52 protein-coding genes and 1 other annotated feature (2 of these 53 running past the window's edge) are annotated in these 57,671 nt (G+C 52.5%); of the genes, 19 read left to right on the forward strand and 33 right to left on the reverse strand.

Annotation, left to right across the window (positions count from 1 at the left end):
- A protein-coding gene (locus F3I21_RS07675) for a phosphate/phosphite/phosphonate ABC transporter substrate-binding protein (RefSeq protein WP_223815647.1) crosses the window boundary here: on the forward strand, positions 1–200 show its 3' end. It extends 586 nt beyond the left edge of the window; 200 of the gene's 786 nt are visible here — the last part of the coding sequence; its start codon lies beyond the left edge, outside the window; the stop codon is at positions 198–200.
- 39 nt (positions 201–239) lie between these two features.
- On the opposite strand, the gene fusA is transcribed toward F3I21_RS07675, so the two are convergent.
- On the reverse strand, positions 240–2,339 hold the full coding sequence (fusA, locus tag F3I21_RS07680; protein WP_150058639.1) for an elongation factor G: 2,100 nt from the start codon (positions 2,337–2,339) through the stop codon (positions 240–242).
- Positions 2,340–2,550: 211 nt separating this feature from the next.
- Here fusA and F3I21_RS07685 point away from each other — a divergent pair, with 211 nt between their 5' ends.
- Entirely contained in the window at positions 2,551–3,462 is a 912-nt protein-coding gene (locus F3I21_RS07685; protein WP_150058640.1) for a ketopantoate reductase family protein, read from the forward strand.
- Positions 3,463–3,677: 215 nt separating this feature from the next.
- On the opposite strand, the gene F3I21_RS07690 is transcribed toward F3I21_RS07685, so the two are convergent.
- Positions 3,678–4,448, reverse strand: a complete 771-nt coding sequence (locus F3I21_RS07690; RefSeq protein ID WP_058757325.1) for a YdcF family protein — start codon at positions 4,446–4,448, stop codon at positions 3,678–3,680.
- A 99-nt stretch (positions 4,449–4,547) separates the two neighbouring features.
- Here F3I21_RS07690 and F3I21_RS07695 point away from each other — a divergent pair, with 99 nt between their 5' ends.
- Entirely contained in the window at positions 4,548–5,615 is a 1,068-nt protein-coding gene (locus tag F3I21_RS07695; protein WP_150058641.1) for a LacI family DNA-binding transcriptional regulator, read from the forward strand.
- 43 nt (positions 5,616–5,658) lie between these two features.
- Here F3I21_RS07695 and tmaR read toward each other — a convergent pair whose 3' ends face one another.
- The 3 genes from tmaR to dacD all read right to left on the reverse strand — a co-directional run bounded on the left by tmaR (position 5,659) and on the right by dacD (position 8,538).
- Positions 5,659–5,979, reverse strand: a complete 321-nt coding sequence (tmaR, locus tag F3I21_RS07700; RefSeq protein ID WP_021509369.1) for a PTS system regulator TmaR — start codon at positions 5,977–5,979, stop codon at positions 5,659–5,661.
- 171 nt (positions 5,980–6,150) lie between these two features.
- The gene (locus F3I21_RS07705) at positions 6,151–7,209 is read right to left on the reverse strand and encodes an FUSC family protein (RefSeq protein ID WP_021509368.1); all 1,059 of its coding nucleotides are present in this window, start codon (positions 7,207–7,209) and stop codon (positions 6,151–6,153) included.
- Between the two features lie 162 nt (positions 7,210–7,371).
- Positions 7,372–8,538: a serine-type D-Ala-D-Ala carboxypeptidase DacD gene (gene dacD, locus F3I21_RS07710; protein ID WP_031280074.1), complete on the reverse strand. Its 1,167-nt coding sequence runs from the start codon at positions 8,536–8,538 to the stop codon at positions 7,372–7,374.
- Positions 8,539–8,740: 202 nt separating this feature from the next.
- On the opposite strand from dacD, the gene sbcB reads away from it, so the two are divergent.
- Entirely contained in the window at positions 8,741–10,162 is a 1,422-nt protein-coding gene (sbcB, locus tag F3I21_RS07715) for an exodeoxyribonuclease I (protein ID WP_150058642.1), read from the forward strand.
- Positions 10,163–10,425: 263 nt separating this feature from the next.
- Here the strand turns inward: sbcB and F3I21_RS07720 are convergent, their stop codons facing one another.
- Together F3I21_RS07720 and F3I21_RS07725 are read right to left on the reverse strand one after the other, a co-directional pair.
- Positions 10,426–11,784 carry an APC family permease gene (locus F3I21_RS07720; protein WP_058757322.1) on the reverse strand — a complete coding sequence of 453 codons (1,359 nt, stop codon included), beginning with the start codon at positions 11,782–11,784 and terminating at the stop codon, positions 10,426–10,428.
- A 366-nt stretch (positions 11,785–12,150) separates the two neighbouring features.
- Positions 12,151–13,566: a glutamine synthetase family protein gene (locus tag F3I21_RS07725; RefSeq protein ID WP_150058643.1), complete on the reverse strand. Its 1,416-nt coding sequence runs from the start codon at positions 13,564–13,566 to the stop codon at positions 12,151–12,153.
- A 211-nt stretch (positions 13,567–13,777) separates the two neighbouring features.
- Here F3I21_RS07725 and puuD point away from each other — a divergent pair, with 211 nt between their 5' ends.
- Genes puuD through F3I21_RS07740 form a run of 3 tightly spaced genes read left to right on the forward strand, consistent with a single transcriptional unit; the run spans position 13,778 to position 16,398 of the window.
- The gene (gene puuD, locus F3I21_RS07730) at positions 13,778–14,542 is read left to right on the forward strand and encodes a gamma-glutamyl-gamma-aminobutyrate hydrolase (protein ID WP_021509363.1); all 765 of its coding nucleotides are present in this window, start codon (positions 13,778–13,780) and stop codon (positions 14,540–14,542) included.
- A complete protein-coding gene (puuR, locus tag F3I21_RS07735) occupies positions 14,539–15,096 on the forward strand; it encodes an HTH-type transcriptional regulator PuuR (RefSeq protein WP_031280073.1) in 558 nt (185 codons plus the stop codon). Before puuD ends, puuR begins: the two co-directional genes overlap by 4 nt.
- A 21-nt stretch (positions 15,097–15,117) precedes the next feature.
- Positions 15,118–16,398, forward strand: a complete 1,281-nt coding sequence (locus tag F3I21_RS07740; protein WP_058771096.1) for an FAD-binding oxidoreductase — start codon at positions 15,118–15,120, stop codon at positions 16,396–16,398.
- 162 nt (positions 16,399–16,560) lie between these two features.
- Here the strand turns inward: F3I21_RS07740 and F3I21_RS07745 are convergent, their stop codons facing one another.
- Positions 16,561–17,388, reverse strand: coding sequence for an SDR family oxidoreductase (locus F3I21_RS07745; RefSeq protein WP_150058644.1), 828 nt, complete (start codon positions 17,386–17,388; stop codon positions 16,561–16,563).
- A 180-nt stretch (positions 17,389–17,568) separates the two neighbouring features.
- Here F3I21_RS07745 and hisL point away from each other — a divergent pair, with 180 nt between their 5' ends.
- The 12 genes from hisL (at position 17,569) to F3I21_RS07805 (ending at position 27,476) form a co-directional block, all read left to right on the forward strand.
- On the forward strand, positions 17,569–17,616 hold the full coding sequence (hisL, locus tag F3I21_RS07750) for a his operon leader peptide (RefSeq protein WP_100396937.1): 48 nt from the start codon (positions 17,569–17,571) through the stop codon (positions 17,614–17,616).
- Positions 17,592–17,713, forward strand: a sequence feature (His leader region). It overlaps the preceding gene by 25 nt.
- Before the next feature lie 54 nt (positions 17,714–17,767).
- Positions 17,768–18,667 (forward strand): ATP phosphoribosyltransferase, encoded by a 900-nt coding sequence (hisG, locus tag F3I21_RS07755; protein WP_031280070.1) that lies wholly within the window; start codon positions 17,768–17,770, stop codon positions 18,665–18,667.
- Between the two features lie 3 nt (positions 18,668–18,670).
- Positions 18,671–19,978 carry a histidinol dehydrogenase gene (hisD, locus tag F3I21_RS07760; RefSeq protein WP_150058645.1) on the forward strand — a complete coding sequence of 436 codons (1,308 nt, stop codon included), beginning with the start codon at positions 18,671–18,673 and terminating at the stop codon, positions 19,976–19,978.
- On the forward strand, positions 19,975–21,051 hold the full coding sequence (gene hisC / locus F3I21_RS07765; RefSeq protein ID WP_150058646.1) for a histidinol-phosphate transaminase: 1,077 nt from the start codon (positions 19,975–19,977) through the stop codon (positions 21,049–21,051). The genes hisD and hisC overlap by 4 nt, the downstream gene beginning before the upstream one ends.
- Positions 21,048–22,115, forward strand: a complete 1,068-nt coding sequence (gene hisB / locus F3I21_RS07770) for a bifunctional histidinol-phosphatase/imidazoleglycerol-phosphate dehydratase HisB (protein WP_021509354.1) — start codon at positions 21,048–21,050, stop codon at positions 22,113–22,115. Before hisC ends, hisB begins: the two co-directional genes overlap by 4 nt.
- A complete protein-coding gene (hisH, locus tag F3I21_RS07775; RefSeq protein WP_021509353.1) occupies positions 22,115–22,705 on the forward strand; it encodes an imidazole glycerol phosphate synthase subunit HisH in 591 nt (196 codons plus the stop codon). Before hisB ends, hisH begins: the two co-directional genes overlap by 1 nt.
- Positions 22,705–23,442: a 1-(5-phosphoribosyl)-5-[(5-phosphoribosylamino)methylideneamino]imidazole-4-carboxamide isomerase gene (gene hisA, locus F3I21_RS07780; protein ID WP_150058647.1), complete on the forward strand. Its 738-nt coding sequence runs from the start codon at positions 22,705–22,707 to the stop codon at positions 23,440–23,442. The genes hisH and hisA overlap by 1 nt, the downstream gene beginning before the upstream one ends.
- Complete coding sequence (hisF, locus tag F3I21_RS07785) at positions 23,424–24,200, forward strand: imidazole glycerol phosphate synthase subunit HisF (RefSeq protein ID WP_021509351.1); 777 nt, start codon at positions 23,424–23,426, stop codon at positions 24,198–24,200. The genes hisA and hisF overlap by 19 nt, the downstream gene beginning before the upstream one ends.
- A complete protein-coding gene (gene hisIE / locus F3I21_RS07790) occupies positions 24,194–24,805 on the forward strand; it encodes a bifunctional phosphoribosyl-AMP cyclohydrolase/phosphoribosyl-ATP diphosphatase HisIE (protein WP_021509350.1) in 612 nt (203 codons plus the stop codon). The genes hisF and hisIE overlap by 7 nt, the downstream gene beginning before the upstream one ends.
- 105 nt (positions 24,806–24,910) lie before the next feature.
- On the forward strand, positions 24,911–25,387 hold the full coding sequence (locus F3I21_RS07795; RefSeq protein ID WP_072209928.1) for a YbaK/prolyl-tRNA synthetase associated domain-containing protein: 477 nt from the start codon (positions 24,911–24,913) through the stop codon (positions 25,385–25,387).
- Positions 25,388–25,453: 66 nt separating this feature from the next.
- A complete protein-coding gene (locus tag F3I21_RS07800; RefSeq protein WP_150058648.1) occupies positions 25,454–26,251 on the forward strand; it encodes an ABC transporter substrate-binding protein in 798 nt (265 codons plus the stop codon).
- Between the two features lie 112 nt (positions 26,252–26,363).
- Positions 26,364–27,476, forward strand: a complete 1,113-nt coding sequence (locus F3I21_RS07805; RefSeq protein ID WP_150058649.1) for a succinylglutamate desuccinylase/aspartoacylase family protein — start codon at positions 26,364–26,366, stop codon at positions 27,474–27,476.
- 33 nt (positions 27,477–27,509) lie between these two features.
- Here F3I21_RS07805 and F3I21_RS07810 read toward each other — a convergent pair whose 3' ends face one another.
- The 25 genes from F3I21_RS07810 to F3I21_RS07930 form a co-directional block, all read right to left on the reverse strand.
- Positions 27,510–29,804, reverse strand: coding sequence for a hypothetical protein (locus F3I21_RS07810; protein WP_146068684.1), 2,295 nt, complete (start codon positions 29,802–29,804; stop codon positions 27,510–27,512).
- 1 nt (position 29,805) lies between these two features.
- On the reverse strand, positions 29,806–30,726 hold the full coding sequence (locus F3I21_RS07815; RefSeq protein WP_146068683.1) for a hypothetical protein: 921 nt from the start codon (positions 30,724–30,726) through the stop codon (positions 29,806–29,808).
- A 28-nt stretch (positions 30,727–30,754) separates the two neighbouring features.
- Entirely contained in the window at positions 30,755–31,702 is a 948-nt protein-coding gene (locus F3I21_RS07820) for a glycosyltransferase family 2 protein (protein WP_088516586.1), read from the reverse strand.
- A gap of 86 nt (positions 31,703–31,788) precedes the next feature.
- Complete coding sequence (gene gndA, locus F3I21_RS07825) at positions 31,789–33,198, reverse strand: NADP-dependent phosphogluconate dehydrogenase (RefSeq protein ID WP_058757307.1); 1,410 nt, start codon at positions 33,196–33,198, stop codon at positions 31,789–31,791.
- A gap of 133 nt (positions 33,199–33,331) precedes the next feature.
- On the reverse strand, positions 33,332–34,447 hold the full coding sequence (locus F3I21_RS07830) for a glycosyltransferase family 4 protein (RefSeq protein ID WP_168715151.1): 1,116 nt from the start codon (positions 34,445–34,447) through the stop codon (positions 33,332–33,334).
- The gene (locus tag F3I21_RS07835; RefSeq protein ID WP_088516589.1) at positions 34,444–35,610 is read right to left on the reverse strand and encodes a glycosyltransferase family 1 protein; all 1,167 of its coding nucleotides are present in this window, start codon (positions 35,608–35,610) and stop codon (positions 34,444–34,446) included. Before F3I21_RS07835 ends, F3I21_RS07830 begins: the two co-directional genes overlap by 4 nt.
- A complete protein-coding gene (locus F3I21_RS07840; RefSeq protein ID WP_150058650.1) occupies positions 35,586–36,488 on the reverse strand; it encodes a GDP-mannose 4,6-dehydratase in 903 nt (300 codons plus the stop codon). The genes F3I21_RS07835 and F3I21_RS07840 overlap by 25 nt, the downstream gene beginning before the upstream one ends.
- A gap of 1 nt (position 36,489) precedes the next feature.
- A complete protein-coding gene (gmd, locus tag F3I21_RS07845; protein WP_058757304.1) occupies positions 36,490–37,530 on the reverse strand; it encodes a GDP-mannose 4,6-dehydratase in 1,041 nt (346 codons plus the stop codon).
- A gap of 38 nt (positions 37,531–37,568) precedes the next feature.
- A complete protein-coding gene (locus F3I21_RS07850) occupies positions 37,569–38,954 on the reverse strand; it encodes a glycosyltransferase family 1 protein (RefSeq protein WP_104189692.1) in 1,386 nt (461 codons plus the stop codon).
- Positions 38,947–40,164, reverse strand: a complete 1,218-nt coding sequence (locus tag F3I21_RS07855) for a glycosyltransferase (RefSeq protein WP_104189690.1) — start codon at positions 40,162–40,164, stop codon at positions 38,947–38,949. The genes F3I21_RS07850 and F3I21_RS07855 overlap by 8 nt, the downstream gene beginning before the upstream one ends.
- 5 nt (positions 40,165–40,169) lie before the next feature.
- Positions 40,170–41,087 carry an FkbM family methyltransferase gene (locus tag F3I21_RS07860; protein WP_150058651.1) on the reverse strand — a complete coding sequence of 306 codons (918 nt, stop codon included), beginning with the start codon at positions 41,085–41,087 and terminating at the stop codon, positions 40,170–40,172.
- A gap of 1 nt (position 41,088) precedes the next feature.
- A complete protein-coding gene (locus F3I21_RS07865; RefSeq protein ID WP_058757301.1) occupies positions 41,089–42,306 on the reverse strand; it encodes an ABC transporter ATP-binding protein in 1,218 nt (405 codons plus the stop codon).
- Positions 42,306–43,103 (reverse strand): ABC transporter permease, encoded by a 798-nt coding sequence (locus tag F3I21_RS07870; RefSeq protein WP_058757300.1) that lies wholly within the window; start codon positions 43,101–43,103, stop codon positions 42,306–42,308. The genes F3I21_RS07865 and F3I21_RS07870 overlap by 1 nt, the downstream gene beginning before the upstream one ends.
- Positions 43,100–44,479 carry a phosphomannomutase CpsG gene (cpsG, locus tag F3I21_RS07875; RefSeq protein WP_104189686.1) on the reverse strand — a complete coding sequence of 460 codons (1,380 nt, stop codon included), beginning with the start codon at positions 44,477–44,479 and terminating at the stop codon, positions 43,100–43,102. Before cpsG ends, F3I21_RS07870 begins: the two co-directional genes overlap by 4 nt.
- Before the next feature lie 14 nt (positions 44,480–44,493).
- Entirely contained in the window at positions 44,494–45,909 is a 1,416-nt protein-coding gene (locus F3I21_RS07880) for a mannose-1-phosphate guanylyltransferase/mannose-6-phosphate isomerase (protein WP_058757298.1), read from the reverse strand.
- Positions 45,910–46,428: 519 nt separating this feature from the next.
- Entirely contained in the window at positions 46,429–47,442 is a 1,014-nt protein-coding gene (galE, locus tag F3I21_RS07885; RefSeq protein WP_150058652.1) for a UDP-glucose 4-epimerase GalE, read from the reverse strand.
- A gap of 45 nt (positions 47,443–47,487) precedes the next feature.
- Entirely contained in the window at positions 47,488–48,384 is an 897-nt protein-coding gene (galF, locus tag F3I21_RS07890; protein ID WP_021509335.1) for a UTP--glucose-1-phosphate uridylyltransferase GalF, read from the reverse strand.
- A gap of 90 nt (positions 48,385–48,474) precedes the next feature.
- Positions 48,475–48,687: a hypothetical protein gene (locus F3I21_RS07895; RefSeq protein WP_150058653.1), complete on the reverse strand. Its 213-nt coding sequence runs from the start codon at positions 48,685–48,687 to the stop codon at positions 48,475–48,477.
- 139 nt (positions 48,688–48,826) lie between these two features.
- Complete coding sequence (locus F3I21_RS07900; RefSeq protein WP_021509334.1) at positions 48,827–50,167, reverse strand: MOP flippase family protein; 1,341 nt, start codon at positions 50,165–50,167, stop codon at positions 48,827–48,829.
- On the reverse strand, positions 50,164–51,387 hold the full coding sequence (locus F3I21_RS07905; RefSeq protein ID WP_150058654.1) for a glycosyltransferase: 1,224 nt from the start codon (positions 51,385–51,387) through the stop codon (positions 50,164–50,166). The genes F3I21_RS07900 and F3I21_RS07905 overlap by 4 nt, the downstream gene beginning before the upstream one ends.
- 3 nt (positions 51,388–51,390) lie before the next feature.
- Positions 51,391–52,653, reverse strand: coding sequence for a colanic acid biosynthesis pyruvyl transferase WcaK (gene wcaK / locus F3I21_RS07910; RefSeq protein ID WP_150058655.1), 1,263 nt, complete (start codon positions 52,651–52,653; stop codon positions 51,391–51,393).
- Positions 52,654–53,192: 539 nt separating this feature from the next.
- Positions 53,193–55,403, reverse strand: coding sequence for a phage tailspike protein (locus F3I21_RS07915; protein WP_031280062.1), 2,211 nt, complete (start codon positions 55,401–55,403; stop codon positions 53,193–53,195).
- Positions 55,404–55,472: 69 nt separating this feature from the next.
- Complete coding sequence (locus tag F3I21_RS07920; RefSeq protein ID WP_021509330.1) at positions 55,473–56,507, reverse strand: glycosyltransferase; 1,035 nt, start codon at positions 56,505–56,507, stop codon at positions 55,473–55,475.
- Positions 56,508–56,662: 155 nt separating this feature from the next.
- Positions 56,663–57,415: a glycosyltransferase family 2 protein gene (locus F3I21_RS07925; RefSeq protein ID WP_058757293.1), complete on the reverse strand. Its 753-nt coding sequence runs from the start codon at positions 57,413–57,415 to the stop codon at positions 56,663–56,665.
- Between the two features lie 70 nt (positions 57,416–57,485).
- Positions 57,486–57,671, reverse strand: the 3' end of a protein-coding gene (locus F3I21_RS07930; RefSeq protein WP_058757292.1) for a glycosyltransferase family 2 protein. The gene runs 732 nt beyond the window's last position; 186 of the gene's 918 nt are visible here — the last part of the coding sequence; its start codon lies off the right edge, out of view; the stop codon is at positions 57,486–57,488.

The raw sequence follows: 57,671 nt of genomic DNA on the forward strand, positions 1-57,671 counted from the left end.
TGATAACCTCGGCGAAAACCGACAGTCTGCTGCTGGAAAAGCTGCGCAGCACGCTGTTTGAGCTGGCCAATGTGGAGGACTACAAGGATGTGATGAAGGCCAACCTGCTGGCGGGCTTTTCTGTGCCGCAGCGCGACTGGTTTGACGAGGTTAAACGCTGGGAAGATGACGCCGCCGCGCTGGGCGTGACGGCGCTGTAAATAAAGCACTAACCGGCGGCATCCCTGCCGCCAGCGGACTTACTGTGCGCGAGCCGCGATAATCGCCTCCGCGACGTTACGCGGTGCTTCGGCGTAGTGGGCAAACTCCATGCTGTACGTGGCGCGGCCCTGCGACATCGAGCGTAGCGTGGTGGCGTAGCCAAACATCTCGGCCAGCGGCACTTCAGCACGGATAATGCGCGCGCCGAAACGCTCGTCCATGCCCTGCAGCGTGCCGCGCCGGGATGACAAATCGCCCATCACGCCGCCGGCATACTCTTCCGGCGTCTCCACTTCCACCTGCATCACCGGTTCAAGTATCACCGGATCGGCCTGCTTCGCTGCCGCTTTGAAGCCAAAGATCGCCGCCATGCGGAACGCCATCTCGGACGAGTCAACGTCGTGATAAGAGCCAAACGTCAGCGTGGCTTTGATGTCGACCACCGGATAACCGGCCAGCACGCCGCTGTTGAGCGCTTCACGAATGCCCTTCTCCACCGAAGGGATGAATTCGCGCGGCACCACGCCGCCTTTGGTCGCGTCTTCAAAGGCGAAACCGCTTCCGGCCGCCTGCGGCTCGAGCGTCAGCACCACGTGACCATACTGGCCCTTGCCGCCCGACTGACGCACAAATTTCCCTTCCACCTCGCGCACCGTTTTGCGGATGGTTTCGCGGTAGGTTACCTGCGGCCGGCCAATATTGGCTTCCACGCCAAACTCGCGTTTCAGACGATCGACGATGATCTCCAGATGCAGTTCACCCATGCCGGAGATGATGGTCTGACCGGACTCCTCATCGGTATGCAGCCGGAACGACGGATCCTCTGCCGCCAGCCGCTGCAGCGCCAGCACCATTTTTTCCTGATCGCCTTTGGTCTTTGGCTCAATCGACAGCGAAATCACCGGATCGGGAAATTCCATGCGCTCCAGCGTGATCACCGCATTAGGATCGCACAGCGTTTCGCCGGTGGTGACCTCTTTCAGCCCGACGCAGGCGGCAATATCGCCGGCGCGGATTTCATCGATCTCGATGCGGTCGTTAGCCTGCATCTGCACGATGCGGCCGATGCGCTCTTTACGCCCTTTCACCGCGTTCCACACGCTGTCACCCTTGCGCAGCACGCCAGAATAGACGCGCACAAAGGTCAGCTGACCGACGTAAGGATCGCTCATCAGCTTGAACGCCAGCGCCGAGAAAGGTTCCTCATCGTCAGCATGGCGTTCGTCGTGTTCGCCGCGCTCGTTGATGCCGGCGACCGGCGGCACATCGAGCGGTGAAGGCATCAGTTCGATGACCGCATCGAGCATGCGCTGCACCCCTTTGTTTTTAAACGCGCTGCCGCACAGCATCGGCTGGATTTCGCCCGCCAGCGTGCGCTGCCGCAGCCCGGCAATCACCTCGTCTTCACTGAGATCGCCCTGCTCCAGATAGCGATCCATCAGCGCTTCGCTGGCTTCTGCCGCTGCTGCCACCATGTTTTCCCGCCACTCCGCCGCCTGCGCCTGCAGCGCGTCCGGAATCGGCGCATAGCTAAAGCTCATGCCCTGGCTGGCGTCGTCCCAGTAGATGGCGCGCATTTTGTTGAGATCGATGACCCCGCTGAACTGCTCTTCAGCGCCGATGGGAATGACAATCGGCACCGGATGCGCCTGCAGGCGATCTTTCATCATCTGCACCACGCGGAAAAAGTCCGCGCCCTGGCGGTCCATCTTGTTGACGAACGCAATGCGCGGCACGTGGTATTTATTCGCCTGCCGCCAGACGGTTTCTGACTGCGGCTGAACGCCACCGACCGCGTCGTACACCATCACGGCACCATCCAGCACGCGCATTGAGCGCTCCACTTCAATGGTGAAGTCAACGTGTCCGGGAGTATCAATGATGTTGATACGGTGCGGCGTAAAACTGCCGTCCATGCCCGGCCAGTAGCAGCTGACCGCCGCCGAGGTGATGGTAATGCCGCGCTCCTGCTCCTGCGCCATCCAGTCGGTGGTTGCCGCGCCATCGTGCACTTCACCCAGCTTGTGGCTCATTCCGGTGTAAAACAGGATGCGCTCAGTGGTGGTGGTTTTACCGGCATCGATGTGCGCGGAGATGCCGATGTTGCGATAACGTTCGATGGGGAGGGGTCGGGGCATGATGCGTCCTTAGTCTGTTGACGAAAAAAACCGGCAGGCACCATTGCCCGCCGCTGTGCCCCAGCATAAACCCATTGTACGAATGAATACGAACAGTTTGAGCTTTTTTTGCTCATCGCTGAGATTGTCACGGTTTTCCGCATTTGCGGTGTGGCGCAGTGACGCGCAGCGCTTTAAGGTAAGGCTTTCATGCTTAACGGGAAAACAGTCCATGCGTATTCTGATTGTGGGAGCCGGTGCCACCGGCGGGTACTTTGGCGCGCGCCTGGCGCAGGCCAGCCGTGATGTGACCTTTCTGGTGCGCGAGCGCCGCCAGCAGCAGCTGCAACAGACCGGACTGGTGCTGCAAACGCCGGAAGGCAGCACGGTGCTGCAACCGCAGCTGGCGCTGGCCTCGACGCTGACCGGTGATTACGATCTGATTATCCTGACGGTGAAAAGCTTTGCGCTGGAACAGGCGATGGAAGACATCGCCCCGGCGGTTGGGCCGCAGACGCTGATCATGCCGATCCTCAATGGTATGCGTCACATTGATACGCTGCGCGCACGTTTCGGTGACAAGGTGATTGGCGGGCTGTGTAAGATTCACGCCACGCTGGGCGAGCACGGCGAAGTGATGCAGCTGTCGCCGCTGCACATGCTTTACTACGGCGCGCTGGACGGCAACAACGATGCCCGTCTGGCGCGCGTGGATGCCGCGCTGCGTGACGCGCAGTTTGACAGCGTGTTCGCCGATAACATTATCAGTGAGCTGTGGGAGAAGTGGCTGCTGCTGAGCACGCTGGGTGCGGTGTGTTGTGTGGCGCGCGGCAATACGCAGCACATCCTGCGTTCAGCCGGTGGTGAAGCGCTGTTACAGGGCATTTTCGCCGAGGTGCTGGCGGTGATCACCGCCGATGGCTACCAACAGCGTCCAGCCGTGACGGCGAAGATTTATGAGACGCTGAACAATCCTGATGCGGCGATGACCTCATCCATGTACCGCGATTTAACCCAGGGCTATGATATCGAAGCCGATCAGATCATCGGCGATTTGCTGGTGCGCGGCGCACGCCATGCGGTGGCGACGCCGTTGCTGAACGCGGTGTATGTGAATTTGCAGGTATATTTGCAGACGCGGTGATCAGTCCGGTGCGTGGCGTGCCTGGTGCGCATGAATGCGCATCCTGTTATTTGTGCGACAGGTCATTGCGGCACCAGCCAGTCGCACAAACCGTAGCGGCGCGATTTATCGCGCAATGTGCATTTCCGCACCGCGGCCGGTTGCGCAATAAATTGCGCCGCTACGGATAGTGCAAAATATTATTTTACTCAATCACATATGCTTTTGGTGACGGCTTAACCCAACCGCGACTGCACGCCGGGCAGCTGCATCAGGCGCTGCCAGGCTGCTTCGACCGCGTCGGGTACATCAACGTGACCGAAGAACCCCTTGCCGTTCGGGCCGTAGCCGCTGGCGTCGTCACGCAGGCGCTGCACCTCGCCCATCAGCAGCGACAGAAAACGCTCCACTGACCACAACCCCTGCGGCGGCGCGCCAACGATGCGCAGCATGCCCGCATCCATCATCACCTGCGGCACAAACACCGGCCAGCTGATGAATTCCGGCGCATGCTCACGATCGCGCCACTGCCAGCGGAAGGTTTCCCAGCTGCGGCGCTGCATCAACGGATCCTGCACCAGCAGCACGCGCTGCGGCTGCCACTGCTGCTCATCCAGCAGGCGCTGGCTTAAGGCGGCGTTTTCGCCACAGTTGCGCGAGGCGGTTTCCAGCAGCAGCTGATCGTCAGGCAGCTCAGCGAACACACGCGCCATCTCGCCCAGCAGCTGTGCTTCGCCCTTGCCGGCGGTGTCGATCTGGCGATAGAGCGGATGGCTGGCAATCATCGCGGCCAGCAGCGCGGTTGAGTGACCGATGCCGCCGCTGATCAGCAACGGCAGCTGATATTTCTTCGCCAGCGCAATCACCGCTTCGACGTTTGGCAGCACCGCATGTCCGGCAAGTATGGCTAAATCGACCTCCAGCGTACCGTCCTTTGGCAGCTGATCGAGTGCCAGCCAGGCGGCAATGGTGTTGATATCCTGAATTTGATGGTCATTGAGCTGCATCACTTTCTCCTTGCGTTATCACTGGCAGTGTAACGCCTTAATACCGCGACGGCAGGGAAAAATTTGCTACACTCGCCGCATTCTCATCAGGAGGGATCAATGACAGCGCGTTCCGTAACGCTTGACGATGTCGCCCGGCTGGCTGGCGTCTCCTATCAAACGGTTTCCCGGGTGCTGAACCATTCGGCGCAGGTGTCACCCCGCACCCGCGCGCGGGTGGAAGCCGCGATGCAGCAGCTCAGCTACGTGCCAAACCGGGTCGCGCAGCAGCTGGCCGGTAAGGCCACGCGCACGCTCGGTCTGGCGACCAGCGATCTGGCGCTAATGGCGCCAGCGCAGATTGCTTCTGCGATTCAGCAGCGCGCGGCGGCGCAGGGCTATCATCTGGTGATCGCCATGGCCAATGCCACCAGCCACGCGCAGGACACGGTGCATGAACTGCTGGCGCAGCGCGTCGATGCTCTGCTGATCAACCTGCCGCTGGATGCCGCGCAGGCGGCGCAGATTCAGCAGCAGTGCGGCAGCAAACCGACGCTGTTTATGGATGTGGAGCGCAGCGCGGCCGTGGCGCAGTGTCAGTATCAGAGCACCAGCGGTGCGCAGCAGGCGGTGGATCATCTGGTGGCGCTCGGCCACCGGCAGATTGGCGTGCTGAACGGGCCTGCCAGCTCCGCGTCAGCCCGGGCGCGATTTAGCGCCTGGCAACAGGCGCTGGCGCGTCATCAGCTGGTGCCGGACTGCGTACTGAGCGGCGACTGGAGCGCGGCGTCCGGCTATCAGGCGCTACTGACACTGCTGCCCGACCAGCTGCCGCAGGCGCTGCTGGTGGCTAACGATCAAATGGCGCTGGGCGCGATGCGCGCGCTGCATCAGCATGGCGTACGAATTCCGGCGGAGATGTCGATCATCGGTTACGACGATACGGCTGAGAGCGCGTGGTATCAGCCACCGCTGACCACAGTGCGCCAGGATTTACAGCAGTTAGGCACGGTGAGCGTCGATCGTCTGCTGGCGCAGCTGGAGGGAGAGATGCCGGACAGTCAGCCGCTGGAGACCGAACTGGTCCTGCGCGCCACCACGGCGCCGCCGTTGCAGCAGCAGGTGGATGTGGCGGAGATTGCGCAGCAGTTACAGCAGCTGGCGCGGGCATTAAAAAGGTCGCCGTAAAGGGCGACCCTGGAACAAAACGCGGCTATCGAGCCCGTGAAGCTTACTGCCCTTTTGGTTCGCCCATCGCTTTGAGCTTTTTCGACAGCTCGCGACGCTCTTTCGACAGATCGGCGTTTTTGATGATGTACTCGTCTACGCGATCTTCATAATCCACGCGCATGCTGGCGATGATTTCCTGAATCGCTTCCACGCTCATACCAGGTTTGATGTACTCGCTCAGGTTGTCCAGCAGCAACACACGTTTCTGGTTATCACGGATTTTCTTTTCGTTGTCCGTAATTTCGCGCTGCAGTTTGTTTTTACGACGAAACATACGCACAAACTCCAGTACGTCCTGAAATGATTGCTTGGCATTTTCCATGTTGGCACCTTTCTTGTGGCCTGCCGCGGCAGGCAAAATAGTCATAAACCGGGAAGACATTTAGCTTAGCGGCTTATAAGCCGGGTTCGCAATTTTCACCGCTAAATTCGGACTGGCACTTATCTTAGCGCAAAGAAAGGGCAATTCGCACTAAGTCATTGCCTGAGAAAACTATTTGCGCAGCGCCAGACGCACCAGGTCTGTCATGCGCTCCAGCTGACGCGCCTGCTCCAGACTCAGCCAGACGTAACCGTAAATCGCGGTGGTCTCCAGCCGCGCGCTGCCGTTGGCGATCAGCGCTTCCAGCTCCTGGGTAATGGCTTCCAGCTCGTGGCTGTTGGCAATCACCTGTTCGGTCTCGCCTTTCACCATCAGCGCCGCCAGCGCGTTCAGGGTGTTCTCGGTCATCTGCTGCGTGCGGCGTAGCGTCGGCGCGTTAAGTAAAATCAGATGGCTTTCGCGCGATGCCCACCAGGCTTCAATCTGCATCTGCATGGTGTTAACCATATTACGGTTAATGGTCTGAATGGCTTCAAACACCGATTTAGGGATGCGCGTCTCTTTGCTCGCCGGCTCCAGCAGCGCGCGCATTTTGATCACGCTGGTGAGCAGCTTCTGGAAGCGCGGATTGAGGCGCGGCTTCTCCACCAGATTGGCAGAAAAGCCAGCGTGATGAATCTTCGCCATGTTGATAAAGGCGTCCGACAGCTGAATGCGCCAGTGAGTATAGGCGCGCTGCGCCCAGATGGCACTGAACAGCAAGGCCATCAGTGAGCCGAGAATCACATCGCCGCCGCGCCACAGCGCCACGGTGAAATCGCCGGCCGGCGCGCCGACCACCACGCCGAGCGTGATGCCGATCAGCAGTGCCATATACGGGTGTTTGCCCAGCGTCAGATAGCCGCAGACGATCATCACGATAAAGCACCACACCAGCATCAGCGGCAGTGACAGCAGCTCCAGCTTCAGCGCGATCAGCCCTGATATCAGCCCGGCAAAGGTACCGCTGATACGCTGCACCACGCGCGGCAAAACATTGCCCCAGGTGGAGATCGGTCCCATCACCACCACCAGCGTAATCAGCGGCCAGGTGCCTTCCGGAATATCGGTCAGACGGACAAACAGAAAGCACAGCACAAAGGCGATAGCGATGCGTACGCCGTGCACGGCGCGGTAGTGGCGGTAAAACCAGAACTCAATCGGAGAGATGGGCTTGTCAGCGCGTAACATGGTGGTCCGGATGCGATAAAAATTTGCGCGCTATGTTACCCTGGCACAGCACGAACATTGAGGGGCTGGCGCAACTTTTTGCGCAATAATACAACTGCGCTACATCTTGTTTTCTCAGTGCACACAAGGATGTAACGCAGCGGTTGCTTATTGCCCGACGGCTTACAGTTTCTGTTTCACGTAATCGCTGATGCGCGTGATGATGCCTGCTTCATCGACCGACTGCAGCGCGTACAGCGGATAGCTGGCCAGCTGCTTGTCTTTATCCAGCACCTGAATTTCGCCCACCTGCTCGCCGGCTTTGAGTGGCGCTTCGAGGTCTTTACGATTGATCACATACTTCGCCATCACGTTCGACACTTCGCTGCGCGGCAGTGACAGATAGATATCTTCGGTGGTACCGACGTCCACTTTGTGCGGGTTGCCGTACCAGACGTTTTCGCTGCCGATCTTTTTCCCGGCGTGGAACAGCTGCACGGTGTCGAAGTTGTTCTGTCCCCACACCAGCAGTTTACGCGCCTGCTCTTCACGTCCCTTTGAACTTTTCCCGCCCATGATCACCGCAATCAGACGATGGCGACCGACGATGTTCGAGGCGACGATGTTAAACCCGGCGCTCTCGGTGTGGCCGGTTTTCATGCCGTCAACGTGCAGATTCTGGTCCCACAGCAGGCCGTTACGGTTGTTCTGGGTAATGCCGTTGAAGCTGAGGGTTTTCTCGCTATACATGGCGTAGAAATCCTGCTCACCGTTGATGATGGCGCGCGACAGCACCGCCAGATCGCGCGCGGTGGTGTGCTGCCCCGGCGCATCAAGACCGTGCACGGTTTCGAAGTGGGTGTGCGTCAGGCCGAGCTTTTGCACGTAGCTGTTCATCATGTTGACGAAGCTCTCCTGACTGCCGGCCACATAGTCGGCCAGCGCCACGCAGGCGTCGTTGCCAGAATCAATGATCACGCCGCGCATCAGGTCGCGCACGGTGACTTTATCGCCCGGCTTAAGAAACATCAACGACGAGCCTTTAAACACCGGATTGCCGGCGGCCCACGCGTCTTTACCCACCGTGACCACATCGTCGCGGGTGATTTTCTTCTGATCGACCGCGCGGTCGACGACATAACCGGTCATCAGTTTGGTCAGGCTGGCCGGGTTGCGCTCCGCATCCGGGTTGCCTGCGGTGAGGATCTGCCCGGTGGTGGCGTCCATCAGCACCCAGGACGCGGCATCAATGGCCGGCGGCGTCAGGGGAAACGGCATGCTGTCATCCGCGTGCGCCAGCGATGCCCAAACAATCATTCCAGATACAGTTACCAACAGACGCCTTTTCAACACTTCTTCCTCAACATCAAATAAATGAATTTACCGCCGCACGTTTTACGGCAAATAGCGCTTTGATATCTGAATAAATTGAAAAAAAGTATGAACTGCGGACAAATGCTGCGCGCCCGCTCGCAGCGATGGCGATCGAGGTTGTGCTGTACCGGGCTGACGACTATTCTGTGCGTTGATTTTCCATAGCCAGGATAACGCCGTGCCCGCCTCTGAGTTCACTTTTCTGTTCCACGATTATGAAACCTTCGGCAAAAGCCCGTCGCTGGATCGTCCGGCGCAATTTGCAGGCCTGCGCACCGACAAAGCCTTTAACGCCGTAGGCGAACCGCAGGTGTTTTACTGCCAGCTCGCGGACGATTACCTGCCGCAGCCGGAAGCGGTAATGATCACCGGTATCACGCCGCAGGTGGCCAACGCGCGCGGCGTGCCGGAAGTGGAGTTTGCTCAGCGCATTCACGCGCTGTTCAGCGAACCGCAGACCTGTGTGATCGGTTACAACAACGTGCGCTTCGATGACGAAGTGACGCGCAATATCTTCTACCGCAACTTTATCGACCCGTATGGCTGGAGCTGGCAGAACGGCAATTCGCGCTGGGATCTGCTCGACGTGATGCGCGCCTGTTATGCGCTGCGCCCGGAAGGCATCGTCTGGCCGGAGAACGACGACGGTTTTCCGAGCTTTAAGCTGGAGCATCTCACCCAGGCTAACGGCGTGGCACACGAACAGGCGCACGATGCGATGTCCGATGTGTACGCCACGCTGGCGATGGCAAAGCTGGTACAGGAGAAGCAGCCGAAGCTGTTTGAGTTTCTGTTTACCCATCGCAACAAGCAGAAACTGATGACGCTGATTGATATTCCGCAGATGAAGCCGCTGGCGCACGTTTCCGGCATGTTCGGCGCGGCGCGCGGTAATACCAGCTGGATTGTGCCGCTGGCGTGGCATCCGGATAACAAAAACGCGCTGATCGTGGCCGATCTGGCCGGCGACATGACGCCGCTGCTGACGCTGTCGCCGGATGAGTTGCGCGAGCGGCTGTATACGCGACACAGCGATCTGGGCGATTTGCCGGCGGTGCCGATCAAGCTGGTGCACATCAATAAGTGCCCGGTGCTGGCCCCGGCCAATACCTTGCGCCCGGAAGATGCCGAACGACTGGGTATCGATCGTCAGCACTGTCTGGCGAATCTGGCCCTGCTGCGCCAGCATGCCGAGGTGCGGGAAAATGTGGTGACGCTGTTTGCTGAAGCGGAGCCGTTCACGCCATCGGAGGATGTCGATGCGCAGCTGTATGACGGCTTCTTCAGCGACGCCGATCGCGCCGGCATGAACATCCTGCGCCAGACGCCGCCGCAGAACCTGCCTGCGCTGGATTTGACCTTTGAGGATAAGCGTATCGCGAAGCTGCTGTTCCGCTATCGCGCCCGCAACTTCCCCGGCACGCTGGATGATAAAGAGCAGCAGCGCTGGCTGCAGCACCGCCGCGAGCAGCTTAATGCTGAGCGGGTACAGGCGTTTTTGCTGGAGCTGGAGTCGCTGGCCAGTTTGCATGAGGGCGATGCAGAGAAGATGGCGCAGCTGAAAGCGCTGTATTTGTATGCGCAGGAGCTGGTGTCGTAGCAGGGTTTCGTGCGGGCTGATGCCCTCACCCCGGCCCTCTCCCACGGGGAGAGGGAGAAGTATAGTGCGTTTTGGTGCCCTCACCCCGGCCCTCTCCCACGGGGAGAGGGGGAAGTATAGTGCGTTTTGGTGCCCTCACCCCGGTGCTCTCCTGCGCGGAAAGGTATGGTGCGTTCTGGTGCAGCTACAGAGCTGATACCTGACACATGCTCGGGCGGTTCCCTCTCCCGCGGGCGGGAGAGGGTTAGGGTGAGGGAAAAGCCTTACACCTCTTCGCTAAACTGCGGTACCGGATTGCGGAACGTGCGGGTCACAAACGCCAGGTAAACAATACCAATCGCCGCCCACACCAGGCCGAGCACCATCGAGGTCTCTTCCAGGTTGATCCACAGCGCACCCACCGTCAGCGCACCCATAATGGGCAGCACCAGATAGTTGAGGTGGTCTTTCAGCGTCTTGTTACGCTTCTCACGAATCCAGAACTGGGCAATCACCGACAGGTTCACAAAGGTGAACGCCACCAGCGCACCAAAGTTAATCAGCGCCGTTGCGGTGACCAGGTCGAAGTTGATCGCCAGCAGCGCTACCGCACCAACCAGCAGCACGTTCAGCGACGGCGTGCGGAATTTCGGATGCACGAAGCCAAAGAAACGCTGCGGGAACACACCGTCACGGCCCATCACGTACATCAGACGCGAAACGCCGGCGTGTGCCGCCATGCCGCTGGCCAGCACCGTCACCACCGAGAAAATCAGAATGCCGATCTGCAGCGCTTTACCCGCCACGAACAGCATGATTTCCGGCTGTGAAGAGTCCGGATTCTGGAAACGCGAGATATCCGGGAAGTACAGCTGCAGGAAGTACGAGACGCCAATAAAGATCACCCCACCAATCAGCGCGGTCAGGAAAATCGCGCGTGGAATGGTGCGCTCGGCATCTTTGGTCTCTTCCGACAGCGAGCTGATACCGTCAAAGCCAAGGAACGAGAAGCACAGAATGGTCGCACCGGTAATCATCGGCACCACCTGCGCATTTTCAGACCAGAACGGCTTCGTACTGGTCAGCGTACCGGCGCCAATACCGTGTGCCACACCATACACCACCATACCGGTGATCACTGCCATCACCACTACCTGCAGCACCACAATGACGCTGTTGAAGTTGGCCACGGTTTTGATCCCACGCAGGTTGGAGATGGTCATAAACGCCACCAGCAGCACCACGAAAATCCACGACGGAATGCCCGGCACCAGCGACTCAAAGTAGCTTTTCGCCAGCAGGATGTTGATCATCGGCATGAACAGATAGTCCAGCAGTGATGACCAGCCCACCATAAAGCCGACGTGCGGACTGATAGCCTTCTGAGCATAGGTGTAAGCGGAGCCCGCAGATGGGAAGCGGCGTACCAGCTTGCCGTAGCTCACGGCAGTAAACAGTATCGCGATCAGCGCGAAAGCATAAGCGGTGGCGACGTGACCGTCGGTGAGGCCTGACACGATGCCGAAGGTATCAAACAGGGTCATTGGCTGCATATACGCCAGGCCCATCATGACGACCGGGATCAGAGTCAGAGATTTTTTCAGATGTGCACGCTGTGGTGCGGCAGAGGTATTAAGCGACATTGTTCAGGCCCCCTACAGCAACAACTGAGTTCAGTTGTACCACAGGGATACTGCGCAATGTGCTGCAGTGAGAAGTGATATTAGTGTTTGCGATTGTCGCCGCGCCATAATCATCACGGAAGCGAGAACCAGCCTGCGCTGGTGCAATTGTAAACAGTCCCATCTTTGTTCCTCAAATCTCACGCACAAGCGTGTTTCAGTGTCTATCTATCCGGATGCGTGTCCGGCCTCGTTCATGTAGTGAAAGCACCATGCAAAAAAATAACCGACGTAATAAGCGTCGGTTATGTTTTGTCTTTTGCAGGGCGCGTATTTTGCCCCAACTTAGGCCATCGACACAAGATGTTGGATCAATTCTTCTGTCGGTCAGGCGTTCTTTAACATCCAGTCAATTTCCGTGGCGGTGATCAGCCGTTCAAACTCGCGCAGTTCATACTGTTTGCAGCTGTGCCACACGCCGCTGAAACGCTCACCAAGCAGCTTTTGCAGCGGATAGCTGTTTTCAAACTCGTACAGCGCATCGCTCTGGCGAATCGGCAGTTCCAGCCCTTCCGCCTCGTGGCCATTGCCCTTCACCGGATGCGGTAAGGGTAGCTGATTATCCAGACCGTGCAAGATACCGGCAATAATTGCTGACACCACCAGATACGGATTGGCATCGGCACCCGCCACACGGTACTCGACGCGATGGTTTTCTACCTCGCCGCAGGGAATGCGCAGCGCCACCGTGCGGTTATTGTGTCCCCATGACGCCTGCAGCGGCACAAACGCCTCCGGCAGGAAGCGGCGAAACGCGTTGACGTTAGGGGCCAGCAACGCCATTGATGCCGGCATCAGATCGATCATGCCAGCCAGCGCCCGCTTCAGCAGCGGCGAATCGCTGCCATCATCCATCGCAAAGGCATTGTGGTCGGCGGCATCCAGCATACTGATGTGTACGTGCATGCCGCTGCCCGCATACTCCTCATACGGCTTGGCCATAAACGTGGCGGTCATGCCGTGGTTTTCTGCCACCTGACGCACCAGTCGCTTCAGCAGAATGGCGTCGTCGCAGGCTTTGAGGATATCGCGCGTATGGTGCAGGTTGATTTCAAACTGGCCCGGCGAGGCTTCCGCCAGCGCGCCGTCGGCGGGGATATTCTGCAGTTTCGCCAGCGCGTCGATGTCGCGCAGTACGTCGGCGAAATGGTCGAGATTATCCAGCGAATATACCTGACTCTGCATGTTGCGCTCTTCGCTGCCTGGCGCGCACGGCGGCTGAATATAGCCTTCGGCATCGCGCTTTTTGTCCACCAGATAGAACTCCAGCTCTACCGCTACCACCGGAAACAGACCGCGATTGCGCAGCTGTTGCCACAGCCGGTTCAGCACGTTTCGGGGTTCAACGTCAAAGGGAGTGCCATCTTGGTCGCACATGGTCAGCAGCAGCTGGGCGATACGTTGCGGGTCAGAGGCGGAAGGAATTAAGGTCCCGGGGACCGGTATGCAGAGGTTATCAGGTTCGCCGAGCGCCTGTCCGAGGCCGGCTTCCTCGACGGTATTACCGAGAATGTCCATGGCGAAAACCGAGGCCGGAAAATAACACCCTTTTTCCAGCTTAGCTAACGCGGAGACGGGAATGCGTTTACCGCGAAATACCCCGTTGAGATCGTTTAACAGAATATCGACATACTGCGTTTCCGGATGGCGTTCCAGCCAGGTTTTCACCTCCAGCTGGAACGCGCTGGTTCGTTTTTCTTCACTGTGTCGCGTGAAGTCTTCTACTTCCACGAGGTTCGTCATCTTCCCACCCGCCCTATACCGTTTAAGATGGTTTGCACATGCTCAAAATAACAGCCACACCTCTAACATAGCTCTAACGCAAATGGTGTGCAAATGTAACAATTCTGTTTGAAGAACAACCAGACGGTTGCTAGATTGACAATATATTGCACACTTTTTCTACTTAGCGCGCAAAACCGGCGAAAATATTGAACAGCAGCGTGGAGACGTAATGGGCATTATTTTTGACAAGCCTTTGATTGGCGTAGTGATGTGCCAGAACCCCATCGGCAACCACGTTGGGCAGACCGTGCATAACAAATACCTCGACGCCGTGGTGCTGGCCGGTGGCGTGCCGCTGCCGTTACCGCATCAGCTGATGCACGCGCCGCAGCTATTAGAAAACAGTATGACGCTGCTGGACGGCATTTTGCTCACCGGCAGCCCAAGCAATATTGAACCCTGGCATTACGGTGAAGAGGGCCATGAGGCGCATGCCGATCCGTCGCGTGACCGCTTGTCCTTTGCGCTTATCACCCACGCCAGCGGGAAAAAGATGCCAATGCTGGGCATCTGCCGCGGTTTGCAGGAGCTGGTGGTCGCCAACGGCGGCGCGCTGCATCGCCAGCTGCATCAGACGCACCTGTTTCAGGAGCACCGCGAAGATGACAGCCAGCCGCTGGAGCAGCAGTACGCGCCGGCGCATCTGGTGCAGCCCGAACCTGACGGCCTGCTGAGCCAGCTGCTGGGTAGCGCTGCCGCGTTCGCGGTCAATTCTCTGCACGGCCAGGGCATCCGCGAGCCGGGTCCGCAGTTACGCATTGAAGCCCGCGCGCCGGATGGCCTGATCGAAGCCGTCAGCCTGCGCCAGCATCCGTTTGCGCTGGCGGTGCAATGGCATCCAGAGTGGCAATCCGATCGCGATCCGGTCTCGCGCCGTTTATTCGAGGCCTTTATCCACGCCGCAGCACGTTATCACAAGGAAAAGCAGCCATGAATGATGCCACTCTGGCGCCCGGACGACGCTTATCGCAAATCCGTCAGGAGTTGGGATTGTCTCAGCGTCGCGTCGCTGAGTTGTCAGGTTTAACACACAGCGCCATCAGTACCATTGAGCAGGATAAAGTCAGCCCGGCAGTCAGCACGTTACAAAAGCTACTCAAAGTGTATGGACTGTCGCTGTCGGAGTTTTTCTCGGAGCCGAAAGTGAATGCCACGCCGCGCATCATCGTACGCCCGGATGATTGCGTTGAGATCGGCAGCCTCGGTGTTTCTTTACAGCTGATTGATAACGGTGCGGCGAAGCGCGCGCTGGCCATGCTGCTGGAGCGCTACGAGCCGGGGGCCAGCACCGGTGAAAAGCTGCGCCATCCCGGAGAAGAGACCGGCACGGTGCTGGAGGGGGAAATCACCCTGGTGGTGAACGGTCAGAGTTATCACCTTAACCGCGGCGAAAGCTACGTGATTGATACCGGTTTGCCGCACAGTTTTACCAATACGTCAGATCAGCCGTGTCGCATTGTCAGCGCGCATACGCCCGCCAATTTCTGAGTTCACGCGCTACAGGAGGTTATGATGCACCACGTGCAAAGTTATTACGCCGCGACCGCCAACGCGCACGCGCCGTGGCCGCAGCTGCAGGAGAGCATTCAGTGTGACGTCTGCATCATCGGCGGCGGGTTTACCGGGCTCTCTTCCGCGCTGTTTCTTACCGAAGCCGGTTACGATGTGGTGGTGCTGGAAGCGGCCCGAGTCGGCTTTGGCGCCAGCGGCCGCAACGGCGGCCAGGTGGTGAATTCCTACAGCCGCGATGTCGATGTGATTGAGCAGCGCTACGGCAAACAGACTGCGCAGATGCTGGGCAGCATGATGTTCGAAGGGGCGGAGATTATCCGCGACCGTATCGATCGTTACGCCATCGCCTGCGACTATCGTCCCGGCGGCATTTTCGCAGCCCTCAACCAGCGCCAGATGGGGCATCTGCGCAGCCAGCAGGCCAGCTGGGCACGTTACGGCAACAGCGATCTGGAGCTGCTGGACGAGCGCGGTATCCGCCGTGAAGTGGCCACCGACCGTTACGTCGGCGGCCTGCTGGACCGGCGTGGCGGCCATCTGCACCCGCTCAATCTGGCGTTAGGTGAAGCCGAGGCGATTCGCCGGCACGGCGGCCGTATTTATGAGCAGTCGGCGGCGCTGGCAGTGACCTACGGCGCACCCAACCGGGTCAAAACCGCGCAGGGTGAAGTCAGCGCCACCTTTGTGATTTTTGCCGGCAACGCCTATCTGCCATCGCAACTGGAACCGCGACTGGGGCGCAAAAGCATGCCGTGCGGCTCGCAGATCGTCACCACCGAGCCACTGAGCCGCGATCAGGCGCTGGGGCTGATGCCAAATAACCACTGCGTGGAAGATTGTAACTATCTGCTGGATTACTTCCGCCTGACTGCCGACAACCGTCTGCTGTACGGCGGCGGCGTGGTGTACGGCGCGCGCGAACCGGAAGACATTGAGGCGTTGATCCGGCCCAAGCTGCTGCGCACCTTTCCGCAGTTGCGCGACGTGAAGATCAGCCATCGCTGGAGCGGTAACTTCCTGCTCACGCTGTCGCGTATGCCGCAGTTTGGTCAGCTGGAGAAGAATGTGTTCTTTATGCAGGGCGATAGCGGACATGGCGTGACCTGTACGCACCTCTCCGGCAAGCTGATCGCCGAAGTGCTGCGCGGCCATGCAGAACGGTTTGATGCGTTTGCAAAGCTGCCGCACCTGCCGTTTCCCGGCGGAAGACGCTTTAAGGTGCCACTGACGGCGATGGGCGCGGCCTGGTATGCGTTAAGGGATCGGCTGGGGGTTTAGGTGGGTGCGGTTTGCTGCCCTCACCCCGGCCCTCTCCCACGGGGAGAGGGAGAAGGATGGTGCCTTTATTTAAGCCGGGAGCAGTACCAGGAATGCGCGCTCGGGCGGTTCCCTCTCCCGCGGGCGGGAGAGGGTTAGGGTGAGGGCAACCCCGCACCGCCCCTACTCCAGCGGCATCTGCATCGGGTCATCGTAGCTGTACTCAAACCCCAGCTCGTGACAAATCTTCGAACCGTCAATCACCTTGCCGCTGGCGCGCACCGGCTCGGCAACAAACGTCGGTGGCACCAGGCCTAACTGCTTCGACACGCTCGGGTAAAAGCTGTCGCGTGACGGGTGTTTCGGAGCGCACAGGTTGTAAACATGCCCGCCTTTTGGCGTTTGCAGCAGCAGCACAATCGCGTCGACCACATCATCAAGATGCACCAGATTCACCGCGTGCGCGCCGTTTTCCAGGTTGGTTTTACCGGCGAGGAAACGCCCCGGATGACGATTCGGGCCGACCAGTCCGGCGAGACGCACGATATCCACACTGGTGCCCGGCAGGTCATGCAGCCAGTTTTCCAGCTCCACCAGCGTTTTGCCTGCCACCGTCTCCGGCTGCAGCGCACTGCTCTCTTTTCTCACGCCGTCGCCGCTGCCGTATACCGAGGTAGAGCTGGTAAAGATGATGCGCGGCACTCTATTCGCCAGCGCGGTATCGACCACGTTCTGCACCGCCTGCATGTAATCTTCGCCGCCCTGCACGGTGCGGCTGGCGGGCAGCGTCACCACCAGCGCATCCACCGCCATCAGCGCGGCCAAATCGTCTGCTTCACACTCCAGCTCCGGCGACAGCACCAGCTGAAACGCATCAATACCGCAGCGGCGCGCCGCATCGACGCCGTCGGGTGAGGTTTTGCTGCCGGTCACCTGCCAGCCGCGCGCTGACAGCGCCATCGCCAGCGGCATTCCCAGCCATCCCAGACCTACAATCGCCACCTTTTTCATATCGACTCCTGCTCTCCCGCGCTAAGACACCCCATCTTAGTGCCAGCGCGCCAGCCAGACCAGCGCAAACTGTTGCCGAAGGTTGCGAAAACTGACGTTAAAAAAGGGTTGCCAAGCGCCGCCATCTTCGTTAGGTTAATCAGCACGCAAATGAATACTCATTCAGCAACGGAATTTTTTATGACACGCGTTCAGTTCAACCACCATCATCACCATCACCCTGACTAGTCTTTCAGGCGATGTGTGCTGGAAGACGTTTAGGATCTTCCAGTGGTGCGAGCGCAAAGAGAGCCCCCGGAAGATCATCTTCCGGGGGTTTTTTTATGGGCGAACGCAACCCAAGACGCTTCAGACAGGATTGAATAAGAGGACAGGAACCATGTTAGATAACACCCGTTTACGCATAGCTATGCAGAAATCTGGCCGTTTGAGTGATGAATCACGCGAACTGCTGGCACGCTGCGGTATTAAAATTAACCTTCAGCAGCAGCGTCTGATTGCGTTTGCGGAGAACATGCCGATCGACATCCTGCGCGTGCGCGATGACGATATCCCTGGCCTGGTGATGGATGGCGTAGTCGACCTCGGTATCGTTGGCGAAAACGTGCTGGAAGAGGAGCTGCTGACGCGCCGTGCACAGGGCGAAGACCCGCGCTACTTTACGCTGCGCCGCCTCGATTTTGGCGGTTGCCGCCTGTCACTGGCAATGCCAGTCGATGCCGAGTACACCGGTCCGCAATGCCTGAATAATGCCCGTATCGCCACCTCTTACCCGCACCTGCTGAAGAAATACCTTGATAAACAAGGCATCGCGTTTAAATCCTGCCTGCTGAACGGTTCCGTTGAAGTGGCTCCACGCGCCGGTCTGGCAGATGCCATTTGCGACCTGGTGTCTACCGGCGCCACGCTGGAAGCTAACGGCCTGCGTGAAGTTGAAGTGATCTACCGCTCTAAAGCGGTGCTGATTCAGCGCGATGGCGAACTGCCAGCGGCGAAACAGCAGCTGGTGGACACGCTGATGACGCGCATCCAGGGCGTGATTAAAGCGCGTGAATCCAAATACATCATGCTGCACGCGCCGAGCGAGCGGCTGGAAGAAGTTATCGCCCTGCTGCCGGGTGCCGAGCGCCCTACCGTGCTGCCGCTGGCCGGTGAAGTGAGCCGCGTGGCGATGCACATGGTGAGCAGCGAAACGCTGTTCTGGGAAACCATGGAAAAACTGAAGGCGCTGGGCGCCAGTTCGATCCTCGTGCTGCCAATTGAAAAAATGCTGGAGTAACCGATGAGCGCAATCATGCAACCTATCGACTGGCAGGCGTGCAGTGCCGAACAGCAGCAGGCGCTGCTGCAGCGTCCGGCAATCTCGGCATCGGCCAGCATCAGCGCCACCGTGCAGGACGTGCTGGTGCAGGTAAAACAGCAGGGCGACGCGGCGCTGCGGGCGTTTAGCGCGCGCTTCGACAAAGCCCAGGTGGAGAATCTGCGCGTGTCCGCCGCTGAGATGCAGGCGGCCGGCGAGCGGCTGAGCGACAATTTAAAGCAGGCGATGGCAGACGCCATGGCGAATATCGAAACCTTCCACAACGCGCAGATTCTGCCGCCGGTGGACGTGGAAACCCAGCCGGGCGTGCGCTGCCAGCAGATCACCCGTCCGGTGAAGTCGGTCGGCCTGTATATTCCTGGCGGCTCGGCGCCGCTGTTCTCTACCGTGCTGATGCTGGCAACGCCGGCGCGCATTGCCGGCTGCGGCCGTGTGGTACTGTGCTCGCCGCCGCCGATTGCCGATGAAATTCTCTACGCGGCGCAGCTGTGCGGCGTGCAGGAAGTGTTTCAGGTCGGCGGCGCGCAGGCGATTGCCGCACTCGCCTTCGGCACAGAAAGCGTGCCGAAAGTGGACAAGATTTTTGGCCCGGGCAACGCGTACGTGACCGAAGCAAAACGCCAGGTCAGCCAGCGTCTCGACGGCGCAGCGATCGACATGCCTGCCGGTCCGTCTGAAGTGCTGGTGATTGCCGACGAAGGCGCGACGCCGGCGTTTGTCGCCTCAGATTTGCTGTCGCAGGCCGAACACGGTCCGGATTCCCAGGTGATCCTGCTGACGCCTTCACGGCAGCAGGCCGAAGGCGTGGCGCTGGCGGTTGAACAACAGCTGGCGCAGCTGCCGCGTGCCGCCACGGCCCGTCAGGCGCTGGAGAGCAGCCGCCTGATTGTGGCGCAGGATCTGGCGCAGTGCGTGGAAATCTCCAATCAGTACGGCCCGGAGCACCTGATTATTCAGACGCGCCAGCCGCGCGCGCTGGTTGAGGAGATCACCAGCGCCGGTTCGGTGTTCCTCGGCGACTGGTCGCCGGAGTCCGCCGGTGATTATGCCTCCGGCACTAACCACGTGCTGCCGACCTATGGCTACACTGCGACCTGCTCCAGCCTTGGGCTGGCCGATTTCCAGAAACGCATGACGGTACAGGAGCTGACGCCGCAGGGCTTCCTCAACCTCGCCGCCACCATTGAAACCCTCGCCGCCGCGGAACAGCTGGACGCGCACAAAAATGCCGTGACCCTGCGCGTCGCCGCCCTGAAGGAGCAAGCATGAGCAACAACGTTGAAGATTTAGCCCGCGCCAACGTGCGCGCGCTGACGCCCTATCAGTCTGCTCGTCGCCTCGGTGGCAACGGTGATGTATGGCTGAATGCGAACGAATTTCCGCTGCCGGTGCCGTTTGAACTGTCGCAGCAGACGCTGAACCGCTATCCGGAGTGCCAGCCAAAATTAGTCATTTCGCGCTATGCCGCCTATGCCGGCGTTCAGCCGGAGCAGGTGCTGGTGAGCCGCGGGGCGGATGAAGGGATTGAGCTGCTGATGCGCGCCTTCTGCGAGCCGGGCAAAGACGCCATTCTGTTCTGCCCGCCAACCTACGGCATGTACAGCGTCAGCGCCGAAACCATCGGTATTGAGTACCGCACCGTGCCGGCACTGGACAACTGGCAGCTCAACCTGCCCGCAATCGCGGACCAGTTGGACGGCGTGAAAGTGGTGTACATGTGCAGCCCGAACAACCCGACCGGCAATCTGATTGATCAGGATGACATCCGCCAGCTGCTGGCGATGACCGCCGGCAAAGCGCTGGTGGTGGCCGACGAAGCCTATATCGAGTTCTGCCCGCAAGCAACGCTGGCCGGCTGGCTGCAGGAGTTCCCGCACCTGGTGATTCTGCGCACGCTGTCGAAAGCCTTTGCGCTGGCTGGCCTGCGCTGCGGCTTTACGCTGGCCAACAAGCCGGTGATCGATCTGTTGCTGAAGGTGATTGCACCTTACCCGCTGGCGACGCCGGTGGCCGACGTGGCGGCGCAGGCGCTGAGCGAGCAAGGCATCGCGCTGATGCGTCAGCACGCGCAGCAGCTTAACGACAACCGCGCCTGGCTGTGCGAAGAGCTGCCGCAGCTGAGCGTAGTGCAGCAGGTCTTCCCGAGCGAAACCAACTATATTCTGGCGCGCTTCACCGACTCGCCAAAAGTGTTTAAAACGCTGTGGGATCAGGGCATTATTCTGCGCGACCAAAACAAAAACCCCGGCCTGGCGGGATGTCTGCGCATCTCCATTGGCACCCGTGAAGAGTGCGAGCGCCTGATCGCCGCGCTGCAAGCCTTATCTGTGGAGCAAGCATGAGTCAGAAGATCCTTTTTATCGACCGCGATGGCACCCTCATCTCTGAGCCGCCGACGGATTTTCAGGTGGACCGTATGGAGAAGCTGGCGTTTGAGAAGAACGCCATCCCGGCCCTGCTGGCGCTGCAGGAGGCGGGTTATCAGCTGGTGATGATCACCAACCAGGACGGCCTGGGCACTGAACGTTTCCCGCAGGCCGATTTTGACGGCCCGCACAACCTGATGATGCAGATCCTGCGCTCACAGGGCGTGAACTTCAGCGACATCCTGATCTGCCCGCATCTGCCGGAAGAGAACTGCGACTGCCGTAAGCCAAAGACCAAAATGGTCGAAGCCTGGCTGGCCGACGGCGCGCTGGATACCGCCAACAGCTATGTGATTGGCGACCGTCTGACCGACATCCAGCTGGCGCAGAATATGGGCATTCAGGGCCTGCGCTACGGTGCGGAAGGCGAAGACTGGGACGCGATTCAGGCGCGCCTGACCAAACGCGATCGTCACGCGCTGGTGAACCGCAACACCAAAGAGACGCAGATTAAAGTGGAAGTGTGGCTGGATCGCGAAGGCGGCAGCAAAATCAACACTGGCGTCGGCTTCTTTGATCACATGCTGGATCAGATCGCCGTGCACGGCGGCTTCCGCATGAACATTGAGGTGAAAGGCGACCTGTATATCGACGATCACCACACGGTAGAAGACACCGGCCTGGCGCTGGGCGAAGCACTGCTGAAGGCGCTGGGCGACAAGCGCGGCATCGGCCGCTTCGGCTTCGTGTTGCCGATGGATGAGTGCCTGGCGCGCTGCGCGCTGGATATCTCCGGCCGTCCGCACCTCGAATACAAAGCCGAGTTCAGCTATCAGCGCGTTGGCGACCTGAGCACCGAAATGGTCGAGCACTTCTTCCGCTCGCTGTCGTACGCCATGATGAGCACGCTGCACCTGAAAACCAAAGGCCGCAACGATCATCACCGCGTAGAAAGCCTGTTCAAAGCCTTTGGCCGCACGCTGCGTCAGGCGATTCGCGTTGAGGGCAACACCCTGCCGAGCTCGAAAGGAGTGCTGTAATGAACGTGGTGATTCTTGATACCGGCTGCGCCAACCTCTCTTCAGTTAAGTGGGCGATTGAGCGCCTTGGCTACACGCCCGCGGTGAGCCGCGATCCGGACGTGGTGCTGCGCGCCGACAAACTGTTTCTGCCCGGCGTCGGTACTGCGCGGGCGGCGATGGACCAGCTGCAGGAGCGCGATCTGATCGAGCTGGTGAAAGCCTGCACCCAGCCGGTGCTCGGCATCTGTCTCGGCATGCAGCTGCTCGGACGCGGCAGCGATGAGAACGGCGGCGTCAGCACGCTGGGCATCGTTGATGAGCCGGTATCGCTGATGGATACCCAGGGTTTACCGCTGCCACATATGGGCTGGAACCAGATCACCGCGCAGGCCGGCAATCACCTGTTCCGCAACATTCCGGACGGCAGCTACTTCTACTTTGTGCACAGCTACGCCATGCCGGTGAATGCCGCCACCATCGCCCAGTGCGACTATGGCCTGCCGTTCACCGCCGCCCTGCAGAAAGATAACTTCTTCGGCGTGCAGTTCCACCCGGAGCGCTCGGGTAAAGCCGGCGCGCAGCTGCTGAAAAATTTCCTGGAGATGTAATGATTATCCCCGCATTAGATTTGATCGACGGCAAAGTGGTGCGCCTGCATCAGGGCGACTATGGCCAGCAGCGCGATTACGGCAGCGATCCCCTGCCGCGCCTGCAGGATTATGAACGCCAGGGCGCGGAAGTGTTACATCTGGTGGATTTGACCGGGGCGAAAGATCCGGCAAAGCGCCAGATCCCGCTGCTAACCGCGCTTTTACGCGGCGTCAGCGTGCCGGTGCAGGTTGGCGGCGGTATTCGTCATCGTGACGATGTGGCCGCCCTGCTGGCAGCCGGCGCCACGCGCGTGGTGGTTGGCTCCACCGCAGTCAAGCAGCCGGAAGAAGTGAAAAGCTGGTTCAGCGAATTCGGTGCCGACGCCATTGTGCTGGCGCTTGACGTGCGCATTGACGCCAGCAATCGCAAAGAAGTGGCGATCAGCGGCTGGCAGGAAGCGGCAGGCGTGACGCTGGAAGAGGTGATTGGCTGGTACCAGCCGGTGGGCCTGAAACATGTGTTGTGCACCGATATTTCGCGCGACGGCACGCTGAGCGGCTCCAACGTGGCGCTGTATCAGGAAGTATCCCAGGCGTTTCCGGACATCGCGTTCCAGTCTTCCGGCGGCATCGGTTCACTGGACGATATCGCTGCCCTGCGCGGCAGCGGTGCACAGGGTGTGATTGTCGGTCGCGCCCTGCTGGAAGATAAATTTACGGTAGCGGAGGCAATTGCATGCTGGCAAAACGGATAATCCCCTGTCTGGACGTGCGTGACGGGCAAGTAGTGAAAGGCGTGCAGTTCCGCAACCACGAAATCATTGGCGACATCGTCCCGCTGGCGCAGCGCTATGCCCAGGAAGGCGCTGACGAACTGGTGTTTTACGATATCACCGCCTCTTCCGACGGCCGCGTGGTGGATAAAAGCTGGGTATCGCGCGTGGCGGAAGTGATCGACATTCCGTTCTGCGTCGCCGGGGGCATTAAAACCCCGGAAGATGCGGCACGCATTCTGCAGTTTGGCGCAGATAAGATCTCCATCAACTCGCCCGCGCTGGCCGATCCGACGCTGATTACCCGGCTGGCGGACCGCTTCGGCGTGCAGTGCATCGTGGTGGGCATCGATACCTGGTTTGATGAAGCCAGCGGCAAGTATCACGTCAATCAGTACACCGGCGACGAAGCGCGCACCCGCGTTACCCAGTGGGAAACGCTGGACTGGGTAGAGGAAGTGCAGAAGCTGGGCGCTGGCGAGATCGTACTGAATATGATGAACCAGGACGGCGTGCGTAACGGCTACGACCTGGTGCAGCTGAAGAAGGTGCGTGACGTGTGTAAGGTGCCGCTGATCGCCTCCGGTGGCGCAGGAACCATGGCGCACTTCCTCGAAGCCTTTGAGCAGGCAAACGTCGACGGCGCGCTGGCGGCTTCGGTGTTTCACAAACAAATTATCAATATCGGCGAGTTGAAAAACTTCCTGATCGACAACGGTGTGGAGATTCGCGCGTGTTAACTGCAGAACAACTGGCCAGACTGGACTGGGCCAAAACCGCGGGCATGATGCCCGTCATCGTCCAGCACAACGTCTCCGGCGAAGTGCTGATGCACGGTTATATGAACGAGGACGCGCTGCACAAGACGCTGGCCGACGGCAACGTCACCTTCTTCTCCCGCACCAAAAACCGTTTATGGACCAAAGGTGAAACGTCGGGTCACTTCCTCAAAGTGGTCAGCATCACGCCGGATTGCGATAACGACACGCTGCTGGTGCTGGCCAATCCGATTGGCCCCACCTGCCATCTCGGTACCTCGAGCTGCTTTTCGCCTGCCGCACCGGACTGGACGTTCCTGTATCAGCTGGAGCAACTGCTGGCCTCGCGTAAAAGCGCCGATCCGGCCAGCTCCTATACGGCGAAGCTGTACGCCAGCGGCACCAAGCGCATTGCACAGAAGGTGGGAGAAGAAGGTGTTGAGACCGCGCTGGCCGCTACCGTCAATGACCGCCACGAACTGACCAACGAAGCCTCCGATCTGCTGTACCATCTGCTGGTGCTGCTGCAGGATCAGGAGCTGGACCTCAGCACCATCATCAACAACCTGCGCGCACGCCATAAGTAACAATTGTGCGCCATGCTGCTCAATACGGGCTTTCTGGCTCGATTTTGAGCAGCATACTTCGCAAAAGAGTGCGATCAATTGCGCTTCATCAGAATGGAAACCCTCATGACCACGCATGAAAAACTGCTCGCCCTGCTCGATCAGCATAACGCCCGTTACCGACTCATGGAGCATGAAGCGACCGGAAAGTGTGAAGCTGTGGCCGCGATTCGTGGCACGGAAGTGGGACAAGGTGCCAAAGCGCTGGTGTGTCACGTCAAGGGCAACGGCATCAAACAGCATGTGCTGGCGGTGCTACCGGCCGACCAGCAGGCCGACCTGAGTAAAGTGGCAGCCGCCGTGGGTGGCCGTCGCGCCTCGCTGGCCTCGCCGGCTGAGGTGGATGCGCTGACCGGCTGCGTATTTGGCGCGATTCCGCCGTTTAGCTTTCATGCGGATTTACAGCTGGTGGTCGACCCGCTGCTGTTCGAGCGCTACGACGAAATTGCCTTTAACGCCGGGCTGCTGGAGAAGTCGGTGGTACTGCAGGTGGAGGATTACCGCGCACTGCATAATGGTAACGTGATGAAAATAATACTCTAATTGCCATACACCACGCTGAGCGGTACTCTCGATGACTTATCATCACGACAAAAGAAGACCGCAACTATGGCAAGTTCCCGTTTTACCGCCCGTCTGCGCCAGACGCTGGCACTGGCTGTGCTGGCAGGCTGCGCGTTCGGCGCTCAGGCAAAAATCGATCAGGTGCGTTTCGCCGTTGATCCTACCTATCCCCCTTTTGAATCCAAAACGCCGCAGGGCAAGCTGGTCGGGTTTGACATCGACCTCGGCAATGCGCTGTGCACGCAGATGCAGGCCAAATGCGTGTGGGTCGAGAGCCAGTTCGACGGCATGATCCCGGCGCTGAAGGCGCGTAAGTTTGACGCCATTCTGTCGGATATGGGTATCACCGAAGAGCGTCTGAAGCAGATCGACTTCACCGTGCCGCTGTATGACACCCACACCCAGCTGATTGCGCGTAAAGGCTCCGGCCTGCTGCCCACTGCGGAATCGCTGAAAGGCAAAACCGTGGGCGTGGAACAGGGCACCGTGCAGGAGCGCTACGCGCTGGCAAAATGGCAGCCGCACGGCGTGAACGTGGTGCCATATGGCGATCAGGCACAGGTCGAGAGCGACCTGATTTCCGGACGCCTTGACGTGGTGTTCACCGATGCCGCACAGGCCGCAAACGGCTTCCTGAAACATCCGCAGGGCAAAGATTTCGAGCTGGCTGGCCCGATTGTGCAGGATCCGATTATCGGCCCTGGCACCGCCATCGGCCTGCGCAAAGGCGACACCGAATTAAAAACCGCGCTGGACAACGCCTTCGCGGAGATCAAAAAGAACGGTACCTTTGATACCTTGCAGAAGAAGTATTTTGCGACGGATATCTCTATTAAGCCGTGATCGATGGGGCGGCGCATTTGCCGCCCTTTTTCCAGCAGAACTATAATTCCCTTCATCAATTTCATGCGGCGCGGCCACGAGCGTGCCCCAGACACAGGACATCGACTGCGTTATGCAACAACAACATCATCCTTTGTTAAGCGCGACGCTGGGCACCCAGCGGGAAATTGTCAGCTTCCACTTCGGCACCGACTCACAGCAGCGGGTATATATTCAGGCGGCGCTGCACGGCGATGAACTGCCGGGCATGGCGGTGGCGTGGTATCTCAAGCAGAAGCTACTGGCGCTGGAGTCGGCGGGCAAGCTGAAAGCCAAAATCACTTTGGTGCCGGTCGCGAATCCGCTCGCACTGGGTCAGCACTGGCACGGCACTCACCTCGGACGTTTTCATACTCTTTCTGGTCAGGATTTTAACCGTCGCTTCCCGGCGCTGGGCGATACGCTGGCGGCAGAACTGGCGGGCTCGCTGACACAGAGTGAATATGAAAACAAACGACTGATTCGCGACGCCATCGATCGTCACTACCGCGACCGCATCGCCAAAAGCGAACTGGAGGCCCAGCGCTTCACCCTGATGCGCATGGCCAGCCAGGCAGACCTGATGATTGACCTGCACTGCGACTGGGATGCCTTGCCGCATCTTTACACCACACCGCACGCCTGGCCGGAGATTGAGCCGCTGGCGCGCTGGCTTGGCAGTGAAGTGCAGCTACTGGCGCAGATCTCCGGCGGAGAGCCCTTTGATGAGGCCTGCTGCGAACCCTGGCTGACACTGGCTGAGCGTTTTGGCAAGGACTACCCGATGCCGCGCGGCCTGCTGCCGGTGACGCTGGAACTGCGCGGCGTAGCCGATGTATCGCCGGAACAGGCGGAGAAGGATGCGGATGCAATTATCAATGCGCTGATTGAAGGGGGATATATTGCCGGAGAAACCGGAGACTCCCCTGCCCTGATCCATGCACCAACCCAGCTGGCAGGCTGTGAGTACATCCACGCACCTCACTCCGGACTACTGCTGAACCGCAGAAAATTAGGTGAGTGGGTTAAAGCGGGCGAAGTGGTGGCGGAGATTGTCGACCCGCTCAATGACTACGTGACACCGCTGGTGGCTGAGTTTGGCGGCGTGCTGTATGCACGAAACCTGACCAAGTTTGTCACGGCTGGGATGCTGGTGGTGAGGCTGGCGGGGGAAAATGCGGGACGCAGAGGGGATTTGCTGGTATAGGAAAAAAACGGCCTATTTAAAGGCCGTTAAAGATTAATGTTTTATAGATACTTCCTGTAAAGAAAGTCCTAACATTCTGTTATCCGTACCAAGACCTAACTCAGCTGGAGATTTAGCGTCCTTTACAAACAACTCTATCTTTTGGACCTTCTGAGAATGATCGATTGGAATTAAAACAATCGAAGCATCATTGGTTTTGGATGTAACTTCCTCTGTAACAATCTGATTATTTTGTGAAGTTTTAAACTCTATATCAACCGAATTTCTTACGTTTGATAATAAAACATTATATTTAAGCACATAAAAATTCGATGAGTCATTTGGCACTGGAAGTTGTAAAACTGCCTTATCTTTTGACCAAACATGACCCGGTTCTCTATAATACCATCCATCATCAAGTACAAAGTCAAGATTGAAATCTGTATCATTTATAACAAAAGGATAATGGATGTTTTCGGAGTTAAGATATTCGGTATATTTCTTTTCATCTAAACTAATAACAGCATAGTAATCTCTTTCTTTAACATTGAAGAATGGAATCTCATCTAATTTATAAATTAAAGACGAATAATTCTTTTTTATAACAGCGGGACACTTGAAATCCAGATCATTTTTAAGTGAAATCCGCTTTTCTGATGATAAAGGCAGTAGTGTATCCTCAGGGCATTCCCAATAATGGGCAGACCATAACATGTTAACAAAAGGAATTATGATATAATCAACGTCTTTATTTAATAACAACTGAGTTATATAAGGAATTTGAGCGTCAGAAACTGCTCCTTGTAGATTGAGCATAACCGGCGGCCAATGCAATTTAGCCACATCTAAATTCTTATCACCACCAATATTAAAGGTTTTGAAATTAGAATAAGGCGCTAAATAATTAGCAAAGAAATCATTATTCCATGGAATGAATGCCACTCGAGACGAACGATCGATATCAATTTTAAGATTGTCGACCATTTTCTTGTTAATATCCGCTACGGATAAAAAATTAGCTCTTCCATAGTTCCAGGCCTTAGATAAATGAGGAAGAAATAGAGCGACCAGTAGAATTGAAAATATATATTGCCTCTTTTTACTTACTCTTACCAACATACTTAAAGTTAGGACCCAAAAGCAAAAGGATGCTAAAGCGATCCACCTATATGAGGCTCGCATAACATTGAAGCCAGGAAGGTATTGCGATATAAAAGAATTACCAGTTGGAGCTAATGCATACTTCTCAGGCATTAGCATAGTATTAGCCATATCAGATGGCGCGATGTAATTATCAGGTTTAAATGAGAAAAGCTTTATCGATGGTCCTAGTGCCATATAAACAGAAAAAACACCCAAAATAAAAACACAATAAAACCAGATACTTTTTCTCTTGTTTTGATACCATCCAATTACACCTAACAATAAAAATGGCAAAATAAAGCTCGTATTCCATACTGAGGCATCACCAAAAAATTGTGATGCTGTTCGATGTTTCGATAAAGCTAATAGATCATAAAACCAAAACACACCTTGAGTAGGAATAAATAAAAAGCTTAAATCTAACCCCCAACCTCTAAAAAAATCTAAAGACTCTGGCTGATATGAACTTTTCCCTATGAAACAGGAATAAAGAAGGTAAGCACAGCAAAAAGCCACTAAATATCCAATTAATTTCTTGAGAAAGAATGATTTTTTATTGGCTGATTGAAGGAATGAGAATAAAGCTATTGCAGATGCTGCTACCGCAAACATGATAAAAGTATAGCCATCCATAAAAACGGATATAATTACAGAACTTAGAAAGGCTAAAAACTTTAATGAAAGCTGACTGAAATCATATTCAGATGCCTGAAAGAAAACATAGGTTATCCAACAATAAAATGGAATGAGAGCTATTCCAAGCATCAACATCGAATAGCCTGAGTGGCGTCCGATAACTGGTGTGATAAGCCAAAGTAATGAAAAAATAGATGCAATATTTTGGCTTGCATGAAATAACCTACTGATTTTATAGCATCCTAAGAATGCCAAGCCAATATATAAAGCAAAAACTAAGCTATAAGCAGCCTCGGGCAAAATGCCGAACTTAATTAACCAACTTAATGGTAAAACAGCGGATAATCCAAATGCGATAGCGGCAGGGTGTGGGAACCCTATATCATAAGCATATAAATTGAAAAAACCTTCGTTAGATAGAGATTTCGCATAACCCATAGCCCACAGCGCCTGTCCCATTGTAGGCAGTGATAAAAAAGGTATAACATTGTTGATTATTAATGCCAATAATAAGCATATTGTACAGAAAACAAAATTCCCAGAAGAGAATTTAACATCACCAACCATCATCTTAGTTGATTCTCCGAATATAAAAAGAAATAGTATAAAAAAACACATCACCTAACACAGTGACTATCCTGGAGATCAATACTGTTAAAATTATAATATCCTTATCGTATAATCCGCCCAATAAGTAAATAAGCACAACCTCTCTAATCCCCATTCCTGCCGGAGCTCCAGGGGTGACCAATCCTATTAACCAGGCTGTAACAAAGGCTGCAGGCACGAAAAAGAGGAAATGCATTTTACTAAAATCAAGAAAACCCTGTTCACTTACAATGCAAATAAGGAAATAAAAGATAAATCCTGACAAGGTTAGAAATATAACTTGCTGTATAAAAGCTTTACCTAACAACTCATTAAAAAAAACAGATAAAAAGTAATAGAAAACGACTGTTGTTACTAAAAAAACAGGCAAAGATAATACTGTCGCTATTTCAGGAAGATTAAAATAAGCGGGGGCTGCAATTATCAGAAAAACTGCTCCACTTATTGCTAACAAACCAAGCTCCCAAACAGTGGACTTAGCAAGGGCTACTCCTGATACGCCATCTTTCAAACCTAATGCCTGACGGCCTGCCAAATGAAATATATTGCCGGGTATATATTTTCCAATTTGGGCTAGACCATAAGTTGAAATTGCCCACTTAAGCTTTTTCTCAGAACCAGACATTGCCAAAATGTTTTTCCAGGCGCATCCTAACAATAGACTACCAAGTCCATAAAGAACAACCAGTATCAACACAATGAAAACATGCTTCAAATTAAAAAACGACAAGCTTTCACTTGTAAGATAGCTATTCAAACGCAATGCTACAAAGATAATGCTCAGTATTGCAATAAGGCCACCAATAAAATTCAACGCTTTTGCGTAATTTTTTTTATTAGCACTTACACTTGTGCTATTGTTTACAGGTATTTTACCGTTCATCTCATCCACACCCTAATAAAATACCGAATCACTCTTTTTCATCATGTAATATCTTATTTGTCTTAACACGAATATCTTCTAATAATTTCCGGTTGGCGGATAACAAATCAGCCAAAAATGAGACTAATATCGTTTGGAATCCCATCATGATTAAAATGGCGGAAAGAATCAGCGACTGAATATGCCCTTCACCATCACGGAAAAAGTAAAAATATAAATATCTTATACTAATCAAAACCCCGACTGACATCAATAAAGAACCAATTGTTAAAAAGAATCTGAATGGTCTATAGATGACAAATATTCTTATAATAGTAAATATACTTCTTTGAATATATGAGGGAATACTTTTTACTAGCCTTGATGGGCGAAGGTCATCATTAACGTCAACAGGTACAGAGCAGATTGAAATATCTTTTTGTCCCGCCTGAATTATGGTTTCTAATGTGTAAGTATATTCGCTAAAAACGATCAATTTCTGTGCAGCGCTTCGGCTTATTGCTCGAAACCCACTAGGTGCGTCAGGAATATTTGTTTTACTTGCTCCCCTTACAACCCAACTACCCAATTTTTGCAGAAACTTTTTTGCAGGTGAAAAATGTTCAATGGTTGCTATTGGTCTGGCACCGATAACCATTTCAGCTTTTTTTTCAAGAATTGGAGTTACTAAATCAGGAATATTATCAGCATTGTATTGATTATCTGCATCAGTGTTAATTATTACATCAGCACCTAATTTTAGACAGTTATCTATACCCGTCATAAAAGCTACTGCTAATCCTTTATTACCCATATGTTGAACAATATGATCAACACCGCATTCCTTAGCGACTTCAACAGTATTGTCCGTACTGCCATCATCAATTATAAGCCATTCGACTTTATCAAACCCCTTGACATGACGGGGTAACGCTGCCAAAGCAATTGCTAAAGTTCCAGCCTCATTGAAACATGGCATTTGAATAATAAGTTTCACTTTTTAAATCCCGAGATAATTTAATTGAATAATAAAAGAAAACAAAAAATCCCAGCAAGCTGGGATTTTTTACTAAAGATAAATGATCAAACTAGCCATTCAGTATGGAACACACCGTCTTTATCAATACGCTTATAAGTGTGCGCACCAAAATAGTCGCGCTGCGCCTGAATCAGGTTGGCAGGCAGCACTTCTGAGCGATAGCTATCGTAGTATGCAATTGCCGCTGAGAAGGTTGGCGTTGGAATACCGTTCTGGATGGCATAAGAGACAACATCACGCAGCGCCTGCTGATATTCATCAGCGATGTTTTTGAAGTAGGGATCCAGCAACAGGTTTGCGATGTTAGCATCGGTCGCATAAGCATCAGTAATTTTCTGCAGGAACTGTGCACGGATGATGCAACCAGCACGGAAGATCTTCGCGATTTCACCGTAATGCAGATCCCAGTTGTTCTCTTCTGAAGCCGCACGCAGCTGAGAGAAGCCCTGAGCATAAGAAACGATCTTACCCAGATACAATGCACGGCGCACTTTCTCAATGAACTCAGCTTTGTCACCGGTGAAGGCTTGCGCCTGAGGGCCGCTCAGCACTTTAGAAGCTGCAACACGCTGTGACTTGAGTGAAGAGAGGTAACGAGCAAATACTGACTCAGTGATCAGAGAAAGTGGCTCGCCAAGGTCCAGGGAGCTCTGGCTGGTCCATTTACCAGTACCTTTGTTGGCTGCCTCATCCAGAATCACATCAACCAGGTATTTACCGTCTTCATCTTTTTTGGTGAAGATATCTTTGGTGATGTCGATCAGGTAGCTGCTCAGCTCACCGTTGTTCCAGTCAGTGAAGGTTTTAGCCAGCTCTTCATTATTCAGACCGAGTGCGCCTTTCAGTAAAGCATATGCTTCTGCAATCAGCTGCATATCGCCATACTCGATACCGTTGTGAACCATCTTCACATAGTGACCAGCACCGTCCGGACCGATGTAAGTAACGCAGGCTTCACCGTCTTCTGCACGCGCAGCAATTTTATCCAGAATTGGCGCTACCAGTTCATACGCTTCTTTCTGACCGCCAGGCATGATCGATGGGCCTTTCAGTGCGCCCTCTTCGCCGCCGGAGACACCGGTACCGATGAAGTTGAAGCCCTGATCAGACAGTTCTTTATTACGACGGATAGTGTCTTTATAGAAGGTGTTACCACCATCAATCAGAATGTCGCCCTTATCGAGGTGTGGCGTCAGTGAAGCGATGGTTTTATCTGTCGCTTCGCCTGCCTGTACCATCAGAAGGATGCGGCGGGGTTTTTCTAACGACTCGACAAATTCTTCCACGGAGTAATAAGGAGCAAGTTTTTTGCCCTGATTTTCAGCGATAACTTCATCAGTCTTTTCACGTGAACGGTTAAAGATTGAGACTGTGTAACCGCGGCTTTCGATGTTAAGAGCAAGGTTGCGCCCCATCACTGCCATACCTACAACGCCGATCTGTTGCTTGGACATTACATACTCCTGTCTGTGGTCTCGCTAGGTGTTACCAGTAACACCATTCAGTAAGTGACCAATATGTTAACTTATGAGAGGTGATAAGAGGTAATTATTGATGCTTTTTGAGAAATGCAGCGAGTGATAAAATTTACTTATTTAACAGAGACATATATAAACCTGCATAACTTTCAATCATCTTGTCCGCTGTAAAAAGTTTTTCGAATCGTTGTTGAGCAGCCTGGCCAAAGGTATGAGCCTTCTCTGGGTTGAACCAGATCTCATCCATAGCTTCGCGTAAAGCCCTGGGGTCTGAAGGCGGGACAACCAGACCGGTAAGACCGTCAATATTGATGAAAGTAGTACCGGTTCCAATTTCGCTTGAAATCAGTGGTTTTGAGTACAAAGCCCCTTCAAGCAAAGAAATACCAAAAGCTTCTGAACGAAGATGTGAAGGAAAAACTAAGCAAGTGCAAAGCTGTAATAACGCAGATTTATCGTCATCCTGTAATGCACCAAGGAAATGAATATTGTCGATACCCAACGATTGGGCTTGCGCTTTCAGTTCAGATTCGATGGGTCCCGCACCAACAATGACAACAGGATAATCACTACCAGCGACAGCATCGATGAGTATGTGAAGCCCTTTATAGTAACGAAAAGTCCCAATGAAAAGAAAAAAGCCGTTAGGGAATCGCTGGGACCACTTTTCTAATACCTGGGGATCATTGTTTTGATAAAAACTTTCATTCAGACCATAGGGAATGACCTTAACTTTATCTTTAAATTTTTGCAGAATCGGGCTACTTTCGACATAATTTGGTGATGCAGCAACAATGCAATCTACACTGGAAAGGAACCTATTCATCAATGGTGTATAAAGTTTTAGCAAAGCCTTTTGTTTAACAATATCGGAATGATAGCTTACGATCGATGGCTTTTTTGTAAAATTTGAGAAATGCAGGACATCCATAAACGGATAGGGAAAATGATAATGAATAATGTCTGCCTGTGTTGCTAGCTTTTTAAACTCAGCAATAGCAGTAAATGAAATTGGCGTAGAAGCATACTCAAATAATGTTTTAACACGATGAATAGTATGATGATCCAACATTGAAATAGCATCATCAAAATCAGGACTATGCGTAAAAACCGTTGATTGGATATTTTCTTTCACACCGCCTTCAGCGAGCTGATAAATAACTTGCTCAATCCCACCAAAAGTATCCGGGTAATATGTTTTATAGCAGTGAAGGACTTTTATCATATTAATTTAGAAACCTGATCATACGCTTCTATCGTTTTATCGGCACAGAATGACCACGAATAATTTTGGGCTTGACTAAGACCAACCTGGATCATTTTCTGTTTCAACTCCTCATCATTAATCATCATTTTCAGATAATGCGTGAGCAATTCTATGTCTTCCGGTTCATGCATTAGCGCGGCATCTCCAACAACTTCAGGTAATGACGTTGCATTTGAACAAATAACGGGAGTGCCAGATGACATAGCCTCCAAAACTGGTAATCCAAACCCTTCATAAATCGAAGGAAAGAGGAAACTGTTAGCAGCACTAAAGAGCATGGGTAAATCGTTACCTGGCACAAAGCCTAAATATTTCAACCAGCCTTCCCGCTCGCCTTTATCAAAAAGACGAAAGAGCTCTTCATTTTCCCAGCCTTTATATCCGCTAATAACGAGCGGGAAATTGTTCTTCTCTTGTAATGACAAGCGATCATATGCACGTAGAAGCGTTAAAATATTTTTTCTGGGTTCGATTGTACCAGTATAAAGAAAGAAGCGACGCCATTTTAAATGATACTTATCCAATACTGCGTGAACATCCTCTTGAGTTCGCGAATGAAATTGGTGATTACACGCCAATGGTGCAACTGAAATTTTCTTCTCATCCAGCGAAAAAAATTCCATCAACTCATTTTTTGTATAATACGAATCCGTTATCAATACCGAAGCACGCTTTACAGTGTTACGCAACTCTTTCTGCATGAGATGTACTCTCCCAGCAGGATGGAACTGTGGCCAATGAAATACTGACAGATCGTGAAAAGTCGCAACGCAATTTTTAACACGCGGAGGGAGATAATAATTAGGACTATGGTAAATGTATTCTTTGAATTTTTTAAGTGCCCGGGACTTTAAATGAGGAAAAACAAGGCGATAAACTTCACTAACTATTTTGCTTTTTTGTAACTCTCGCTTAAGCGACTGAACGGATTGCGAAGATTCACTTGCAACCGCCAATGAATCTCTTATTCTTGTTCCATGCAAAAAAGTAAGTGAAAGTTTATCTTCCCGTTGCTGAAGTTGTTTCGCCAGTTCAAAAGCATAACGCCCGATACCCGTTAAAGGGTATTTTATGCAATCCGTCGAGAAAACAACCTCTAGCTTTTTGTTTCCAGCATCCATTTCAGAGTTTCCCTAAGTGGTACTTTTTGCATTTCATGGCCAATCAGACTATTCAGCAACGAAATATCACCGCACAACTCTTTGATTTCATTTGGTCTAACAAATCCAGGATTTACCTCAATGGTTATGGAGTGACCGGTAATATCTTCACAAAGGCTAATAACATCTCTAAGTGAATGCATCTCTCCAGTAGCAACATTGACCACTTCCCCAAAAGCTTTACACTTTAGTAATTCAGCATAGCATTTTACTAAATCTCGTACATCTGAGAAGTCACGCCATACATCTATATTACCAAGTTCAATAACGTCTTTGCGTTCGCGGAAATGTTTGACAATTTTAGGAATTAAAAAATTCTCAGCTTGCCCTACTCCCGTATAGTTAAAAGGACGGGTAATAATTAATGGCAACTTATCTTTAAACAGGTTAGCCATGTATTCCATAGCAAGTTTGCTAACGGCATAATCATTGGCAGGATTCGGAAGCGTTGATTCATCAAGCTTACCAGCAATATTATTTCCATAAACGTTTGCGCTACTTGCCACTAATACGGCTTCGGGCTTTTTCTTTGTTTCTGTTAACGCAGATAGCAAGTTGCGCGTGCCGGAAAGGTTGACATCATAGAATGCGTTCGGCTTTGAGTGACCAACAAAAGCAATTGCTGCCAAATGAACGACCACATCGGGACTTATACAATCTACTGCGTTTTTAACTTGAATATTATCTGTGAGATCTACTTGAAAATAGTTATCGATATTATCCGAGGAAGCTGAACCCAGGCCATAAACATCATATCCAGCAGCGGAAAGTTCCGCTGCCATATAATGGCCGGTAAAGCCCTTGATCCCGGTGATCAATGCTTTTTTGCCATTAGTCATATTAGAAAGAGAATCCTTGTTCGTTACGGCGAAGGTCTTCTTTAACCATCATAGCACATAACTCTTCAAGAGTAGTTTTAGGTTCCCATCCAAGAATATCCTTAGCACGCTGGGGATTACCGATCAGTAATTCAACTTCGGCTGGACGGTAGAATTTCGGATTCACTTTTACAACAACTTTATTTGTTGCCACGTCAATTGCCACTTCCTGTTCGTCTTTACCTTCGAAACGTAATTCAATACCAGCAGCTTTAAATGCCATCGATACGAAGTCACGTACAGTTTCTGTTCGGTTGGTAGCAAGTACAAAGGTATCCGGTTCATCTGCCTGAAGCATCAACCACATTCCTTCTACATACTCTTTAGCAAAGCCCCAGTCGCGTTTCGCATCAAGGTTGCCCAGTTCAAGTACATCAAGCTTACCAAGTTTGATTTTTGCAACTGAATCAGTGATTTTGCGAGTAACAAATTCCTGACCACGCAGCGGGGATTCATGGTTAAACAAAATTCCGCTTGAAGCAAAAATGTTATAGCTTTCACGGTAGTTAATCGTCATCCAGTGCGCATACAACTTAGCCACGCCATATGGGCTTCTTGGATAGAATGGTGTGTCTTCTTTTTGAGGGATAGCCTGAACTTTCCCAAACATTTCGGACGTAGAAGCCTGATAGAACCGAATTGATGGATTAACAATTCGGATGGCTTCAAGCAAATTTACAGGGCCTACACCTGTTATTTCGGCAGTCGTCAATGGTTGTTCGAATGAGACACCAACAAAGCTCTGAGCCGCTAAGTTGTAAACTTCAGTTGCACCGCTAGTTTGAAGAAGGCGAATACTTGCTGATAGATCAGTCAAATCATATTCGATCAGATGCAAGCTTGGGTTGTTTTTAATTCCCAACTCTTCAATACGCCAGAAGTTCACGGAGCTAGTACGACGATATGTGCCATAAACTGTATAATTTTTCTGTAAGAGAAGCTCTGCAAGATAAGCACCATCTTGTCCAGTGATACCAGTTACGATTGCAACCTTGTTACTCATAAGAAATTCCACTTTTTTGGTTAAACATAAATACAGTTTTACTTTACTAATATAGATTCAGCGGTATCAGACCATTTGGTCGAACTATATTCTTTACTGATTCTTAACTCTTTCTGCCTTATAACATCCGGATTTTCAATAAGATACTTAATATTATTTGACCATGCGGGCACATCCCAGGGATCCACATAATCGAGCAAATCCCCAGCGATTTCTGGGATAGATGCTGCTGAAGAAGCCAGGCAGTATTTTCCAAACGCTAAACTCTCAGCAACAGGCAATCCCCAACCTTCATATAATGACGGATAAACTGTAAACCAACAATTTTTATAGAGCAGTGTTAATTCTGGATCGGAAACATTATTCAATTGAATAATATTACCTTTCACCCTTGGATCCAGATTCAAATCGGTAATAAAATCATTCATACCCCAACCTGGCATGCCAACAAATACAAGTAATGGCAGATCATGGACCTTGCTATCCACTAGTCTTGTATAGGCTTTATATAATACCTCATGATTCTTTCTTCTTTCAATCGTAGAAACAAATAATAAATATTTTTTGCCCAATAAAAATTGTACTTCATTAGAGATTTCTGGTTGCGTATCAACTTCACTAATTTCACAACCTAACTTAACGATAGTTAACTTTGGGATAGGCGTTCCAAGTTGCTCTAACAATTCTTTCAAATCATCCCTGGAGCATTTAGAAATACAAAATATTTCATCGGCACACCAGGCAACATCGGAAAAATAATGTGAAAATTTTCCAGCAACGTCCCCCACACAAAGATGAGGTAATTTTACAGGAATCACATCGTAACAGAAAAGCTTAACTTTAAGATTAAGTTCTTTTTTTAATCTATATAAATACTGAAAATCTTTTTGATCCCAATCCAGTCCCATTGATATGTATTCATCACCTTGGCTAAAAGGTGAATTCACATTATCAGAAGCCCTATGTCCAAGCTGCTGAACGTTTACGGGAGTTGCATTAGGTTTTAACAACTGCTGTAAAGCTAACTTTGCATATCTTAAGGAAGCTAACAAACTACTAGCCGCAATACGCCGTGGCAGAAGATAGTTTAAAACTCTTCTCTGTAAGCTCGTTGGTAACTTACGAATTAAATTAAGAATGAAACTTTTGAATTTTGCTTTATAATTAATCGTTGACGGTCCCGGCTGAGCAATTAAAGTTTCTTTCTTTTTAATATGTCCATTTATCCGCTTGATTGTTTCTTCGACAACTCCTTTCTCTACCTCATAATAACCTTTTGATGGATTATATGCGCAGAATTTAACAGAGGCTGATGAATTCATCTTTAAGGCATACGTGGCGCATTCAACTTCTGTTCTGACAATACCAACAGCAGATCTATGCCATCCTAAAATTGTTGTGACATCAATCCAAGTATTATGCATTTAGACTAGCCTCATATTCTTTTTCCACCTCGAGAATCAAACTATCCAATGATTTGTCCCATGTTAACTTTTCTAAGCTGGAAAGCTCTTTGGAATCTAAAATTGGTGAAATTCTTGTCAAAACTTGCCTGGTTGCTGAAAAGAATTCTTCAGGATTATTAATAATATTGATACGAGAGCTATCACAAAATTCTTCGAAACCTCTAAAAGCTGATAGAGTGCCTATTACTGGCTTGCCTGAGTAAAGAGCTTCAGCGGTTTTGAGATTTGAACCACCACCATGTTCAATAGGTAAAAAATATGCATGTGCTCTATTCTTAACTTCCGCTAAGTCATCATCATCTAACACATACAAAAACTCTAGACGGCTGATATTAATGCTAGCCCATTTCGATTTTAAAACTTCTTTATAAATATGTTCACAAACACTACCAGCAATAACAAGCTTACTATCAGGCGGAATACAAGCTAAACTCTCCCCAATAATTTTATTAAAACTGGTAAAGTTAGGTGGATGAGCACTGGCAACATAGAGCATCCATGGGGATTTAGGTAATTTACTTTCCCATTTACTGGTCAAAGTATCCGTTTTCCATGGTTCAATACCATTTGCTGCTAACGTAATGGATTCACGGCCCCAACCTTGCATAGACTTAACATCATTTTTTGTCACCGCAGCTACTACATCTGCTTCATGTACGGCTCTCATTTCCAGATGCTTGATGTCTTCAATTACATCGTCTCGGTCTGCAATATTATATTGTTCTAATATATCATTCTTTAATAAAAACTCTATATTTTGAGAACCAAAAACTACGATCGAGTTTTTATATTTTGGAATGCTCTTTATTTTTTCGACCAGATTCCAGAGCCAACATTGTTCAACGTGAATTACGTCAATTTCTGTCGGGAGGTTAGCTAAAATTTTACTGAACCCTCCTTCATCTGAAGTAGCATATGCGCCAGTTAAAAGATCATTAATTAGTGGAACGTGTCGTCCCTTGTAAGATCTAAATAAGGAATCAACAGGAAATGGGATATCATAGGGACCAAGTTCGTCACCCAAAAAACTTTCTTCCTCATATACTGCTATGGACCTAGTCTTCCAACCATTTCGCTCGAACTTCTTGACTAACTGGCTAAGTCTGATCTGACCGCCATGTCTTGGTTTGGCAAATGGATAAGTGCTCAAAAAAAGGATGTTTTTCATTATATTTATTTCCTTCTTAAAAATGCTGAAACACGTCTAAAAGGAGATGTTAGCTTCCATGAGTGGCTGCTGTAAACTTCACTCAATTTATTTTTCAAGATCATATTTTCATCCAAAAAAATACGCAACTCTTCATTCTTGTCTACTAAAAGCTCATTCAGAGAGCTAACCTCGTCATTCATTACTTGAAGATTATCTTGAAGCTCCGCGATAACTTCTTTATTCAAATGTTCAGCATAAGTAATAAATTCGTCAAAAACATTAGGTGGATTTTTAAAATTAGGAAGTAATTCCTCATGCTCTTTGCTAATATAAAATCTATTCAAACCATCAAAGTATGAAAATATATAATCGTTAGCAAGCAATATCTCTTCCCAACTAGTATGACTTTCATTTTGTGAGTTTGGTGCTGTCGATTCAATAACAAGAATCCAGGGTCGATACTTTGACCAATCGTTACTCATTACGACTTGCTCTTCAACTCCTTCAACATCAATTTTTAGAAAATGTATATCAGTAATATTAGCTGGCAACGATTCTTCGATTGTTTGTTTAAGAGTTTTTACTGGCGTTTTTCTCCAAACGCCCTTAAATCCATTTAACTCATGTTGCTCGACAACACTTTTATCCAGTGTCGCCCACCCTCTAATATCAGATTCCCAAATATCTAATTCGCTTGTGCAATTTGATATAGCATAGTTCAGATTTATATCTCGTTCTCTATTTTCAACTAATGCATCGTAATGTTTTTTGAGTGGTTCTATATTTATCCCACTCCATCCATTTAGGTAAAAAAGATTGGTAACAGAATCGATTAGCGGGTCATTAGCACCAATATCAATATAGAATCCATTAGTTATATCTTTTAAAGAACGCCACAACATCACGTCTTCAAAGTTTTGAGCGAAACTTACTATCGGCATTTCAATTTATCTCTATATCTGGATCAATCCATGCGCATCCGGCAAAGTGTGGTTTATTAATGTTAATGATGTTAAAAACCATCGCCAAGTCTCGCCACTCGTAATTGTTAACTAAGTGAGTATCCGTACTGACTAATGCTGTTTGAATTGAGTAGCTACCAGGACCTAAGTTAGCGTTAAATCTAATGTTAAACACATACTCTGACCCTTTTCTAGCCTCAATTATGGCTTGTTTTTTTAAGTCAGTATTGGTTCCGTATATTACTTGTCCCAGTCTGTCTTTAATACCGTAACCCAACACAAGTCTCGGCAGATTTTCATTAACAACCACTGTTATTTTGAGTGTAACAGCTTCACCTACATCGATAAATTCAATGCTGTCTCCTTTCTGATTTAATATCCGAATATCTTTGACGGTTGCTTCTCCACTGCCCGATACAGTTTGGATACTACCATCAGCAAGCTCAACTTGTTCTATTTTCTGATTCTGTTTATCAGCCAACAGAGCATTATAGTAATCCATTACAGACTCAGGATCCCCTTCCATCTCCAGCTTGCCCCTGTTTAACAAGATGGCTTTATCACAAATACTCTGGATGGATTGTTTATCATGCGAAACTATAAGGAGAGTCGTGCCTGCACGACTGAATTCTCTGATTCTATTGAAGCTTTTATGCTGAAAATAAGCATCACCAACAGAGAGTGCTTCATCAACAATAAGAATATCTGGTCTAACAGCTGTAGCGACTGAAAAAGCTAGTCTCATTTGCATCCCGCTCGAATACACTCGAACAGGCTGATCTATATATGCTCCGATCTCTGCAAACTCCTCTATCCCCGGCATCAGCTGATAAATTTCTTCAAGACTAAATCCTAAAAGCTGTCCAGACATAATTACATTTTGTCTACCTGTAAAATCTGGATGGAATCCCATCCCTAATTCCAGCATAGCTGCAACCCTACCTTCTAAACTAATTTTTCCAGTAGTTGGTTGCGTGGTACCAGTAATCATTTTTAGAAGTGTGCTTTTACCTGCGCCGTTAATCCCTATAATACCCAGCGCTTCTCCAGGATGGACCTCGAAGGAAATATTTTCTAATACCCATTTTAGCTTATGGCGTTTTCTTTTACCTGGTAGAAACCATTCCGCTAAACGACTCCACCTTGTGGGATACTGCTTATATGCTTTTCCAACATTATTAACTGTTATCTTACCCATTACAATTCATCCACCATTTCACCGGAATGCTTGCGAAACAACTTCAAGCCAATTACGCATAGAATAATCCCGATAAATAACGTAGGTATTAACTGGTGCAGTTGAGGCGATTCGCTTTTGACTAGAATATTCTGCGCTGCAGTAATTACTCCATACATGGGATTGTATGATAGGTATTGCTGAGCCTTAGCAGGCAATATGTCTGCAGGATATATGATCGGAGTTAGCCAGAACCAAAACTGGAGAGCTATTCCGAAAAATTGCCCAACATCTCGAAAAAAAACATTCAATACACCTAATGTGATACCCAAGCCAATTGCAAAGACCATTAATACTAAAAGCACTGGAATTAAGTAAAAATAACTTAACCCCGGAAAGTTGCCAGAAACCAACAAAAATAGTGTAAATAAGCTAAAAACTATTGAGAAGTTTAATAAAGCATTACATATAATTGTCACTGGCAAACATAAGCGCGGAAAGCTAATTTTTTTAAGTAGATTAGCATATTCAAGGAATACATTCTGACCTCTACCAACGACTTCAGCGAAAAGCCCCCAAGTCAAAATACCGGAGCAAAGGTAAATGCTATAGCCAAAGCTATTAGTAACTCCAGGCATCCTCGAATGCATCACTTGAGAAAATATAACTGTGTAAACCACTATCATGGATAGTGGGTTAAGTATATTCCACAGCGCACCTAATAGTGAGTTTTGATATTTCGCTTGAAATTCTCGCTTAACATTACCTAAAACGAACCCACGATAACCCCATAAGGATTTAAAAAGAGATAGATTCATTCCTGCGCCTTAATTAAATAAGAGATAGCCTCAAGCTTTTCTTTCACTAAACCATCATTTGATCTTGATTCAACGTTCAATCTTAGTAATGGCTCAGTATTTGATGTTCTAACATTGAATCTCCAATCAGTAAATTCAAAGCTCAAGCCATCAATAGTATCTGATTTAAAAGCATCCAGTCCAAATTCACTTTTTAAATTTTCAAGGATTTTTTTTGCATCATTAACTTTATAGTTAATCTCGCCACTGCACGGAAATGCTTTCATACGTTCCGCAACCAGTTCAGACAGCGTCATTCCTTTCACCGCCAGCAACTCTGCTACCAGCAGCCACGGAATCATTCCGCTATCGCAATAAGCAAAATCACGGAAGTAATGATGTGCGCTCATTTCGCCGCCGTACACAGCATCTTCTTCACGCATGCGCTCTTTAATAAACGCATGACCTGTTTTAGACATAACAGGTATGCCACCCGCTTTAGTGACGACGTCGATGGTGTTCCAGGTCAAACGGGGATCGTGAATGATCTTCGCGCCAGGCTCTTTTTTGAGGAACGCTTCGGCCAGCAGGCCAACAATGTAATAACCTTCGATGAACTCTGCATTCTCGTCAAACAGGAAGCAGCGATCAAAGTCGCCATCAAATGCGATGCCCATGTCGGCTTTGTTCGCTTTCACCGCATCGGAGGTATCTTTCCGGCACTCTGGCAGTAAGGGATTAGGAATACCATTCGGGAAGTTGCCATTCGCTTCATGGTGAACTTTAACGAAGGTGACCGGTGCATTCGCCTGCCGGAAGCGCTTTTCGATCTCATCGATAACATGACCGGCAGCGCCATTACCCGAGTTGATGACCAGCGTCATGGCTTTGGTGAAATTTGCCAGATCAATGTAGCCCATCAGGTGATCGACATAGGCATCCAATACCGAAATCTGTTTATAGCTGCCACGCTTCGCTGCATCGACCGGCGCAAAATCGTTAGCTTCAGCCAGACGCTGAACATCACGTAAGCCTGTATCGCCACTGATAGGACGGGAACCTTCACGCACCAGCTTCATGCCGTTATAGTTCATCGGATTATGGCTTGCCGTCACTTCGATGCCACCATCAATGCCTAAATGGAAGGTGGCGAAATAAATCTCTTCCGTGCCGCTTAAGCCGATATCAAGTACATTGGTACCCGCATCCATTAAACCATTGGCCAGGGCCATTTTCAGGCTTTCGCTGGTCAGCCGAACATCGCCGCCCACAACAATCGTTTCCGGCTTTAAAAATTCGCCATAAGCGCGACCAATACGATATGCAATTTCTTCATTTAATTCCGCGCCAAGCTCACCGCGAATGTCATAAGCTTTAAAACAGGTCAATGCTGCCATGATCTCGTCTGTCCTTACTTACTTGCAAATTGTTCTTTAATCAGAATTAAATCGTCATCGCCCAGATAGGAGCCTGACTGAATTTCCAGCAGCTCTAACGGAATCTTGCCTGGATTTTCTAACGTGTGCTGATGGCCAATCGGAATAAAGGTCGATTGGTTTTCCGTCAACAATAAGGTTTTATCCTGAATAGTCACTTTGGCAGTGCCGGATAAGATCACCCAGTGTTCAGTTCGGTGATAATGCATCTGTAATTCGAAACGTTCACCCGGTTTAACGGTGATACGATTTACATTAAAACGGCCGGTATTGACCACCAGATCGCAGCGTCCCCATGGCCAGTAAGTTTCACGATGACGACGATATTCCGTACGGCATTCGCTCTTCAGGAACTCCACCACGCGTTTGACGTCCTGAACCTGATCTTTGCGCGCCACCAGCACGGCATCTTTGGTGTTAACAATCACCAGATTTTCCACGCCGATAGCTGCCACTAACTGATCTTCGCTGTTGATGTAGCAATTTTTAGTGTTGTGCAGGAAGGTATCGCCTTTCAGCGAGTTACCGGCTGCATCTTTTTCATTCACTTCCCACAGCGCGGACCAGGATCCGACATCGCTCCAGCCCGCATCCAGCGGCACCACGACGGCTGCGTCCGTTTGCTCCATCACGGCATAATCAACTGACTCATCCGGGCAGGCAATGAAATCGTCTTTATCAATGCTGATGAAGTCGTTACCTTCTGCCACGTTCGCCATGGCACGGCGGCAGGCATCCAGGATATCTGGACGGAATTTTTCCAGTTCCTGCAGATAACGTTTGGCGCGGAACATAAACATCCCGCTGTTCCAGTAATATTCACCGGAAGCCAGATAATCCTGAGCCGTTTTCAGGTTAGGCTTTTCCACAAAACGCTGCACGCTAAACGGCGCATGTTCATCACCCGCCAGCTGCTCACCGCGATGAATATAGCCGTAACCGGTTTCAGGTCCGGTGGGCACGATGCCGAAGGTGACCAGATGCCCCTGCTTGGCATATTTCGTTGCGGTGGTGATGGCCTGGTGGAATGCCGCGCGGTTCTCAATGACATGGTCGGCGGCTAACACTAACAGCACCGGATCATCGCCTTGCTCAATCGCGTTAATCGCTGCCAGAGCAATCGCTGGCGCCGTGTTGCGACCAACCGGCTCAAGAATGATGTTATGGGAAAGTTTGTTGATCTGACGAAGTTGTTCAGCGACGAGGAAACGGTGCTCTTCGTTGCAGATGACCAGTGGAGCTCGCGCTTCAACACCGGTCAGGCGGTTGACAGTCTCCTGCAGCATCGAGTGCTGTCCATGCAAGCTGATGAACTGTTTTGGATACAATTCACGTGAAAGGGGCCACAAACGACTGCCGGTTCCTCCGGCCATGATTACGGGAAGTAACATTCCACAACCTCTAATGTGTCTTTTAGACTGCTCTATCATTTCCAGCGGGACAATTTTTCAGCAAAACAAAAAATAGCCACGCTACCGCCCTTGGCTTGCAGCAACCAATATGCTGTGTAACAAGTCAATCCTGTGCTTTCCGTCTCGGCTAATTATGGTCAATATTGCAGCATCAACCGCTTTGTCTGAGACCATCGCAAATAATACATTTTGTGCTGCCGAATTAACATGGTTATTGTCCGATGCCAGCGCGACGAATCTTAATTTTCTTTCACCGGTGCGTTTATCGCCAAGCTACTGAGCCGGAAAGAATATAGCTGGCGATTCGCAGAATGAAAGGCTGTAACGAGGTTTCACTAAATCAATATGATGAGCTGTGACGTTGATGCATTAGTCTGGTGCTGATTAGGATTTTTCTGCATCCCGCAAATGAATGCCTGACCAAAAAAACATCAAAGTAAATTATTTGCCCATAAAAAAACCCGGCATATGCCGGGTTTTTACTCATTACCTGCTTAATCACTTAAACCCATTCGGGTTCTTCGACTGCCAGTTCCAGGTATCGCGCATCATCGCATCGATACCGCGCGTGACGCGCCAGTCGAGCTCTTTGTTGGCCAGGCTGGCATCCGCCCAGAACGCTGGCAGATCGCCGTCGCGGCGCGGTTTGAACTCGAACGGAATCTGTTTACCGGATGCCTGCTCAAACGCCTTGATCATCTCCAGCACTGAGAAGCCTTTGCCGCCGCCGAGGTTGTAAGCTTTGTAGCCTTCAACTTTTGGCAGGTGATCCAGCGCTTTCAGATGCCCTTCCGCCAGGTCGACGACGTGAATGTAGTCGCGCTGGCAGGTGCCATCTGGCGTCGCATAGTCATCGCCAAATACGCCCAGCTTCTCCAGACGCCCAATCGCCACCTGCGCAATGTACGGCAGCAGGTTGTTCGGAATACCGGTTGGGTCTTCGCCAATCTCTCCGGATTCATGCGCGCCGACCGGGTTGAAGTAGCGCAGCGCGATGGCTTTGAAGTTCGGCTCGGCTTTGGCGAAGTCGCGCATCACGAACTCAATCATCAGCTTGGAGGTGCCGTACGGACTGGTGGTGCCACCAATCGGCGTCGTTTCAACGTACGGAACCGGTGCGTCAGCGCCATATACGGTGGCGGATGAGCTGAAGATAAAGTTCCACACGCCAGCGGCGCGCATCTCTTCCAGCAGCACCACGGTCCCGGCGACATTGTTTTCGTAATATTCCAGCGGCATGCGCGTGGATTCGCCTACCGCTTTCAGCGCGGCGAAGTGGATGACGGCTGAGATGTCATTGCTGGCAAACAGATCGCGCAGGCAGGCGCGGTCGCGGATATCGCCTTCAACGAAGACCGCTTTCTTACCAGCCAGCTTCTCAACGCGATTGATTGCTTCGCGCGAGGCATTGCAAAGGTTATCCAGGACTACAACGTCGTCGCCGCGCTCTAACAGCGCCAGCACCGTATGGGAGCCGATGTACCCTGCTCCGCCCGTTACCAAAATAGCCATGTGTACTCCTTTAAAACCGCGCAACCTGCGCGGCGGGGAAAGAGATTATTTTGCCAGAATTTTTTGGATTGCTTCGCGGAAATCGCGGCCCTGGGTGTTGTTGCGCAGACCGTAAGAGACGAAGGCCTGCATGTAGCCGAGTTTACGACCGCAGTCGAAGCTGGTGCCGGTCAGCAGCTGGGCATCAACCGGTTTTTTCTGGCTCAGGGAGGCGATGGCATCGGTCAGCTGGATACGGCCCCAGGCACCTGGCTCCGTGCGCTCCAGTTCACCCCAGATATCCGCAGAAAGCACGTAACGGCCCACGGCGGTCAGGTCTGAGTTCAGCTCGGACGGATGCTCAGGTTTTTCTACGAAGTTGGTGATGGTGCTGATATCGCCCGGGTTATCCAGCGGCTGCTCGGTGGTCAGCACGCCATACTCAGACAGGTCTTCGCCCGGCATGTGTTTCGCCAGAACCTGGCTGCGGCCGGTCTCTTCGAAGCGTGCCACCATCGCGGCAAGGTTGTAACGCAGGTGGTCAGCGGTAGAGTCATCCAGCAGCACGTCTGGCAGGACCACCACAAATGGGTTGTCGCCAATCATCGGACGGGCACACAGTACTGAGTGGCCAAGACCCAGCGGGTTCGCCTGACGCACGTTCATGATAGTCACGCCCGGCGGACAGATTGACTGCACTTCGCTCAGCAGCTGGCGTTTAACGCGCGCTTCAAGCAGCGCTTCCAGCTCGTAGGTGGTATCGAAGTGGTTTTCCACTGCATTTTTGGAAGCATGGGTGACCAGCACAATCTCCTTGATGCCCGCCGCCACGCACTCGTCGACAATGTACTGAATCATTGGTTTATCGACGATAGGCAGCATCTCTTTCGGAATGGCTTTAGTCGCAGGGAGCATATGCATACCGAGACCCGCAACCGGGATTACTGCTTTAAGCTTGGTCATATTTATTCCATTTCATGAAGTGAATACGTGGGGTCGATTATGCAGGATCGGCCGGTTGAGCAAGTATAATCTTTATCTGAAAAACCGGCACTAACTCTCTGTCAACACATAAAAAATCGTCAAAAAGTCCATCTGCCACCCGGCAATCAGGCGGGAAAAAAAAGCGGCTAAATGGCTGAAAAACAGTGGAAGGCAGAGTGTAAGGCGATGACCGGTGAGGCCAGTGATTGTTGAGCGTTCAGACCGGCGTTGCGGAAACATCATTGGGGCGAAGATGGAAGCGTATTTTTGAAAGGTCGCCATGAATGGCGCCCCTACAGGATCACAGCAGGTTTTTGTAGGGTGCGCATTAATGCGCACCGGCAGCTGCACGTCACTCACCGATCACATCTGATGATGCCGGGCGGTCGCCGTTGCCGACGACCGCCCCCGTCATCACCGCTTACAGCCAGCCCTCAAACCACTCGGGCATCACGAACAGGTTGAAATGATTCACCAGCAGCATCAGGCCGACAAACACCACCGACACCGACACCCACTGGCGCGCATACGGCATAAAGCGGATGCCAATCACCGGTTTGATGAAGAACGGATGCGCGAAGGCGGAGATCAGCACCTGTGAAATCGACAGCGTCAGCGCCACATAAATCACGTTCGGCCAGATCCACGTAGTGGCCAGCACCACCACCACCACCAGGCTGGCGACGATATTCCAGTAGAACTCGACGTTGGTGCGTCCGTTCGCCTGGGAGATCGCGCCGGTCAGGCCGCCCATCGGGCGCAGCATACCGAACAGCAGCATCAGCGGGATCAGGTGATACACCTGCTCGTGCGAAGCGCCGTACAGCACACGCACAATCACCGGAGAGAGAATACCAATCGCCAGGTACATCGCACTGCTGAACAGCATGATGACGAAGGTGCCCTTGAGGAACAGTTTTTTTAGCTGCTCGGGATCGTGCTGCTTCTCGGCGAAGCGCGGCAGCGCCAGGCGGTTAATCACTGGCGACACCAGCTTCAGCGGCTGCAGAATCAGCTCTTTCGCCAGCGAGTAAATCCCCAGCATTTCGGCACCCATCACTTTACCGACGATCAGCGCATCGGCCTGAGTACGCAGCTGATTAATGGTCTGCGAACCCAACTGATAGATACCGTAACGCACCGCGCTGACAAAGGTTTTGCCGTCGAACTCCCACGTTGGCCGCCATGACTTCTCGCCAAAGTAGATCATGCAGAGAATGCGCGTGAAGGCGTTGATGAACAGCCCGAGAATCGCCGCCGCCACCGTCAGCGAGGTGAAATAGAGCATCGCCACCGTACACAGGAAGGCAAACAGCTTGGTGCCCATCTCAATCTTCGCCAGCGTCACCATGCGTTTGGTTTTTACATAGTGCGCCTGATACTGCGACAGGTGGCCGAGCACGAGGAAGTTGAGGCTGGTGAGCATAATCAGCGCTGTCAGCTCCGGCAGATGGTAGAACCACGCCACCGGCCAGGCGATAGCCAGCATGATCAGACCGGTACAGAAGCTCAGCGAGACGTTAACCCAGTAAATGGTGCTCTGCTCACGACGTGTAATCTCCTGACGATGCACGATATAGCTGCTCATGCCCATGTCCTGCAGCACGGTAGCCACCGCCAGAATGGCGTTGATGATCGCCAGCAAACCCAGCTCGTGCGCTTCCAGCTTGCGCGCCAGCACCGCCAGCTGCAGCACCTGCAGCAGCGCGGCAAAGCAGGTGCTGCCAAACAGCCACACCGCCTGTTTTTTTAATCCACTCACACCATGCGCTCCAGAATTTTCGCCAGCTCGCCGTAAGCGATGTGCTGATTGAACTCGGTTTCCACTTTATGGCGCGCTGCGGCCACCACCGGTGCAACGTCAACGTCGCCGCGCGACAGGCGCAGCAGCGTGTCCGCCAGCTCACCGGCATCATTTTCCGATACCAGCCAGCCGCTGACGTTATTCTGAATCAGCTCCGGGATGCCGCTGTGGTAGGTGGACACCACCGGCAGGCCGACCGCCATCGCTTCCATCAGCGCCACCGGAATGCCTTCCATATCGCCATCGGCGGCGGTTTTCGACGGCAGCAGGAAGATATCGGCCTCGCTCAGCGCCTGACGAATCTCCTCCTGCGGCTTGAAGCCCGGCATGGTCACCATGTCTTCCAGGCCGGCACGTGCGATGTGCTCACGCATCATGCCGTCCTGCTCGCCGTTACCAATGATGGTGAACTGGAACTGACCGCCGTTATCGCGCAGGATTTCACTGGCTTTTACCGCCACGTCCAGCCCTTTTTTCTCGGTCAGGCGCGCCACCGAAACGATGCGCAGCGGTTTGTGGAACGCGTCGCGTGGCTGGAAGTTAAACTTCTCCGGCTCGATGCCCATGCGCGTGACGTGCACTTTCTCGCGCGGACAGCCCATCTCAATCAGCTTGTTCTCCCACAGATGGCTGATCGGCAGCATCAGTTCGCTCTGTCTGAACAGGTTGATGTAATCCAGTTTGTGCTCTTCAAGAATGTGGCGACGCGAGATATCAGCGCCGTGGAACACCGTCGCCTGCTTGCCCTTCAGTACCCCCAGCTCGCGCAGTTTATTTGCCAGCGCACCGGCATAGCCGAAGTGCACCAGGAACACATCGGCGGTAAAGGTCTGCCGGGCGTTTGCGACAATGGCTGGCAGCAGCAGCTTTTTCGCCTGCGCACCGTAGCGGCCAACGTTAAGCGACTTCAGCAGCGCCGGCTTGGCGATTTTCGGCAGCATCAGTCCGATGCGCTGGGTCAGTTTGTCGAGGTTTGATACCTTCTCTTCCGGCAGCAGATAGTGGGTTTTCGCCGCCAGATTGTACTCATCAAACGCGGCATGACGGTTGATCATGTCGCCCGGAAACACCGAGATGATCTCGACGTCATAGCCGGCATCGATGAAATGCGTCACCTGATTGAGGACAAACGTCTCAGAGGCAACCGGAAAACGCATGGTGAAAAAGGTTAGCTTCATCACTTACCCCAGGACGTTGAGAATTTCTTCGGTGATGCGGTTGCCGATTTCACGCTCCTGCGCCACCGCGGTGTTCACTTTTTGCTTCACGTTGTCATAGTCCGCCAGCACCGTTTGCACTTTGTCGATCAGCGAGCCGTCCATCAGGCTCTGCACGTCGGTGGCCATCTGCGGCAGCCCCAGCTGGTTCATCACGCCGAGCGATTTGTGCTCGTAGTTGATGGCCACGGCTGGCGTGCCGAAGTTCATGGAGATGATTGCCGAGTGCAGGCGCGTGCCGATGGTGAGATGGCAGTGGCTGAGCAGGATGCCGAGTTCCTGGTCGTTGAACTCGTCCATGATCACATGGTAGTGCTCCGGCTGCTCAACGTGGTCGCGCAGCGTCAGCGCCACCATACGGTCATCTTTGGCATAGCTGTCGATGCCGGTACAGGTGGAGAACGCCACCACCTGATAACCTTCGGCGATCATGGCGTTGATCACCCGGCCAAACGCGGCTTCGTACTCTTTCTGCGTGACGCCAAGACGTTTGTCGAACGGCGCCAGCTCACGCACGGTGATGGCGATGGTTTTGCGCGACTGAATGATGTTCTGCCAGTGCAGCAGGTTGTGGCTTGGATTTTCGACCTCGCGCGCCTGCACCAGGAACGCGGTGTCCACGCCCTTCTTCACCCGGCTGGTGGTCACGCCATCCTGCTTCAGGCGATCGAGGCTGACCTCTTCGCGCAGCACCAGGCTGTCGACGCGGTCAAACACAAAGTTTGCCAGCGCATTGACGCGCGGGTTTTCGAACGGGCCCACCGAGTGACCGATCATGTGCAGCGGCTTCTTCGCCATCAGCGCGCACAGCGCGTGATCGAACTGGGTGACGCCGTACAGATCGACGAAGAACGAGCCGCCGACCTGAATGATGGCATCATATTTCGCCAGGCTGCGGGTGAATTCCGCCAGATGCGGCGGCACCGAGAAGGATTTATATACGCCACCTTTGCCGAGGTGCGCCATCATGATGTCCGGCATCAGACGGTTGGCGACTTTGCGCTTCAGGCTGCTGACCAGCCCTTTTGGCGCCTTACTGTTGTGCAGAAACAGCGAATCCTGCTGGATGTGCTGCTGCAGTAAATATCCGGAGCTGGTTGGATAGCGGCTGATGACATCGATATCCAGATCCCCACGCGCGGCCTGCAATGAATCAATCAGTCCACGTAAAATCGCGCCATCCCCACGATTTCCACAGGTATGGTTACCCACCAATAAAATCTTCATAAAAACTCCAGATAAATTTTTGTAATTTTTTACAAGCCGCCAGTTCCATACTGGCTAAGTGAACTCTGTAAGAAAAAACTGCTAATGGGCTAGCGGCCCGAAATTAACGACTGCCTGTTGTGACGTAAATGCGTTATCTGTTTAGCGGTGCGCATAAATGCGCACCCTACATATCTGGCGCTGCGCCGGGCATCAATCCACGCCCTGCATCGCCGGTATACGGTGCGCATAAATGCGCACCCTACATATCTGGTGCTGCGCCGGGCATCAATCCGCGCCCTGCATCGCCGGTTTACGGTGCGCATAAATGCGCACCCTACATTTCTGGTGCTGCGCCGGGCATCAATCCACGCCCTGCATCGCCGGTATACGGTGCGCATTAATGCGCCCCCTACATTTCTGGTGCTGCGACGGGCATCAATCCGCACCCTGCATCGCCGGTATACGGTGCGCATTAATGCGCACCCTACAAGTCCTCTGCGCGATGATGAGAAGTGCACGGACGTAGGGTCGCCATTCATGGCGACCGCCGCTCATCCTCACGACTTCAGCGCAAAATACGGCAGCGCCACCTGCTCGCCGTTGATCACCACTGAAACAAACCCCTTCGGCTGGCGCGTATCCACTTCTTCGGGCTTCAGCGCACGCGACGCCAGCAGCAAATCGCCCTGCTCGTTGCCGCCGATGCCGGCTTTACCGTTGTGCAGGCTAAACCGCTGCGGGGCCGGCTGGCTGCCGCTGGTCGGACTGCCCTGCGCCATGGTGGCGTCAACGCGCGCACAGCGGCCGGTGAGGAACCGGTCTTTGGCGGTGCTCTTAATCAGCACCACCGCCGTCGGCGTCCAGCCCGCCAGTTTGACGAACACTTTGCTATCGGTATCGCTGCGTGCATCGACGCGCACCTCCAGCACCGGCGAACTGCCTTCCGCGGACCAGCTGGCTTCCGCCTTGCTGGTTTTGCGCTGCAGATGAATCACTGCGCGACCGCCGGTCTGTTTACCGCCCATCACATCGAGCAGCGGCTGCTTGTCGCTGCCGTTGCTGAACTGCGACTGACCAAACAGCTCGATCTCCCAGCTGTCACCCACGGTGGGCGAGTAAAAATTCCCCAGCTCGAACCAGGTGGCCTGATTGGTGTTGTTGGTCAGACGGAAACGCGATGTGATGTAGTTGTATTTCAGGCTGCCGTCGATGGCCACGCCGTAAGACTCTACCCGCGTTGAGCCCATCTCCCAGATATTCAGCCAGCGCTCGCCTTCCAGCGAGTTATCGATCCAGCTGCCAGACTGCAGATTGGTCTGGCGCATGTTAAGGCGGGAATTGCGCGCGTTCAGCGGGTTTTTGCAATCTTCCAGGCTCAGCGCATCAATGATCCACTGGCCGTTCGAGATATCGCCGGGGTGCTCGCTGTGCTCAATCCAGCCGTTATGAATGATCGACTGGCTGCAGCGCGGCAGGTTAAGTACCATGCCGCCGGTACAGCGCTGGGCGTTGAAGTTCGACAGCTCAATCGCCGTACTGTGGTCCCATGCACCCTGCTTCTGTCCGGACCAGCTGGCTTTGATCACGTCACCGGTACAGGTGTCGGCGTACCACTGGTCGATTTTGCAGTCCAGCGTATCCAGCAGGCTGATCGAGGTGCCGCCGACGCGGTTGAAGCGCAGGCAGGCACCGCGGAAGAACTGGCCGCCCGGACAGGTGTTGCGGAACAGCCCCTGTTTGTTTGGCCGCTTGTCGTTCTGACCGTTGAAGATCAGGTTGGAGATTTCGGTCCAGCGCGCATTCACCTGGAACAGGAATTCGGAACGACCGTCAGATACCAGCGTAGTCGCCGGGAAATAGCCGAAGTTAACCATCGCGCCGGAAATGCGGAAGAAGCGCTGCTGCTGATCGCCAAAGTCACAGCCGGTCACGAAGAAGGTGCCTGCCGGAAACTGAACGCAGATCTGCTGGTTAGCCTTGAGCGACCACTGATACATGGCTTTGATCGCCGGTGCCGTATCGGTTTTGCCGTCGGCGATGGCGCCGAAGTCAAACAGCGTCAGACGGTTGAAATCTTCCACCACGCGGCGCCAGTAGAACCCGTTACCGCTGAAAATCACGCCGCCATCATCTTCGCCTTCGCCATACACGCCGACGAACTCGCCGCCGCCCACTTCCAGCCCTTCGTGCCAGCTCTTCAGCTTGATTTTCGCTCCGGCAAACAGCGGTCGGGTTTTACGCAGCTCTTCCACCGACGGGATTTCGCCGATCAGCTGATAACCGTTCGGCTGCGCCAGGCGCTGGCTGAAGTTGCTGGCGTTCGGGCGCGACACGTCGCTGATGGAAAACAGCGTATTACCCTGGTTATCTTCCACCACCATCGAGTGCGCGGGATTGGCGATTAACGCGGCATTATCGTGAATAAACTGGGCAAAGTTGCCTTTATTGAGCGCAATTGGCTGGCTCACCTGGGAAACCTTACCGCTGGCGTCGCGCAGATACACCGGAATCTGGTTGCCGGCCTGGCTGGCATCTTTGCCTGCTGCGCCAATCCACAGTTTGCCCTCAAAGTTCTGCCAGAACTGCGGTGGCATGGTATAGACATTTTCCGGCGTCAGAATCGGCACATCGCCCGGCGGGACGCTGGAGGCATCAACCGCTTTCAGCGCCGGCTGACCACTTTTGGCGGCGTAACTGGAAAACGCGCTCACCGACAGCGCGGCAACAATGGAGGAGGCTGCAGTTTGCAAGACTTCTCTTCTTTTCATGCTAACAATCCCGTGGTCATGGGGCCGCATGGCGGCCGAAAAGGTATCCCCGAGGCACGATAAAAGTGGTTACACCAGCGCCAGCCAGCTCTGTTTGATCTGATTACCGTCAAACTTCAGCGCCGTCTCTTTGGTCTTTTCGCTCATGGCAAAGAACAGGCGATCGTCGCTGGCCAGCTGCTCCATGCGCGCCAGGAAAGTGGCTTTGTCGTTCATTGGTACCAGGAAGCCATCTTCGCCGTGGTTGATGATCTCCTGCGGTCCGGTCGGACAGTCATAGGCCACCACCGGCAGCGACCAGGATTTGGCTTCCAGCAGTACCAGCGGCAGCCCTTCATAACGTGAGGTCATCAGCGCCATGTCGCTGTCGCGGTAGTAATCATTGATATTGCTGACTTTGCCGACAAAGTTAACGCTGCCGGTGATGCCCAGCGCCGCGGCCTGATCGTGCAGCTGCTGGCGCAGTTCGCCGTCACCGGCGATCACCAGCTTCCACTCCGGGTGTTTTTTGCTGAAGTCGGCCCAGATATCCAGCAGCAGGTCAAAGCCCTTTTGGTTATCGAGGCGGCCTACCGCCAGCGCCTGACGGCTGCGCGTCTCGCGCTGCCAGGATTTGTACACCACCGGATTAGGAATTTGCTGGCTGGGGATATGCCAGCGGGTGAAGACCTGATGGTCTTTGTCAGTCAGCACGATCACCTGGTCGTAGTAGCGCAGCAGTAGCCACTTCAGCAGTTTGATCGGCTTGCTGAACGAGTTAATAGCGATGTGCTCACAGGCGTAGGCTTTGAAGGTTTTTTTCTTCATTGCCATCAGGTTCCAGAAGGCAAACATCACGCTCAGGCGCCCCATACTAATCAGGAATACGCTGTCGAAGCCCTCCTGATGGATGCGCGCCACGGCACTTTTAATCGGGTTGCTGTGGCCTTCGAAGCTGACAATCTCTTTCACCCGCTCAAACGGGTAAAAGGTTTTGCCGTGCCCTTCCAGCGAGTAAATGGTGACAGCATGCTCTTCACCGAGGCACTCCGACATGAAGTTGCAGATGTTCTCCGTGCCTGCGTAGGAGTAGGCATCCTTAATAACCAAAACAATCTTTTTCATCTGATACTTTTCACCTCAAATTGCTCAAATCCAGACCCAAGTCATTTGTGTTGCCGCAAGGCGGCAAGTGCGTTCATTCCCGGGAGCTTACTCAAGTAAGTGACCGGGATGGACGTGCGCAGCCAACGTAGCGGCAGCGCGAAGGACACAGGGTCTTAGCGATGTTTAAGGGTGAAAAGAACCCCATTCACCATATACCAGCCGTAATAGTAATAGATTTTTAAAGGATTGTTTTTATAGATAATTCTTAATAATTCGAGGTGCCATTTCGCCGCTTTATTTTTGTTACGCGACAGTGAATCGCCCAGCTCGTAGTAGTTGACCAGCGTCTTCTGGATCACCCGGGCTTGTTTGTAGCGGAGGAACAGCTCATAGAGGAACAGGAAGTCTTCATGGCCTTTACGCTGGAAGAAGATGCCCTGTGGCGGACGACGGAAACACACCGAGGAGAAGCAGACGCGATACTGCTTCTTCACGAAATTTTCCTGCTGCAGATAAGGTTTGTGGTAGTTGATGTCGTGATCGGCGGTTTTGGTTTTGTAGTGATAATGGGTGATGACGAAGTCGTCACCGGCGGCCAGCGCCGCGGCCTGTTCGGCCAGTTTCTCCGCGTGCCATTCGTCATCGCTGTCGAGAAACGCAATGATCTCCTCTTTGGCCGCGCGCAGACCCACGTTGCGCGTTTCCGCCGCGCCGAGGTTGACCTCGTTGCTGAGGATAGTGATGCGCGCGTCCTGGCAGTGCTCGCGCACAAAAGCGAGTGAATCATCGGTGGATTTATCATTGACCAGGTAGAGATGCCAGTCGCTGTAGGTCTGATTCACGATCGACTCAACCGCACGCAGCACGGTGTTGCGCGCGTTGTACATCGGCATCACGATACCGATGGTGCCAACATGATTTGTCATTTGTATACCCGGAGTGTCAGGAACCGAAAAAATGCTCCCGCTGCGGGAGCAAGTGAAAGTTGTAAATCGATCAGGAAACCGCTCTTCGCCCCGTGAAGCGCGACTTCAGCTTATCGACCAGGCGATTGATGAAGTAGGCGCGGTTATCACGGTTGGTGAGGAAGAAGTAGCGCGCAAAACTGACGCTGGCCAGCAGCGAATTGCCATCCATTTTGTAGCGCAGCGGTAGCTTGAACGCTTTGTAGGTATGGATATC

The organism is Pantoea sp. B_9 (genome assembly GCF_008632015.1).
Lineage (GTDB): Bacteria > Pseudomonadota > Gammaproteobacteria > Enterobacterales > Enterobacteriaceae > Pantoea > Pantoea dispersa.

Excerpts from the sequence above, each read along its gene's own strand:
- fusA (WP_150058639.1), bottom strand. The coding sequence starts at position 2,339 with ATGCCCCGACCCCTCCCCATCGAACGTTATCGCAACATCGGCATCTCC.
- F3I21_RS07685 (WP_150058640.1), top strand. The coding sequence starts at position 2,551 with ATGCGTATTCTGATTGTGGGAGCCGGTGCCACCGGCGGGTACTTTGGC.
- F3I21_RS07690 (WP_058757325.1), bottom strand. The coding sequence starts at position 4,448 with ATGCAGCTCAATGACCATCAAATTCAGGATATCAACACCATTGCCGCC.
- F3I21_RS07695 (WP_150058641.1), top strand. The coding sequence starts at position 4,548 with ATGACAGCGCGTTCCGTAACGCTTGACGATGTCGCCCGGCTGGCTGGC.
- tmaR (WP_021509369.1), bottom strand. The coding sequence starts at position 5,979 with ATGGAAAATGCCAAGCAATCATTTCAGGACGTACTGGAGTTTGTGCGT.
- F3I21_RS07705 (WP_021509368.1), bottom strand. The coding sequence starts at position 7,209 with ATGTTACGCGCTGACAAGCCCATCTCTCCGATTGAGTTCTGGTTTTAC.
- F3I21_RS07720 (WP_058757322.1), bottom strand. The coding sequence starts at position 11,784 with ATGTCGCTTAATACCTCTGCCGCACCACAGCGTGCACATCTGAAAAAA.
- F3I21_RS07725 (WP_150058643.1), bottom strand. The coding sequence starts at position 13,566 with ATGACGAACCTCGTGGAAGTAGAAGACTTCACGCGACACAGTGAAGAA.
- puuD (WP_021509363.1), top strand. The coding sequence starts at position 13,778 with ATGGGCATTATTTTTGACAAGCCTTTGATTGGCGTAGTGATGTGCCAG.
- puuR (WP_031280073.1), top strand. The coding sequence starts at position 14,539 with ATGAATGATGCCACTCTGGCGCCCGGACGACGCTTATCGCAAATCCGT.
- F3I21_RS07740 (WP_058771096.1), top strand. The coding sequence starts at position 15,118 with ATGATGCACCACGTGCAAAGTTATTACGCCGCGACCGCCAACGCGCAC.
- F3I21_RS07745 (WP_150058644.1), bottom strand. The coding sequence starts at position 17,388 with ATGAAAAAGGTGGCGATTGTAGGTCTGGGATGGCTGGGAATGCCGCTG.
- hisG (WP_031280070.1), top strand. The coding sequence starts at position 17,768 with ATGTTAGATAACACCCGTTTACGCATAGCTATGCAGAAATCTGGCCGT.
- hisD (WP_150058645.1), top strand. The coding sequence starts at position 18,671 with ATGAGCGCAATCATGCAACCTATCGACTGGCAGGCGTGCAGTGCCGAA.
- hisC (WP_150058646.1), top strand. The coding sequence starts at position 19,975 with ATGAGCAACAACGTTGAAGATTTAGCCCGCGCCAACGTGCGCGCGCTG.
- hisB (WP_021509354.1), top strand. The coding sequence starts at position 21,048 with ATGAGTCAGAAGATCCTTTTTATCGACCGCGATGGCACCCTCATCTCT.
- hisH (WP_021509353.1), top strand. The coding sequence starts at position 22,115 with ATGAACGTGGTGATTCTTGATACCGGCTGCGCCAACCTCTCTTCAGTT.
- hisA (WP_150058647.1), top strand. The coding sequence starts at position 22,705 with ATGATTATCCCCGCATTAGATTTGATCGACGGCAAAGTGGTGCGCCTG.
- hisF (WP_021509351.1), top strand. The coding sequence starts at position 23,424 with ATGCTGGCAAAACGGATAATCCCCTGTCTGGACGTGCGTGACGGGCAA.
- F3I21_RS07795 (WP_072209928.1), top strand. The coding sequence starts at position 24,911 with ATGACCACGCATGAAAAACTGCTCGCCCTGCTCGATCAGCATAACGCC.
- F3I21_RS07800 (WP_150058648.1), top strand. The coding sequence starts at position 25,454 with ATGGCAAGTTCCCGTTTTACCGCCCGTCTGCGCCAGACGCTGGCACTG.
- F3I21_RS07805 (WP_150058649.1), top strand. The coding sequence starts at position 26,364 with ATGCAACAACAACATCATCCTTTGTTAAGCGCGACGCTGGGCACCCAG.
- F3I21_RS07810 (WP_146068684.1), bottom strand. The coding sequence starts at position 29,804 with ATGATGGTTGGTGATGTTAAATTCTCTTCTGGGAATTTTGTTTTCTGT.
- F3I21_RS07815 (WP_146068683.1), bottom strand. The coding sequence starts at position 30,726 with ATGAACGGTAAAATACCTGTAAACAATAGCACAAGTGTAAGTGCTAAT.
- gndA (WP_058757307.1), bottom strand. The coding sequence starts at position 33,198 with ATGTCCAAGCAACAGATCGGCGTTGTAGGTATGGCAGTGATGGGGCGC.
- F3I21_RS07830 (WP_168715151.1), bottom strand. The coding sequence starts at position 34,447 with ATGATAAAAGTCCTTCACTGCTATAAAACATATTACCCGGATACTTTT.
- F3I21_RS07835 (WP_088516589.1), bottom strand. The coding sequence starts at position 35,610 with ATGGATGCTGGAAACAAAAAGCTAGAGGTTGTTTTCTCGACGGATTGC.
- F3I21_RS07840 (WP_150058650.1), bottom strand. The coding sequence starts at position 36,488 with ATGACTAATGGCAAAAAAGCATTGATCACCGGGATCAAGGGCTTTACC.
- gmd (WP_058757304.1), bottom strand. The coding sequence starts at position 37,530 with ATGAGTAACAAGGTTGCAATCGTAACTGGTATCACTGGACAAGATGGT.
- F3I21_RS07850 (WP_104189692.1), bottom strand. The coding sequence starts at position 38,954 with ATGCATAATACTTGGATTGATGTCACAACAATTTTAGGATGGCATAGA.
- F3I21_RS07855 (WP_104189690.1), bottom strand. The coding sequence starts at position 40,164 with ATGAAAAACATCCTTTTTTTGAGCACTTATCCATTTGCCAAACCAAGA.
- F3I21_RS07860 (WP_150058651.1), bottom strand. The coding sequence starts at position 41,087 with ATGCCGATAGTAAGTTTCGCTCAAAACTTTGAAGACGTGATGTTGTGG.
- F3I21_RS07865 (WP_058757301.1), bottom strand. The coding sequence starts at position 42,306 with ATGGGTAAGATAACAGTTAATAATGTTGGAAAAGCATATAAGCAGTAT.
- F3I21_RS07870 (WP_058757300.1), bottom strand. The coding sequence starts at position 43,103 with ATGAATCTATCTCTTTTTAAATCCTTATGGGGTTATCGTGGGTTCGTT.
- cpsG (WP_104189686.1), bottom strand. The coding sequence starts at position 44,479 with ATGGCAGCATTGACCTGTTTTAAAGCTTATGACATTCGCGGTGAGCTT.
- F3I21_RS07880 (WP_058757298.1), bottom strand. The coding sequence starts at position 45,909 with ATGTTACTTCCCGTAATCATGGCCGGAGGAACCGGCAGTCGTTTGTGG.
- galE (WP_150058652.1), bottom strand. The coding sequence starts at position 47,442 with ATGGCTATTTTGGTAACGGGCGGAGCAGGGTACATCGGCTCCCATACG.
- galF (WP_021509335.1), bottom strand. The coding sequence starts at position 48,384 with ATGACCAAGCTTAAAGCAGTAATCCCGGTTGCGGGTCTCGGTATGCAT.
- F3I21_RS07895 (WP_150058653.1), bottom strand. The coding sequence starts at position 48,687 with ATGGCGACCTTTCAAAAATACGCTTCCATCTTCGCCCCAATGATGTTT.
- F3I21_RS07905 (WP_150058654.1), bottom strand. The coding sequence starts at position 51,387 with ATGAAGCTAACCTTTTTCACCATGCGTTTTCCGGTTGCCTCTGAGACG.
- wcaK (WP_150058655.1), bottom strand. The coding sequence starts at position 52,653 with ATGAAGATTTTATTGGTGGGTAACCATACCTGTGGAAATCGTGGGGAT.
- F3I21_RS07915 (WP_031280062.1), bottom strand. The coding sequence starts at position 55,403 with ATGAAAAGAAGAGAAGTCTTGCAAACTGCAGCCTCCTCCATTGTTGCC.
- F3I21_RS07920 (WP_021509330.1), bottom strand. The coding sequence starts at position 56,507 with ATGAAAAAGATTGTTTTGGTTATTAAGGATGCCTACTCCTACGCAGGC.
- F3I21_RS07925 (WP_058757293.1), bottom strand. The coding sequence starts at position 57,415 with ATGACAAATCATGTTGGCACCATCGGTATCGTGATGCCGATGTACAAC.